The sequence below is a fragment of the Saccharospirillum sp. genome (assembly GCF_039982735.1).
GTDB lineage: Bacteria > Pseudomonadota > Gammaproteobacteria > Pseudomonadales > Natronospirillaceae > Saccharospirillum.
In genome coordinates this window covers 172,292-212,885 of record NZ_JBDWXV010000009.1, presented here as the reverse complement: position 1 = coordinate 212,885, position 40,594 = coordinate 172,292, and the positions used below count along the sequence as shown (strand labels likewise).

The window sequence follows — 40,594 nt, the reverse complement described above, 5'->3', positions numbered from 1 at the left end:
ATCCTCTCGGGCGCGCCAGACACAAAAGAACCCGCCGCGAGCGGGTTTTTTTGTGTCTGGCGCGCCCGAGTCGGACGAGACCCTCTGCAGGTACGACAAAACGCCAGGAGCGTTTTGGGCCGCGCCAGCGCCGCGAAGCGGACAAGTGCATGGATGCACTTGGGCCCATCCTCTCGGCCACTGCAGTAAACGCAAGAACCCGCCGCGAGCGGGTTTTTTTGTGTCTGGCGCGCCCGAGTCGGACGAGACCCTCTGCTGGTTACAGCCTCCTTCCCTGGAGGCGGCCCATCGGGCTCGCTTCGCTCGTGCAAAATGGCTCCCGGCCATTTTGTCGACCAAACGCCAGGAGCGTTTGGGGCCGCGCTAGCGCCGCAAAGCGGGCAAGTGCAGGGATGCACGTGGTTCCATCCTGCCGGGCGCACCAGCAGTCCCTTATTCATTCCCCATTAGTGGTTACTTACAACTGTTTGGTAGTGGCTAAATTGTGGCGATTCTGTAACCAAAGCTTTAGTTGCTTACCGGTGATTTTTGAGGCGTATTCAAAAGTTATTGGGTGTGTCGGCTATTAGGGTTATGTTATCCATATGAATCTACGCTCCCTCCAACTTTTCCGGCAAATCGTTCTAACAGGATCGCTGTCTGAAGCGTCACGCAATATGTATTTGTCGACATCCGCAGCCAGCCGTTTGTTGACCATTTTGGAGCACGAGCTCCACCTGACTCTTTTTAGCCGGGAAAAGCGAAGCCTTGTACTGACCGAGGAAGGCGATCTTTTTTACCGCCGCATTGCACACACCTTGGACGGGCTGGAGGAGATCCCGGCCATCTCAAAAGAGATAACCAACCGCAGTTCCAACTGGTTGTCAGTGGTCACGGCTGCGCCATTGGCGAGTACTCTGGTGTCACCTGCACTGGCGAGTATGCGAAAAGAACGACCAGAGTTGCAGTGTACGCTAAACGTTGAAACGCGGTTTGATATTGAAAGCAAAGTATCCGCTCGAGGGTATAACCTTGGGCTTATTTCATTGCCTGTGGAGAATGCGATTCTCGATCTGGATGTCGAGCCATTCCTGAAAAGTCGGGTCGAAGTGATGTTACCGTGGAATCACCCTCTGGCAGCTCGTGAACAGCTATCTATAGCGGATATCGCCACCGAGCGTTTTGTCGCCTTGAGTCCACGTCAGCGATGGCGGCAACGCCTGGATGACATTATGGGACGCAACGGAATGACCGTGAGTGTACCGATCGAAACCAGCTCTACGGTTGTAACCGTACAAATGGTCCGCGATGGGCTGGGCATTACCTTAACAGACCGGGTCACGACCCGCCTCATGTCAGACGATGCGGCGGTGTTGAGGCCTCTGGCAGAGGAGCAGTGGACGACCTATGCATCGCTGCACCCGGAGGGCCAGCGGGCGCCGCTTTCAGCTGCGTTTTTAGAGGCGGTCCGCGCCAACGTGGAGGCCATGCGCAAGGCTGATCCACACGCAGCGGCCAGTCTGGAACTTATCTAGATACATTGGCGATGGCGTTTGCGGTCGCCCGGCTCAGTCGCGCTGCGTCCCGGGCAATAGGTTCGCTGTCTCCCGTGTAGTTGGCAACATTGAGCAGTTCGGAAACCCGCTCCATCGAAAGATGGGGTGCGATCTCCGGATGGCTCGCCAGGTTAGTCGTTATGTTGTCGCCTGGTGCCTCTTCTATGACATGGTGAATGATGTCATGTGCCCGGTTGCGACCTATGTGCGGTGCGAGCGCCATCATCAGATTTTCCGAAGCCATAGCCGGGCCGGAGAGTGTCAGGTTCTTTGCCATTCGCGCTTTGTTTACCGTAATTCTCTCTAGTAAATCTGCAAAACGTGCCGACAAGTTCCAGCCCAGCCGACAGGCGTCATCTATTACGCTGGTTAGCAGGTAGTTGGCCGATGCATCGGCTTCATGGCTGGGTCGGCCCGCTTCCATTGCCGGTGCTGCCAGGGCTCTTAATCGTGTGCAATTCGCTATGACTTTAACCACCCGTTTTGGGTTTACTTTGTGGGGCATGGTTGAGCTGCCCACCACGCCCTTGGCCAATTGTTCCGAGATCTCGCCAATTTCCTCTTCCATCAGCGTATAGAGTTCGAGTGCAATGCGCTCAATGCTCATCGCTAGCATGGACATACCCAGTACGTAATCAACAAAGAGATCGTTGACGACCCGACTTGGTACTAACAGCTCGCCCAGGTTCAATTCTCGTGCCAGCGCGCTGGACAGTTCACGGCCCTGGTTACCGTAAGAATGCATGGCGCCGACTGCGCCACCAAAAGGCAGGCAGAACGTGCGGCGTTCTATTTGTGTCAGCCGCTCATGGGCGCGGCAAAGTTCTTCAATCCAGCCGGCTACCTTGAAACCAAACGTAATGGGCAGTGCATGGCGCCGGTTAGTTCGCCCGGCCATCGGGGTGTCGGCGTGCTCTTCAGCCAACGTGGCGAGACTTTCAAAGACTCTGCCCAGTTGACCTAAAATTTGCTGGTGGGCCTTACGCATGATCAGCAAGTTGCCGGTTTGCATGACGTTCTGGGTAGTCGCACCCCAGTGGACGTAGTCGCCACTCTTTCCGCTACGTTCAACGAGCAATCGGGTGAGCGACAGCACGGGTGCCATGGTCTCTTTGATTGAAGCCTTAAGCGCATCGGTTCCGATGCGATCGAGAAAGGCGTTGGCACTGATGTCTTCAGCCGCCCACGCGGGAATCATGCCGATGTTGGCTTGCGCTCGCGCGAGGGCGGCTTCAACGTCAAGCCAGGATTGCCAGACCGCTTCCTGGGAGAATAAGGTTTCGGGAGTTGGCTTAGCTGTTTGGTTGCTCATGAGGTCGCTTCCATTGTCGGCGTTTCCGTCGGTCGGAACTGAGGTGCTGCGTCGAGTAGCGTGCGGGTGTAGGCATTTTTGGGGTTGGCCAACAGCTCGGCAGCCGGACCTTCCTCAACGATCTTTCCGTCGAGCATGACGGCTACTCGAGAGGCGATCTGATGAACGACGGCCATATCATGGGTGATCAGCAAACACGTCAGGCCGAGTTCGGCTTGCAAGTCGACTAACAGGTTCAGAATTTGTGCCTGGACGGAAACATCCAGTGCCGAGGTGGGCTCGTCACAAACCAGAATTTCAGGCGAAGTTACCAGCGCTCTGGCAATCGCGACCCGCTGCCGTTGGCCACCGGAGAGTTGGGAAGGGTAGGAGTGCATCAGACGTTCCGGCAGGCGCACCCGTTCCATCAGTTCCCGGGCTTTCAACTGACGCTCCCGGGCCGTACCCATACCCCGCAACGCTAACGGCCGGGCGATGATTTCGGCCAGGGTTCGCCGTGGGTTGAGCGAGGAATAAGGGTCCTGAAAGATCGGTTGAACCAGGTCAGCCCGGCGCAGCCCATCCATGGCTTCCACGGGCTGGCCATCCAGCAGAATCTCTCCTGAGGTTGGTGTATCCAGCCCCAGTAGCAGGCGTGAGAGGGTTGTCTTGCCAGAACCGCTTTCGCCAACCAGTGCCAGGGTTTCGCCGCGTTTAAGCGACAGGCTGATATCGTCAACGGCACGGATTTCATGGCGCGGACCAAAGAGGCCACTTCGAGAATGAAACACCCGGCTGACATGACGTGCTTCCAGTACTGCTTCATGAGCCATTTCACGCTTTGGTAGCGGGTCGCTTGGCACGGCCGGAGGTAACTCAGCCAATGTTTTTTCTGTGAGGATGCAGAGTCGGTGGTGGTTGTCACTGCCTTGCCTGGGTGGCCTTTCAGTGGCGCACCGGGGTTCGGCATGGGCACACCGCGCTGCAAATACACAGCCTTTGGGTGGCTGCAGCAATGCAGGCACGGTACCGGGTATGGCACCGAGGCGTTTTGGTTCACCACCCATATGGGGTATGGCCGTCAGTAAGGCGCGGGTGTATGGGTGAGCAGGAGCTGCAAGCACGTCGCCCGAACGACCGGATTCAACAATTTCGCCCCCGTACATGACGGCTACGCGGTCTACGTTCTCGGAGACTACGGCAAGGTCATGGGTGATTAGAATCATGCCCATGTTCATTTCCCGGCGCAGGTCGTTGAGCAACGTCATGATCTGCGTCTGTATGGTGGCATCCAATGCAGTTGTGGGTTCGTCTGCAATCAGTAGCTCGGGCTCCAGCATCAGCGCCATGGCGATCATGACACGTTGGCGCTGTCCGCCACTCAGTTGATGGGGGTATTGGGCCATGCGTGCTTTGGGGTTTGGAATGCCCACCCGGTCGAGCAGCTCCAGTGCTCTGGTGTTGGCTTGAGCGTTTGTCATTCGACCGATACGTACCGACGCTTCGGTCAACTGCCGGCCGATGGTGTAGACCGGGTTGAGTGAGGTCATCGGCTCCTGAAAGATCATGCTGAGGCGAGGGCCCAGATAGTCTCTGGTGAAAGTTGCCTCGGGCACCTCTCCCAGGTCGGTACCATCAAATTTGAGCGTATCGAATTCTACATTTGCTACCTTGGGCAGCAGGCGCATCAGCGCCATGGCCGTCAGTGATTTGCCGGAACCACTTTCGCCAACAATGCCCAGGGCTTCTCCCCGGTTGAGAGTCAGCGAGGCGTTGCGCACGGCGTGTAATACACCCGACGGTACTTTCAGTCGGATAGACAGGTTTTGTATTTCCAGCAGAGGACTCGTCATCTCAATTTCTCCCTTCCGGTGACGTGATATCGCGCAGGCCATCACCGAGCAGGTTGGCACCAATGACAAGAACAAACAGACACAGGCCAGGCAGTACCACCAGCCAGGGCCGGTAGAACATGGCGATCTTTCCTTCGGCAATCATCAGGCCCCAGGACGGGGTCGGAGGCTGAATGCCGACACCGAGAAACGACAGGCTGGCTTCGGCCAGAATGGCAATGCCTACCTCAAAGGTGAAGATAACAATGATCTGTGGCAGCAGGTTGGGCAGGATTTCCTGGCGGATAATCTGACCTGACGTCGCCCCCGCAGCCCGGTCAGCCGCGATAAAATCAAGGCTGCGAATGCGCTGGGTTGCGGCTCGGGTGACGACCAGGTAATACGTCCAGTGCAAGACACCGACGATCCCGATGACGACCCAGACAGATGGCCCAATGATGAACACCAGAGCCATAGCCAGTAGCAAGCCAGGAAGGGCCAGTTGAGCGGTAAGCAGAAAGCTGACGCCGTGGTCGACCCAGCCACCGAAATAGCCTGCGATCACACCGAGCGTGACACCAATGACGAGACCGATGGAGGCGGCACCCAGGCCAATGGTTAATGAAACGCGTGTCCCGTAAATCAGCCGGGAAAGATAGTCGCGGCCGTTTTGGTCGGTACCGAGCAGATGTTCCCAACTGCCGCCTTCCACCCAAACCGGGGGCAACATACGGGTACTCAGCGATTGGGCGAACGGATCGTGCGGAGCGATCAATGGCGCGGCGATGGCTATAATAGCCAACAGTATCAATATAACCCCGCCCGTCATAAACCCTTTGTGATTCAGAGCCCGGGAGAGTGCCAGTTGTCGCGGAGTCGGGGGCAGGCTCTCGGCGACTTCTTCCGCTAGCATGTTGGTGGTCATGATGATGTTTTCCTTACTGTAGTGGCACAGTCAGTCAATGGGTGCTCAGTCATCCGTCGTCGCTCATCCGATGCGAATTCTGGGATCCAGGGCTGCATTCAGAATGTCGGCCAGTAAATTCATGGCGACAAAAATCAACGCGAATACAAAGATCAACATTTGCACGGTAGGAATGTCCGAGCCGAGGATGGATTCCAGTGCGAGTCGTCCCAGGCCATTAATTGCAAAGATGCTTTCGGTAATAACGGAGCCACCAAACTTTTGACCCAGTTGGACCGCCAGTACCGAGATAACCGGTAACAGGGCATTGCGTAATGCGTGCCGGGTGAGCAGTGTGAAACCCCGATACCCTTTGGAACGGGCGGTGCGGATGTAGTCGCTTTGCATCACGTCGATCAGCCCGGTACGGGTCAGTCGCATAACGGCAGGAACTGAACTTGCACCGAGCACAAAGGCCGGCAATACAAAGTGGCGCCAACTGTCATCACCGGAGACCGGAAAAATAGGCAGCATGACGGCAAACAGGATGATCACGATCAGACCCAGCCAGAAGTTGGGCACGGCCTGGGCCGAGACAGCCACGGTAAGAGCAAACCGGTCGACCAGGGTATTGGGTCGCAGGGCTGCCCAGGCGCCCAGCGGAATGGCAATGAGGATGGTGACCATGACAGCGGACAGAGCCAGTGTGATCGTTGCCCCGGCCCGGTCAGAAACCAGTTCGGCGACGGGTTTGTTCCAATAGTAACTGGTGCCAAAATCGCCTTGCAGTACGCTGCCCAGCCAATCCAGATAGCGCACAAAGGCTGGCCGGTCGAGGCCGTAGGTCTCACGAATTTGTGCCAGTACTTCCGGTGTGGCGTCTTCCCCGGCAATGGAATAGGCCGGATCAGACGCAAAATTCAACAGAAAGAACGTTGCGAGCGACACCGTGAATGCCACGGCCAGCGCCAGCATCCCACGTTGCAATATATAACGTAGCATTTACGTCTCCTTCGAGGGGCGGGCTAAATGGAATCGCGTCCGGCAGGTAAAGGGCTGTTACACAGGCTCGTTAGAGAACCTTTACTGGTGCGCGATTCCACAGTGGGGCAGACGTTTGCCCCTGCTTTTTAAGAGTTATTCCCAGCTTGCCTGTGGCAGTCGTGGCAGCCCGTCCGGGCTCAGGGGGAAATTCAGTTCCGGCGACACCAGGTAGTTTGCAGAATAAGAAAACATCGGCGCCCAATAGGCCTGATCCGCAATGCGGTTCAAGGCATTTTCATAGATCTCAGCCCGTTCTGACTGATCGGCTGTCTGCTCGGCCGAAAGCACCATCTCGGTCAGTTCGTCATCACCAGACAAGTTTCGATCGGTCTCGTCGGAAAAGTGAACCCGGGCAATCGCAGCCGTATCAGCGGTGCCGCCAGATCCCCAGGTGCCGAAGTAGGCGGGAATGTCACGTTCAGCGCGAGCCTGGTTCAGGGACGCTAGCTTCACGTAGCGCAAATCGACATCAATACCGACCGCTTCGAGGTCTGATGAAACGGCTTCAGCGGCGGCTTTGTCTCGGTAGGCCCACAGTTCCAGCGGGAAACCATTCGGGTAGCCGGCTTCGGCCAAGAGTTCGCGGGCCCTTTGCGGATTGTAGGGGTAAGCTTGAATGTCGGTTGTACAGCCGAACTGAGCCGGGTGGCAGGGGGTATGAATCCCTTCCGATGAGCCACCAATCAGGTACTCGGCCATCTCGTCCCGGTTAAGCGCATGGTTCACGGCCTGACGGACCCTAACGTCGGTCAGCGGGCCATCCGGATCGGTGTAACCGGCTGCATCAAGCACCAGGAAGCCTACACGCAAGTCCGGGCCGCTGAGGTGTTTCGCCATGGGTGTGGCACCCAAGCTTTCAGCCAGATCGAGCGGTACCTTGAACATCCAGTCGATACCACCGGACATCAACTCGGCTTGCTGAGTACCAATATCGGGCAAGTTGCGAACAACGATGTTTTCAATAGCAGGCTGTTCACCGAAATAGTCGTCGAAACGTTTCAGCACGACTTGTTGGCCCGGCTCGAATGAGACCACCCGATATGGGCCCGCGCCGATCAGATCATCCGCCATGGCGCTCTGGTTAATTTCGCCATTTTCAATATAGGCGCCTTCTTTGCGGAGCATCACGCGCTGCGCCATATCACGCAACACCAGGGGGTAAACGGTTTTCAGATGGAACCTTACAGTGTGTTCGCCCGTTTTTTCGGCATTGTCCAACCAACGACTGATCGTGCCTTTAGCCTGTGCTTCGCTTTCTTCGGCAATGATCCAGTTGTAGGTGTAAACAACGTCGTCTGCGGTCAGAGCGGTACCATCGTGAAACACCACACCTTCACGTAACGTTACATCCAGAGTCAGATCGTCTACGAAGTTGTAGTCGGTTGCGACAGCAGGGTTGTACTCCTGCGTTTCAGGATCGAGATCAAACAAGGTCGCATCGGTTGCCTGCGCCAGAATGATGTATTCGCGCTTGGTGGTATACAGATAGTCCAGATTGAGGATTTCTTCGGCAAGGGCCACACGCAACGTGTCATCGTCTTTGCTGGCCAGTGCCGGTCCACTTGCCATGAGCGTAAAACAGCCTAGCGACGCCAGTGCTGCCGTTTTGAGCATTAAGGTGTTCATGGTCTCTCCATTCTTATAGTTGTTGAATTGAGAATAACACTGAAGCCGGTGCAGTCGTGCGCACACGCTGTTCAGTTGAGATAAACACTACTCGCCAGTAATAATAAAATAAATTCGAAAGATAAGGACAACCATTCGAATAATCGGGATAGTTGAGGCTGTTTCTCTCAAAAATTGACCTTTCAGTGCCCAAATAGCGCACAGGCTGTCTGACATTCAACGGCTTGGCATACCCCACCGCCAGCGTTGGACTCTCTGGAGTGGCGGCATGCAGCGGCCAAGGGCTTACAGTCTTGATTCTCACCCGGGCATTACAGCTTGCGTCCATCCCGGGCCCGCCTACGCTTCAGGGGTTGGAAGTGACCCGTTGTTACCTACCCCGGGGTGAGGATGACACATGAAACAGATCGACCCTGGCATTCGTTTTTCGGATTTGCCGTCGAGCGGCAGACCGCCGGTTAGCGATGTTGCAGTCGTTAGCGTTACCTGGCCACCATGCTGACTAGAATTGAAACGTGGATACGCCGCCAGCGTCGAACTATGAGCCGGAGTGTTTTGCTGGCCCGGCTTTTGAGGCTTCCCGCCTCTGAGGGGGCGCCAACGCGCCCCGGGCTGGTGATGGTTCAAGTAGACGGTTTGAGTCGCCCGGAACTGGAGGCGGCGCTGGCAAAGGGTGAGATGCCGTTTTTGAAACAGTTGCTGCAGCGTGAGCATTACCGTTTGCATACCCATTATTCAGGGCTTCCATCCACCACACCGGCCGTGCAGGCAGAGCTTTTTTATGGCATGCCCTGTGCCGTGCCGTCTTTTTCGTTTCGTGACCCGGCCAGTCAGCGCATCGTGCGCATGTACGAACCGGGTATTGCTGCTGAGGTGGAAAAACGGCTGGAGCGTGATGGCGAAGCCGGTCTGCTAACCGGTGGCAGTGCCTATTCGGATAACTTTACCGGTGGCGCTGAAGAGCCCCATTTCTGCCCCTCTTCCATGGGGTGGGGGCCATCTTTGCGACGGGCTAACCCTCTGGTGCTGCTGGCTTTTCTACTCACCAATCTGTACAGCTTTTTGCGCGTCGGTGCCTTGTTGGTCGTTGAAACCGTGTTGGCACTGGTTGATCTGTTACGCGGTACGGCGAGCGGCTAAGGATTCGTGCAAGAATTGAAATTTGTGCCCACCCGAGTGGCGATTACCCTTTTGCTGCGCGAACTGTGCGTGATCGGCGGAAAAATAGACATCAGTCGTGGGCTGCCGATCATTCACATCAATCTGCTGGGCTACGATGAGCAGTCGCATCGTCGTGGCCCGACCTCTTTATTCGCCCACTGGACACTGAAAGGTATCGATAATGCCATCGCCCGGCTGTGGCGAGCGACTCATCAGGCACACTGGCGGCATTATGAACTCTGGGTCTACTCCGATCACGGGCAGGCGGAGACGACGAGTTACCAGCGAATCAGCGGGTACAGTCTTGAAACGGCGGTGAATACGGCGTTGCAGGCACTCGACAGCCCATTGCCCGCTAGCCAGCCTGTTCCGTTAAGTGGCGACCAGACACAGCGAGTCCGTTACCTGGGTGGGCGTCGCATTCAACGGCTGTTCCCGGTGGAGCGCCACGAGCCCGGAGAAAACCATGACCGGCCGCAAATCACAGCGCTGGGTCCGGTGGCTCACCTCTACTTTTCACGGGCAATGACGAGCGATGAGAACGTCTTCATCGCCCGGGAGTTGGTCGGGAAGCACAATATACCGGTGGTGCTGCTGGTCAGTTCTCCCGGACAGGTGCATGCTTTTACCGAAGACGGCGAACTCCAACTGCCGAATGATGTGAAGCCACTGTTCGGAGAGAACCACCCCTTTATTGAGGAGCTGGCCCCCGACCTGATTCGCCTGTGTGAACATCCCTATTCGGGTGATTTGGTTTTGCTCGGGTGGCGAGACGGCATAGCGGCAATGTCCTTCGCCATCGAGAACGGCAGTCATGCTGGTGCCAGCCCCCGGGAAACCCAGGGGTTCGCTCTGCTTCCTGTGGATGCCCCGATCCCACCGCGGACCCGGCCTTACCTGCGTCCGCTGGACCTGCGTCGCGCTGCCCTGTCGCATCTTGGCCGGCAGGAATACCCTGCCCGGCAGCAGGCGTATCGACCGCGCAAGCGCCCGGACGATACGCTCCGGATTATGACTTACAACGTGCATAGCTGCATCGGTATGGATGGCAAGCTGGACGTTGCCCGTATAGCCCGTGTCATTGCCCGCAGCCGACCCGACGTTGTTGCGTTACAAGAACTGGATGTCGGTCGGGACCGGAGCGAAGGCATCGATCAGGCCCACAGAATTGCCCGGTTACTGGCGATGGATTTTCACTTTCACCCGGCGATCCACCTCGAGGAAGAACGCTATGGCGATGCTATTTTGACCCATCTGCCCCAACGGCTGGTCAAAGCCGATCTGCTTCCGGGTCTTGCGACCAGGCCTAATCTCGAGCCGCGCGGGGCGCTCTGTGTGGAGGTTGACTTGCACGGTAGCAGGGTACAAATCATCAACACCCATTTGGGTCTCAATGGTCAGGAGCGCAAGGCACAGATGGAGGCATTGCTGGGCCTGGACTGGCTGGGACACCCGGATTGCCAGCAACCGGTGATTCTATGTGGGGATTTTAATGCCGTACCGCTCAGCCTGGTATGTCGGGGTTTGAACCGTCGGCTGCGCGACGCCCAGGAGGCCACTGCCGGTCATCGGCCCCAGCCAACGTTTACAACGCGTCTGCCATCGGTTCGAATCGATCACATCTATTTTGGTGCGGGGTTGACGGCCAGCGGAATCGAAATACCGGATTCGGTCCTGGCCCGGGTAGCGTCGGATCATCGGCCGCTGGTTGCTGACTTGAGGCTGAACCCGGCGGACCGTCTTGCACAATAACGCAGTACCGCTCCGCGTTCCTTCTCCATTGAGCAGGGCGCCTGGATACAGAGCCAGACCGCGCTCCGGGATAGCGGCGCGGTCATTGCGAAAATCACCCTGAAAGCGCGCTGAGACGAGATCTCTTTGTCAGTTCACCATCCTGGTTTGGCGACGGCTTTGTTCGCTTTCCAGAAGTACGAGGCCCCTACGCAGTGGAAATGAAGGCATTTGCTAATCTGTCAGTTCTGTTCGTAAAGTGAGGAAGCACGCGTGAAAAGAATGAATGTAGCCATCGCTGGAATGGGCGGCGTGGGAAGAAAAGTGGCCGAACTCCTTTACCGGCGGCAGGAACGTTATGCGCGAGTGCATGGTGTGGATGTCCGCTTGGTCGCCGCCCGTTGCTTTCGGCTAACCGTGTTAGATCGAAAGCAACAGTCATTGCTATGATGCCTGGCTCAATCGGCCATTGAATTCCAGCCAGTATTAGTTTGCATGGTTGATCGGTTCAAACCCAAGCGGTGCTCTGCGCAGATTCAGTAGGTGTAATGCCCTGCCTACTCATAAACGTTGCGCCTAGTGTCATAGTTCATCCCGGTAACTTAACCTGTGTTCGACGTTACCAGCCTCATTGATAAGTCGATAGCGGCTATGTCTTTGGTTAGGGTCCCCATGGAAATAAAGTCGACACCGGTATGCGCGATATCGACCAGTGTCTTTTCGTTTACGCCCCCCGAGGCTTCTATTTTTACCTGGCCGGCGCCAAGTTCGACCGCTGTTCGAGTATCTTCCAGCGAAAAGTTGTCAAGCATGATGACATCGGCACCGGCATCAACAGCCTCCTGGAATTCCGCCAGTGTCTCCGTTTCAACTTCGACGATTTTTTCACTGTCCAGTGCGCGAGCCAGGGCAACGGCCTGATGAATGCCGCCACTGGCAGCGATGTGGTTTTCCTTGATCAGAAAGGCATCATAAAGCCCCATTCTATGGCTCTGAGCACCGCCGCATGTCACTGCGTACTTCTGGGCAAGCCGCAGTCCCGGAAGTGTTTTTCGGGTATCAAGCAGAGTGACGCCTGTATCCGTCACTTTTTCAACAAAATAGGCTGTCTTGGTTGCGATGGCTGAGAGCAGTTGTAGGAAATTGAGCGCAACGCGCTCTCCGGACAACAATGCCCGGGCTTTGCCATTCAGTGTCAGCAGAACATCGTCGGGGTTCACCCGATCGCCATCCCGTACTTGCCAGTTGACCTGAACGGCCGGGTCGATCTGGCGAAATACTTCATCTACCCAGTCAGTGCCACAGACAACAGCGGTTTGGCGCGATAAAACGCTTGCGGTAGCCGTACTTCGTGCGTTAATCAGGGCTGCATTGATATCGCCATCAGCAATATCCTCTGCCAGAGCGGTTGTGACATTGTCTTTGATAGCCGCTTTAAGTGCGGCCGGGTCAATTGAATACATAAAGCCTCATATCGGGTTGATCATCGGACTTGCAATGATCCCTTATTTTGGTAACACTGCCAATAATCTTAGATATATAAGTTTATTTGGAGGTTGCACCCCATGGCCCACCCGCCCCTTGACATAGCGGTCACCCTGTCAGCCAAGGAAGCCGTAGCTGACGGTATTGTTCAGTTTGAGTTTACCAGCGCCAATGACACAGAGCTGCCCGCAGCCGAAGCCGGTGCTCACCTGCGAATTCAAGTGCCTAATGGCGAGGTTCGGCAGTATTCACTGTGCCAGGGACCCGATATCGCAGACCGCTATGTTATCGTGGTGAAATATGAAACAGAGGGCAAAGGTGGCTCGCGCAGCCTGATTGATGACAGCCAGGTTGGCGATCGTTTTATGATTTCGACACCCATCAATGACTTTCCGCTCACCGGGAACCCGAGCCGATACGTCTTCATCGCGGGAGGCATAGGTATCACCCCGCTGTATTCCATGATCCAGACGTTAATGCAAACCAGTACCAAGCCATGGAAACTCTATTATCTAAGCCGCTATGCCAAACAGACTGCCTTTCTGGAGACCCTGAAAGGGCCTGAATTTCGCGGGAAAGTCACGATTCACCACAGCGAAGGTGACCCTGACAATCGCTATGACCTGTGGCCAGTTCTCGAACAGCCCAAGGGGGCTTACTTGTACTGTTGTGGCCCTCGCGCTCTGATGGAGGAGGTCCGTGACATGTCCGGGCACTGGTCGCCCAGCAGTGTTCACTTTGAAGATTTCGGAGCCAGCGACGCCGCGCACCAGCCGGATGACCAGCCCTTTGAAGTGCAGCTCCAGGGGCAGGCTGATGTCATCACAGTCGGGACCGACCAGACCTTGCTGGAAGCCTTGGCGGCACACGGCGTTGACGTACCGTCGTCCTGCGAAAGCGGCACCTGTGGCACCTGCCGCTGTGAACTCTATGAAGGCGAAGCGGATCATCGTGATCTGGTATTAAGTGAGCAGGAGCAGGAACGCTACATCATGCCTTGCGTTTCCCGGGCGATTAGCCCGCGACTGGTTATCGGATTACCGGAATGAGCCGTCTCCCGCCCCTGCGTGTTGGTATAGCGGGTCTTGGCCGGGGCTTCATGTTGCTGCTGCCAACCCTGGCGGCTCACCCGAACATCCGCCTGGTCGCCGCGACTGATCCGAGAGACGACGCGCGCGCCCGGTTTGAATCCGATTTTCAGGGTCAGACTTATCCCAGCTTTGAAGCCATGTGCCAGTCACCCGACGTCGAGGCTGTGTACATCGCCTCGCCACACGCCCTGCACCGCGAGCAAGTGGAATGCGCAGCGCGATGGGGAAAGCATGTTCTGGTTGAAAAACCAATGGCACTCTCGCTGACAGACTGCCAAGCCATGATCGATGCCATGCGTGCTGCGAATCGCTGGCTGCTGGTAGGGCATAGCCACAGTTTCGACACCCCCTATCTTCGTACCGCAGAATTGATTCGCTCCGGCGATGTCGGGGCTGTGCGCATGATCCATGCCATGAATTTTACGGATTTTCTGTATCGCCCGCGTCGCCCGGAGGAGCTGGACACGGCCCGGGGGGGCGGCGTTGTTTACAGTCAGGCGGCGCACCAGGTCGACATTGTACGATTACTCGGCGGTGGCGAAGTAACCCGTGTGATGGCGCAGACCGGACAATGGGACCCGAAGCGTCCTACGGAAGGGGCTTACAGTGCCTTGCTTACCTTTGCCAATGGCGCCTTTGCGTCTCTGACCTACAGTGGCTACGCCCACTACGACAGCGATGTTCTGCAGGACTGGCGAGGTGAGCTGGGTCAGCAGCGCTCGGCGGGAGAATACGGTAAAGCCCGCAAGGCCCTGGCTGAGATAGAGTCTCCACAAGCCGAAGCCGCTCTCAAGAATCAGCGTGCCTATGGTGCTGCCCTTGGTTTGACTGATACATCACTGGAAGGGATTGGTCATAATCATTTTGGGTTTGTACTGGCTTGCTGTGATGAGGCAGATATCAAGCCTGGCCCAAAGGGCATTGAAGTCTATGGTCACACCCTGCATCGTACTTTACCCTTAACAGAACCCGACATCCCGAGGCGCGAAGTGCTTGATGAGTGGGTGGCTGCTGTGCGCAACGACCAGGCCCCCATCCACTCCGGTGACTGGGGGCTAGCCACCATGGAAGTCTGTTTTGCCCTGCTTGAGTCAGCGCGAACCGGGCAGGCCGTTGATGTATTTCACCAATGCCCCGTCGCCTCGCGGAAGGGATAACTCACTGGTAAGGAAGTTGACGAGATGGCACCAAACAGTAATCGGGAAACCCAAAGTGTCTTGCAACACTGGCATCGGGATGTACCCAACGATCGAATGGCCCACCTGGTGCGAGATGCTGGCCGGTTGTTGGCAAAAAGCTTGCAAAGTCGCCTGGCAGAGCACGGTGTAAGCTTTGGGCACTGGTCTTTTCTAAGAATTCTATGGGTAACCGAAGGACTCACACAACGTGAACTCAGTGAAGAAGCGGGCGTAATGGAGCCAACGACCTTTACCGCACTCAAGGCGATGGAAGCTAATCAGTTAATTGAACGGCGCCACCTCAATGGTAACCGGCGCAAACTGCACATTTTTCTCACCGACAAAGGTCGGGCCCTGAAAGACGTTCTCACGCCACTTGCAGAAGACGTTAACCGGGTAGCATTGGAGGGCGTTTCCGAGCAGGACCGAAAGGCCACTCGTAATACGCTGCTGGCAATGATTGACAACCTCGCGGTTGACAACGCCGCCACCGACGACATTGAACCTAAACGCTAGCGGTGGTGTTGCACCCGCTGGTCGGGCCTCGCATCGCAGTCACCGCTTTACCGCAACCCATGCGTACCCGCGGCGGACGGGCCAATGCCAATCTGCCATCGGACGCCCACAGCCACACGAGGCCAACAACAATGAAAAACCTCTCAGCGACGATGCTGGAACTGCTCGATGACCTGGTTGATGCCAACCTGATATTGTTTAACGAAGGCGTCGTTGATGCCTTCGGGCACGTTAGCGTGCGCCACCCAGACAAGCCAGATCACTACTTTCTCGCTCGCAACATGGCCCCCGGTCTGGTTACGCGCGACGACATCATTGAATTTGATCTGGACGGTAATGTCGTCGATGGCGATACCCGAAAAGTCTACCTGGAACGCTATATTCACGGTGAAATATTCCGCGCACGGCCCGATGTCATGGCGGTGGTCCATAGTCACTCTCCATCGGTTGTCCCCTTCAGTGCAGTCAGGTCCAATCCATTACGACCCATGTGTCACATGAGCGGGTTTATTGGTCGTGAGACACCTGTCTTCGAGATTCGTGATGTTGCCGGTGATGCTACCGATTTGCTGATCACCAATCCGACACTGGGCGCAGCACTGTCGACCACTTTGGCTAACAATACCGTCGTACTGATGCGTGGCCACGGCTCGACGGTTGTTGCCCCAACCCTGAAGCAAGCTGTTTATCGGGCCATTTACGTGGAGGTCAATGCACGGCTTCAGGCGGAGGCAAACCGGCTAGGGTCCATAGAGTTTCTCAGTGAAGGTGAAATGGAAACGACGCAAAAGACGATTGAAGGCCAGGTAGAGCGGCCCTGGCAGCTATGGCGAATGAGAGCCCGGCATGCCCAGAAACAGTGGCTGGATAGCGGCTTATCGTGAGTCTGGAAACGTAGCAAAAACACTCAGCGCCTTTTCCTTTCAGGCGCTGGGTGATGTGTTCTGGTTCAAACCCGTCTCAGAAGGCCGTCATAAGGCTTACTCCGATAACGGTAACCACCGTGCCGGTGAGTACGGTTCGGCTAAACAATTCACCCTCCCGCGACAGTAACCAGGTTGCCAGTAACACAAACAATGGTGTTGTCGCAGCCAGTGGCGCCACCACAATCAGCTCACCTTTCTGTAACGCCAGATAAAAAAACACCGGTCCCAAACTCGACAGTAAGCCCGCTGCTGCTAGATACTTCAGCTCAAATGCTGTGCACCGAATATCTTGCCACTGCCAGCGTAGACTCACAAAGACGGTGACGACCAACCAGGATGCGGTGGTGGTCACTGCACTGGCAGTGACGGCATCGGTACCCAAGTCAATTCCGATCTTGCGAAACACGACGGAAATACCGTAGGCGACAGAAGCGGCGACCGGGAACCAGAGGTAGCGCCGTTGCCGTTCTCCCAGCACGGTTGTCAGTGCAGAGGGAGAAAGCCCCTGTGACCCGACTGCCAATGAGCCAACCAACACCAGCACACCACCCAGAAGTTTGGTCAGGGTAACGGGCTCACTCAGCAGGAGCACGGCCACCACGACGGTCACCAGTGGGTGAGTTAGCGTAATCGGTGTTGTGATATTGGCACCCAGTCGGGCCATTCCGATGAACTGAAATAGGCGCCCGAGCAAGGGCGCAAAAAGCCCTGCGAGCACGAAATAGCGCCAGTCCCACCACTGTGAGAACTCTACGGGTTGCAATGCCAGGCTCCAGGGCCACAGGATCGCTACATTAAAAGAGAGAGTAATCCAAAGGGTCGCAAGAGTGGTAACGGTTCGCCGCCCCAACTTTACCAGAATAAAGGTGCCGGCAAACATCATTGCCGACAATAAGGACCACAGAACAGCCATGAGCGTGTCCACCATTGCAATTCAACAACAAAAAAATGGCAGGGGAGCGCCTATCGCTCACCTGCCCTGACTTTAAAATTGCATGGACTGCTAGTGCGACAGTTTAAATCGGAGTCTCAGGTGTGGTGTCATCATGGTTGCCACCAGTGCGAGTACAACGGCGGCTGCAATGGCGATGACGCTGGGAAAGATAAACAACAGGCCGGCTAACCCAAAGCTCAACCTTGCCGGGGTGCCAAGGCGTTCTTTCCAGTACCCTTCAACACCGATGCTGAGCAAGATAACCCCGATCACAGCGGTCACGCAAGAGATCACGATGTTGCTGATGCTGCCACTGAGCAGTAAGCCGTCTCCATAGACAAAGGCAAAGGGTACTACAAAAGCGGTAATCGCCAGTCTCACGGCGCCAACGGCAATCTCAAGCGGTTTGGCATCGGCAATGGCCGCAGCGGCAAACGCGGCAACCGCTACCGGCGGTGTCATCGCCGACAGTACAGCGAAGTACAGGATGAACATGTTGGTTTGCAGCACACCGATGCCGAGCGCCAGCATGGTCGGACCAACCAGCACTGCCGAGAGGATGAAGGCCGATGGGGTGGGCATGCCCATACCCAGGATAATCGCCAGTATCGCTGAAATAGCCAGAACCAGAAAGGTACTGTCGCCAGCCATTACAAAGACTAACTCGGCAAACTTACCACCCAGGCCGGTCATTGAAATACCCCCGATGACCAGGCCGGCCGCCGCACAGGCCGCGACCACAGACACCATGCGCAAGGTTGACTCCCCCAGCGCCAGCCAGATGGAAACCAGCCCCATGCGCGTCGAAGGCCGTACCGCCGCAACCAGCAGGACCACAACCGTCGCAACCGCGGCGACGTAGGTAGGGGAGTAGCCCAGTACCAGCGCCACGGACAGCGCGAGCAGCGGAACAATAAACAACCCGCCGTTTTTCAACGTGGCTTTCAGTTTCGGGGTCTCTTCATCGCTCAGACCCTTTAACCCCATTTTCTGAGAGCGCAGGTGTACCTGGGTGTAAACGCAGAGGTAATACAGTAAAGCGGGCACGATTCCGGCAATGACAATATCGCGATAGCTGATGCCAGTATACTCTGCCATGATGAAGGCTGCAGAGCCCATCACGGGAGGCAGCAGACTGCCCCCGGTTGAAGCGGCAACCTCTACGCTGCCCGACAGGGGTTTGCTGTAGCCCAAACGCTGCATGATGGGAATGGTAATGGAACCTGTCGTGACGACATCGGACGTGGGACTGCCTGACATGGTGCCATACAGTCCGGATGAAATAACGGCAATCTTTGCCGGCCCACCTGCCTTTTTTCCGGCAATGGCAGAGGCAAAGTTATAAAAGAAATCGGCTCCACCGGCGCGCGATAAAAAGGTACCAAACATGACAAACAAAAAGGCGTAGGTCGCTGCAACACGCAACGGTACACCGAACAATCCGTCAGTCGTAAACATCATGATGTCGAGAAAGTGATTGTAGCTGACCTGACGAAAGCCAAAACCCGCTGGCAGGTTGTAACCAAAGAGATTGTAAGCTACGAAGATGGATACGACGCTGGTTAGACCAAGCCCTACGGTACGTCGTGTCGCTTCTATGGTCAGCACCAGCAGCACTGAGGCCATTACTATGTCCATAGTTTCCAGAGGAAACAGCAGGGTAATGCGTTCGGAAATACGTTCACTTTCCATCGCAAAGTAGGCGCCAACCACCAAGCTGGCAGCGGTGAATAGCCAGTCGAGCACACTGGGTCGATCCTGGCGTGCAGCGGGACCTGCGGTATACATTAGAAATAGCAGCGCCAAAATGGCAGACAGAAATACAACCGTCATCACATACAAATCGATGTAAACAATGGTGGTTGTATAAATCACGCCTATAGCGATTAGCGCGGCGCAACTCTGAACTCCGGTTTTCAACGCACCGGTGAGAACGCGTCGGGTTCCCGTCTCTATCAGCGCACTCAGGAGTTGACTCATAGTCCAATACCCTCTTGATGGGTCTAAAAACGTTAATATAAAGCGAATAAAAAGTCGCGGCCGGAACATGACTCCCGGCTAGATCAATGACCTTCAAGTCTGTGAGTCAGGGGCGTTCAGATCGACGATCCGGTTGGCCCCTGTGTTCTAACAGAGGGGCCGACCAGACCCCTCCTGCGGCAGTATTAGCGCAACCCGGCTTCTTCCAGGTAGCGCAAAGCACCCTCATGGAAAGGAACAACATCGATCGATGCCATTACTTCCTGTGTCAGTGCTCGCATTGCCGGATGCACGCCCGCAATCAGTTGGTGGTTTTCAAACAATGCCTTGGTCAGGTTGTAGGCAGTTTGCTCGTCCATATCAGACCTGACAGCAAGTGCCGCGCCCAGTGACACCGTTGGTGCCGCAGCTGGCGACCACTCGTACGAACCTTCCGGAATGACGAAGGCAATGGTACCGCTGACTTCGTTGACGGTGTCGATCGTCGCCTCACTCACGGGCAGCAACTCAAGGTCGACACTGTTTCCTGCCTGCATGATCGAGCTATGACGGACAAAAAGGCTGTTGAGAATCATGTCGGCACGGCGATCCTGAATCAGGCTCATTTGCTCATCGGAAGCTGCATAGATCAACTGTCCGCCCCAGCTTTCGATGTCTTCTTCAGTGACACCGATGGCTGCAAACATCTGTTCGGCAACGCTGGACGCGATGTTTCCACGACGATTAATGGCCACCGTGATGGGTGGTTTGACGCGGGCGATGTCTTCGAAGGTCTCAATACCATGCTCTTCGGCAAAGCTGTCACGCATCAGTGGTTGCATGGGTGCCCAGGTATACATGTAAGCCAGAACCCGGATGCTATCGACGGGCTCACGGAAGGGCGAACCGCCATTTTTTGCCAGTAACAGTTCAGCATCGTGAATCAGCGCCATATCGGCCTGGTCGCGCTGCAGTAATGCGACGTTGGCAATACCACCGCCTGATGTCTGGTAAGTAATGGTAGAACCCGGATAAGATTCGCGCACGCTGGCATCAATGCCAGCACCAAGCAACGTCCAAAGACCACCCGGTGACGCACCGGCGACGTTCATCGTGTAGGGTTCAGCCTGAGCTGGCGAGACACTGATCAATGCGCCGGCGGTTGCCAGTGCAGCAATGGATTTTTGTATGAGTTTTTTCATGTCTGACCTCTTTTTCTTGTTAGTGGTTCGGTTGTTGTCATTGTAAGTCACGGCACTTTGTGCCAAATGTTCTTTGATCTTATTTCAACCCGTTTTCAAAAAACCTCCTGTCCAACGAGTTGGCACCTAGTAACTGAAGCTGTATTGGGCGGTGCCTGCCAAATACCGCCGGGCACTCAGATTTTAAAGCTCTCCATACTGGCAGGGTGAAACATCTCTTCGGGGCTGACCAGACGGCTCGACAAGCCCTCTGCGTGATGTTGTGTCAGAAAGCGCGACAGCGTTTCCCGGTTGGCATCGAATCCGTAAGACCAGAAATCCTCTCCCATTAACTGTCGGGCAGCGCGTAACTGATCTTCAACAAACGGCAGGGTCACTTTGGTGGCTGACGTATCCGTCAGGTGTGTCAGGGCTTTCTGTTTTGAAGCATCAAACGCTTTGTATACCGAAAACGGCAACCATGGGTGCGCTTCGACCAAGGTTTTGCGAATACCAAGCAAGTGCATGATCGGGAAAAGCCCGGTGCGCTGATACCATGCTTTTGCTTCTGTCATCGGGTCATCAAACAGATAGCCCACATTTGGGTTGCCCTGCGTAAAGCAGCTCGGTGCGCGTGGGCCGATGACCGCATCAAGGTCGCCGTTTGCGAGCATATTGGAAATGGTTTCGCCTGCTGGTGCATTGACCACCTCGACCCCATCGGTAAGGTTCAGATTGATTTTCTCTACCCGGCCGGCTTCTTCATAGCCACCCCGAACCCAGGTCATTTCATTCGGCTTTACGCCATAGTCTTCTTCCAGGAACAATCGGACCCAGACGTTGGCGGTCAGCTGGTACTCTGGTACGCCAATGCGCTTGCCGCGCAAATCGGCTGGGGAGCGTATGCCCCGGTCGGTGCGGATATAGATAGACGTGTGGCGAAACGCGCGCGACGGAAACACCGGTACACCAATGTAAGGGCTGTCGCCGTTTGCGGTTTTTACGGTGTAGCTGCTCATTGACAATTCGGTAATGTCAAAGTCGGCGTGGCGAAACGCCCGGAAAAATATTTCCTCCGGGTCGTGCAGCATGAAGACTGGGTCGACACCATCGATTTGAACATCACCATCGATGAGGGGTCTCATCCGGTCGTAGTTTCCGACGGCGACCGACAAGGTTAATTTGCTCATAGGTTATTCTCGCTCGATTTGTCAGGCGTTTGTGGTTTCAGCGTCAACCAGCTCAGATTCTTCCGGAGCACGACCGATAGATCGCCATTCAGTGCCTTTTGGGACGATGCCTTCGAAAGACTTCAGTTTGCTGTGCGAGACCCGAGGCTCGGCGGTACCGATCACCGGGCCACCGTCGGCGACGACCTTGGCCGCCCGAACCATCTGACGACGAAACTCCACGATGGCCAGGTCACTGGCTCCCAGGCGATCTTCCGACCGGTCGGCGATCGGGCCCATGGTTTCCCACATCGCCACATCCTGATTTGGTATTCCCCGAATGCCGGTGAAGCTTTCACCGGTTTTCATGATGATCCGGTCCTGACCGTAGTTTTGCTCATAGCCATTGAACCGGTTGAACGATTCATCCACATCGATGCCTACCTGTAAGGCCAGGAACTTGCGCCAGCTTTCAGTGTCAGGTGTGGTTTCAGGCTTGCCCCAGGCGATGAAATGGAAGGCAGTATGGGTATCGTCGATAGGGACGTGGACAATAGCGATGTTGTACCGGTTGTTGGGTGGAATCTGTACGGTGTGCGGTGCTATAAACAAAGTGGTACGCACATAGTCGTGAGTCTTGGCATCCTTGATCGGTCGGCGAATGGCTGCATAGCGAAAACCGAAGGGTGTTGTTTCGATTTGCAACCGCGGTGCCCGGTCTGTGGAGGGGCGATACCAGAGCGATTCATCGGCTTCTGCGTTGGTTTTTCGGGCTGGCACCATGTCGGTTGAATGCAGTGTGGACGAATGAGCGGAATCAATGGCCCCTTCCAGTATCTGTGCCCAGTTGCAATTGATAATGGCCTTACCGATCGAAATTTTGGTCGTCGGATCAGGTTGAAAGACAGGCGGTTCAAAATCGGGAATCGCAGTCTGATCCCCCATGTAGACCCAAATAAAGCCGGCGGCTTCATGTGTCTTGTAGGCTTTCACCTTTACCTTTTCAGCCAGTTTTGACTCGGCAGGCTCTGAGGGCATTTCCACCACATTGCCATCCACGTCAATTTTCCAGCCGTGATAGAGGCACCTCAGGCCACACTCTTCGTTTCGACCCAGGGCCATTGATGCCTTGCGGTGCGGGCACTTTTCATCAACGACACCAACCCGGCCATCACTGTCTCGAAAGGCCACGAGGTTTTCACCCAGCAGGCGAATACGGATGGGCTTGCCATCAATTTCAGGGACTTCTTCTGACAGACAGGCTGGCATCCAGTGGCTGCGCATGATCTTGCCCATAGGGGTGTCGCCTTCTATACGACACAGCAAATCATTGTCTTCGTGGGATAACATTGGCCCCATACCTCTTCGTCTTGTTATCAGGGTTGTAGATACCTTGATCTGGATCAATCAAATAAAATTAGATATCTAATATTATTGAAAGTTGGGCTAATACGCCTTGTTTGTCAAGGCAATCCCACTCCGATAGCAGGGTCTAAATAGGTAGGCAGCCATGCCTAAGGGGAAATCAAAGACTCTCGATTTGATAGTATTTCCGGGTTTTTGAGTTGATTTAGGGGGTTTTCAGCGCTTTTATCTACATCGTCTTCTCGAGGCTAGACAACTGTCCCGAATTGTAAAAGCCCGGGCCAGCCCTATGGATTCTGCGTTCCAATGCATTGTTAGTGCACACGCCTCTCAGAACGCCTCAGCGTTACTTCGGTTCAATGCTGTGCTCAGATCTTTTGTGCCAGCCCACCCAAGGACAAGTCTATCTCTAGTCGTTTCAGCCCCACCTATCGCACCTTGAGTCTCTGCCCGTAACAGCACTGCGCTCATTCCTGGCGCTAATAATTGACGCGTCAAAGCTTCTAATACATAATAAATTCGACTACCAAAATAAAAGACAACGACTCAAACCGATACCAGGAGGCCACCCATGACGGATTTCTTCCGTGCAATCAACCCGATACGCTTTGAAGGGCCGGGTTCCGATAACCCGCTGGCGTTTCATCATTACGATCCGGAGCGCATCGTGTTGGGTGCGCCACTGAAAGATCACCTGCGGTTCGCCGTCTGTTACTGGCACAACTTCTGTTGGGACGGTGCCGATGTGTTTGGCGAGGGTACTTTTCAGCGCCCCTGGCACAGCGGGGCTGATGCGCTGGCTTTGGCCGAGCAGAAAATGGACGTGGCGTTCGAGTTTTTTCAGAAGCTGGGCGCTCCGTTCTGGACCTTTCACGATTACGACATCGCGCCGGAAGGTCAGACCATCATCGAGAGCCGGGAGAACCTGGCCCGCATGGTCGACCGGGCCGAGCAGAAGCAGGAAGAGACCGGTGTGCAGCTGCTGTGGGGCACCGCGAAGAACTTTGGCCACAAACGCTATATGGCCGGTGCGGCCACCAATCCGGATCCGGAGGTGTTTGCCTATGCCTGTTCGCAGGTGCAGCAGGCGCTGGATGCGACGCATCGGCTGGGGGGTGCAAATTATGTGCTCTGGGGCGGGCGCGAAGGGTATGAAACACTGCTCAACACCGACCTGAAACGAGAGCAGGAACAGCTCGGCCGCTTTCTGCAAATGGTGGTGGCGCACAAGCACAAAATCGGGTTCAAGGGCGCCCTGTTGATTGAACCCAAGCCCCAGGAACCGACCAAACACCAGTATGACTATGACTCGGCAACGGTGTTCGGGTTTCTGCAAAAATTTGGTCTGGAAAAAGAGATCAAGGTCAACATTGAAGTAAACCACGCCACCCTGGCCGGACATACCTTTGAGCATGAATTGGCCACAGCAGCTGCGCTGGGAATTCTGGGATCGGTCGACGCCAACCGTGGCGATCACCAGAACGGCTGGGATACCGATCAGTTTCCGAACAGTGTCGAAGAGATGACGCTGGGCTGTTATGAAATCATCAAGGCGGGCGGTTTCAGCACCGGTGGTTTTAATTTCGACACCAAGCTGCGCCGCACCTCAATAGCGCCTGAGGATTTCTTTCATGCCCATGTAGGCGCTATGGATACCATTGCGCTGTCGTTCATGAAAGCGGCCGAATTGTATGAGCAAAAGGTACTGAGCGATTTTGTCGAGTCACGCTATGCCCGCTGGCAAGGTGAGCTGGGGCAGAACATCCTGAATGGAACCCTGGATTTGGCCGCTGTATCTGATCATGCCGTGTCCCGGAATCTGAATCCGCAACCGGTTTCCAGCGGTCAGGAAATGCTGGAGAACCGAGTCAACCGGGTGATATTCGGGTAAAGCACCTGTGATAGAGTAACCTGATCACTCATTGGTTTTGTGTCATTGCTTCAGGTTACTTACGTTATGTCAGATTTTCCCTTTACCGATCTTTCTCGCCTGGCACATCAGGATGCGTTGCCCGAGGCGTGCGATACGCTGATCATCGGTGGCGGCATCGCGGGTGTGATGACCGCCTATTTTCTGGCGAAGCAGGGTCAGCGGGTTGTGGTGTGTGAGAAAGGCCGCATTGCTGGCGAACAATCCTCCCGCAATTGGGGTTGGATACGTCAGCAGGGTCGCCATCCGGCTGAACTGCCGATCATGGTGGAAGCCAACCGGTTGTGGCATCAGCTGGCGGATGAGGTTGGTGAAGACATCGGCTTTAAAACCACCGGCATCCTGTACATGGCATCCGAGCAGTCCGAGCTCGAAACCTATGAGCGCTGGTTGCCTTTTGCCAGGCACGCCGGGGTGGATAGCCGGGCACTCAGCGCGCAGGAACTGGCCGATTATCTGCCCGGTGCCCGCGCAAATTGGCTAGGCGGCTTGTACACCCCCAGCGATGCCCGGGCCGAACCCTGGCTAGCGGTGCCGGCGCTGGCCCGATTGGCAAAACGGACCGGTGTCTTGTTGCGCGAACACTGTGCGGTGCGCTCGCTGGATATAAACGCCGGTAAGGTGGCTGGCGTATGGACGGAGGCCGGCAGGGTTCGGTGCAATCAGGTTGTTCTGGCCGGGGGTGCCTGGTCATCCCTGTTTGCGCGCGCCCAGGGCATTGTATTACCACAGCTGAGTGTGCTGGCGTCAGCCATGGCGACGAACCCCATGCCAGCTGTGTTTCCAGGCGGTGCCGCAGACCCGGCGCTGGCATTCAGGCCACGTGCCGATGGCGGCTACAGCATTGCCCATGGTTTTTCGCATGATTTTTATCTGGGGCCAGATGCTTTCAGGAATTTCGGTGCCTTTCGCGAACAGGTGAAGTCCGGGCTAAAAACCACCCGGTTGCGTCTGGCGGCTCCCAGCGGGTTTCCCGATGCCTGGGGTACGGCAAGGCGCTGGATTCCCAGCGAAGAAACCCCGTTCGAACGAATGCGAGTACTGAACCCGGCTCCCAACATGCGCACCCTGAATGCCGCTCTGGACCGTTTTGCCGACACCTGGCCCGCGCTCGGCCGACCCACAATAAGGCAGGCATGGGCCGGGATGATCGATACCTTGCCTGATGAGGTTCCCGTTCTTGATCGCGTGCCAGATCTACCGGGCCTGGTGATCGCCACCGGCCTCAGCGGCCATGGCTTTGGCATCGGCCCGGCTATTGGTCGGGTGGTGGCAGACCTGGTTATGGAGCGAGCGATTGGTCACGATTTAACGGCTTTTTCGTTCAATCGCTTCAGCAGCGGGCAGGTCTTGAAGCCGGGGCTGGCGTTTTAGCGGGTCACTGAACAGCGATCCGGGAGGACAAAGAAAATAATAACCAGTTGTAAATAGCAATGGTTATCAATATTATCCTTGTCGAATTTTCCGACAAGGAACCCTTCTGATGAGAGTGTCCCTTTTACCGGTGGCATTGGTTGCCACTTCCCTGGCTTTTTGTACCTCGGCGTTGGCAGAGCAGGGTGCCATTAACGTTCTGGATCAGAACGATCGTCCGGTTGTACTGGACGAACCTGCCCAACGTGTGGCCACCATTCCCATGCCTGCCGCGTCCATGTTCACCTCCGTTGCCGGTGGGGTGGACCGATTGGCCGCCATGCATCCGGCGTCCAAAACAGCACTGGAAGAAGGCATTCTGGGCGAGTTTTACCCCGACGCTTCGACCATTCCCAGTGACATCGTTGGCAATGGCTTTATGCCCAATATTGAAAGCTTGCTCACGGTGAACCCGGACCTGGTATTGCAGTGGGCACACCGCGGAACAGACATTATTGAGCCGCTTGAACAGGCTGGCTTGACGGTCGCAACACTCAATTACGGCACCGAAGAGCTGGCACAGGGCTGGATTCAGTTACTGGGTGAGTTGTTGGGTGAAGAGGAGAAAAGCCAGCGAATGATTCAGTGGCGTGATCAGACACTGGCGGACATTCGCGATCAACTGGCCGATGTGACAGAAGCAGAGAAGCCAAGAACGCTGTACTTCTTGCGTTTTCTGTCGGAGTACCGGGTGGCAGCCGAGGGTACTTACAATGACTTTTATATTGATCTGGCCGGCGGTGCCAACCCGGCAGAAGGCAACAATTGGCTAACGATTGATGCGGAACAAATTTTGAACTGGGATCCTGAAGTCATTTTGCTGAACGGCTTTGAAGCCGGGTTATCGCCGCAGGATGTTTACGACAACCCGTTGTTTGCCGATGTCAGTGCGGTGGTCAATCGGCGCGTTTACCACGTGCCACTGGGTGGTTACCGCTGGGATCCGCCCAATCAGGAAAGCCCGCTGATGTGGATGTGGCTCACAAGCCTGCTGCAACCCGATCAGGTCGACTATGACTTGCGCCATGAAATGCGGGATGCCTACCAGTGGATCTATGGACAGACGCCTTCAGAGAATCAGTTGAATGCGATACTGCGGGTTGAGCATAACCAGAATGCGGCTGGCTACGAACGGTTTCTGAGTCCGGCACTGGCCAGCCAATGACGTCTCAGGTCGCCCCAACATTTTTGCCGTTTCGAGTGCGAGGCGGTGTGTGGTGGCTTCTGGTTGCTTTACTGGTTGCCGTTATGGTGGTGTCGCTGAGCACCGGCAATTATCAGGTTCCGGTCAATCACGTTGTTGGCATTCTGGCGTCGTCCTGGTGGCCGGTCGATGTGACCTGGACGCCCGTTGAGGCGCGTGTTGTTGAGCTGATTCGTCTGCCCCGAGTGCTCATTGCTGCATTGGTCGGTGCCTCTTTGGCACTGGCGGGTGCCGCCTTGCAGGGCGCCCTGCGCAATCCCTTGGTAGGGCCTCAGATTGTGGGTGTTTCGTCTGGGGCCGCACTCGGAGGCGTACTGGCGTTGTTTCTGGCTTTGGGCACAGCGGCTGTTATTGGCAGTGCCTTTGTGTTCGGCGCACTGGCGATGCTGATCGCTTACAGCATGGCCAGAGTCAGTGGCAATTCGTCACCATTAACGCTGGTGCTTGCCGGCATTGTGGTTAGCGCGTTTTGTTCAGCGCTGGTATCGCTCTTAACTTATTTGGCAAATCCGGAAGACAGTTTGCCAACCATTGTGTACTGGTTAATGGGCAGTTTTGCCACGGCAAGTTTTGAGAAAGTCTGGGTCGTTGGCGGCGTCTTGCTGTTGGCGGGTGTACCGCTGTTATTAATGCGCTTTCGCATCAACGTTTTGTCGCTGGGCGACGAAGAGGCGCAGTCTCTTGGTATTCCGGTTGAGCGAACACGCTGGGTGGTTTTGGCACTGTGCACTGCGCTGGTGGCCGCCTCGGTCAGTGTTTCCGGTGTGGTGGACTGGGTTGGCCTGGTTATCCCGCATTTCGCCCGCTTGCTACTTGGGCCGGATCACCGAAAAGTATTGCCAGCCTCGGTATTGATGGGTGCTGCTTATATGGTCGTTATCGACACTCTGGCGCGGTCACTGACGTCTGCGGAAATTCCGCTGGGTGTCCTGACGGCCATTGTTGGCGCGCCCATTTTTGCGTGGCTTCTGCGCCAGTCCAGCCGCCGGGGAGCGTTACATGATTGAAGCGACGGATCTTGGTTTTCGCCACCATGCCCGATCTCCCTGGGTATTTCAGCATCATTCCCTGTCGCTGCTAAAAGGCGAAGTGGGCGCCATTATCGGGCCGAATGGGCGCGGTAAAACGACGCTGCTGAAGGCCATTTTAGGGTTGATAAAACCGCAACAGGGCCGTGTTAGTTTCGCAGGGCTGCCCGCTTACGTGCCGCAGGGAACCGACACCTCTTTTCCTTACCGGGTTCGTGATCTGGTGGTGATGGGACGCGCCCGGACTCTGGGATTGTTTGCGTCTCCCGGCCGGGCAGACTATCAACTGGCGGACGAGGCCATGGCCCGTGTGGGCATCGAAGCACTGGCCAGTCGACGGCTGACAGAGCTCAGCGGTGGTCAGCGCCAGTTGGTGCTGATAGCACGGGCTCTGGCGTCCCAGTGCGATATTCTGGTTCTGGATGAGCCCACCTCGGCCCTCGATTACCACAATCAGAACCGCGTACTTGCGGTGCTCGAGCAAGCCCGTAACGATGGCGTAACCGTGCTGTTTACCACCCATTCGCCGCAACATGCTCTGGCCATTGCCGATCGTGTTCTGCTGATGTTTGGACCAAACGAGTACCAGTTCGGTGCATGCGACGACGTCCTGACTGATCAGCAAATGGCGCGGTTGTACAACATCGATATTCGAACGTTGCCCTTTGAGCACAATGGCCAGTCGCACCGTGCGGTTGTTCCGGTATTCGGGGGGATGGCATGAATCCGTCTTACCTGATGCTTGGGCTCATTCAGGACGGTCCTGTATCCGGCTCGCTGCAACAAGAAGCCTCTGCGGCATTCATAGGCTTCGACGCCCTGCAGCCTGATGACCTGAATTGGGTGAATGTGACCGATTGGCCCGCAGTCATTATCGGATCACACGCCGACCAGATTGCACTGGTACGACAACGGGCCGGACTGGTGCGTTATCTGAACCAGGGTGGGCTGGTTATTTGGAACGGCGCCATCGCCCATTCGCCGTTACCCGAGTTATTACCCTTCGTGCCCATGCCGGTGCGCACCCTGGCGTATTTGACCGTTACTCAGTTGAAAGTGCATCCGCTGTTCTCACAGGTACCGGCTGAGGCACTGACGTATCGCAAAGGTGTCGCAGGATTCTGGGGTCGTGGTCACAATCCGCCCCCGCCGGGTGCCACGCCAGTTAACGGATTGGGGCCGCAGCCAGAAGAGCATCCTGTTGACTGGTATTGGGCGCGGCCTCAGGGCGGAGCCTTTTTTATGCATGCCGGGAACGATTTGTTTACCTTTGCCGACAGTACAGAGCTGCGTCATACAGTATTGGAGAACTTGCGCAATTGGGTTCTGGCGCATCACAACGAAGGGCGTCTTGAGGGGGAAATCAGCTAATGAGTCAACCCTTGTCCTATAGCGGACATATGATTGCGCTGGATGCGGGTGCGGCCTATCACCATTTCACCTTTACCGATCCGGCGCTGTCGCCTTTTTTTGATGAAGTGGTGTATCTCGACGATTTAACCGAAGCACACCTGCAACGGGCCGATGCGGTTCTGGTGCCATGCCGGACACCGGCGCATCGGTTGCTTCCCTGGCGCGACGATTTACTGCGTTTCGCTGAGCAAGGTGGGTTGCTCGTGGTCATGGGGGAGACTCAGCCTGACTCCTGGCTGATGCCGCTGCCTACTGAGCCCGTTGCTACCAACTATTGGTGGTGGTTAACAGCAGAAGACGGACCAGAACTGCAACCGGCCGATGATAACCACGATCTGTTTCAGTACGTGGCGTTTGCCGATTGTCGCTGGCATTTGCACGCCTTGCATACGCTACCCGAGGGCTTTTGTTCCATCCTGAATCATCGCAGCGGGCAATCGGTTTTATTGGAAGGTCCTTTGGGGCGGGAGGGATATCTTATTCTCACCAGCCTGGACCCCATGTATCACCATGGCAGCTTTTTTATGCCTGCAACAACTGCGTTTCTGGGTGGCTTCTTACCCTGGGTACGAAAACGACTTAACCAACAAATTGAGGGAGCGTTGCAGCACGATGACACAGCAACTGACTGTTCTGGAAAATGACACCGCCTTGTCTTTTAACTTTGACGAAGCACTAAACTATCATGGACGCGGCTTCCCGGGAGGCGTTGCGCACGGCTTTAAGATGCTGGAGGCGGCTTTACCCCTGTTGAATGGTGGCCGTCCGGTTGAGCGCCGAAAACTTCATGTACTGACGGCCTTTCCCGGTCCGGGTGCACGCGATGTAGTGGAGTTGGTTACTCGCGCCAATACCGAGGGGCGCTATGAGGTCGATATACAGGCGGGCGACCAGGCAGCAGTAGAGGCTGCAAGGGGGCGGTACTGGTTCAGAGTGACCTATGGCAATACGGTTATTGAACTGGTTGTTCAGCCCGGAATTATTGACCCGGAGTTTATTGCGCTAGGTCGGAAGCCTGACCGGACACCCGAAGATGAGCGCCGGCAGGAAGTTCTGAAACATGAAATGGCGAATCGAATAATGGCGTTGCCTGCCGGGCAAGTCTACCTTGCCCGGCAGGTCTCCGAGTAACCCGTACTGTTGTAGTAATCGGGTCTGGGTTATATAAGCCTACTGCTGATGAAGCGCTTTCAATTCATCGCTGTACCAGATTTTTCGCTTGAATCGCGGGTTTTTTGATGACATGTCGATCTTGTAGGGGTTGAGCTCTTCCGCTTGCGGAAAACCAACAATGCGACACAATTCCTGCGCCAGCCATTTTTCGATTTTCAACACCACCAGCTTTTTGCGCAGCCGGCCCTGTTCGTCGCGGTTCAGAATAGTGGGCAGGGTGTTCAGGGTAAGAATTTCGTCGATGGCCGGGTGGGCCATGCGTTCACGGCCTTCATCGCTGGCGTAAAAGTGTGAAACTGCAAATACCAGGCGTTTCGGGTTGATCTGTTTCAGGAACTGGCAGGATTTAACCACGGTCGACCCGGTGCGCACCATGTCGTCGAACAATATGACGCTGGCTTCTTCAAGTCCGTCGAAGGTGTGTTCGCTTTCTTTGTGCAGGGTGATTTCGACTTTACGTTCATCGGTTCGTTCTTTATCGAGCATGATGAACTTGGCTTTGCTCAGGCCCAGAGTGTCGAACATTTCTTTTACGAAATCGCGCGCGCCTTTGTCGGGTGCACACAACACCAGGCCTTCGCCTCTGTCGCCATAATTCAGAATGTCGGAATTCAACAGATAGTGTGCGTAAATTTCATAGGGGATCAGGTTGTGAAAGTCACCTTCAAACACATTGGAAAAGATTTTCTGAACAGAGCTGGAGTGATTGTGAACGGTGAGTACGGAATCGACCCCGGAGAGTTTCAGTAGCTGTGCGTAGAGTTTTGCGGTGAAGGGCTGGCCGTCGAATTTCTTGATGTCTTTGATGTCGCGTTCGAAGTGGGTTTCACCCAGATCTTTTCTTGGCCCTCTGTCCTGAGCGCTGTAAAACAAGTCTGGTTCAACCAGTACGACTTGTTTGGCGCCGTTTTCCTTGGCGGCCCGGGCGATGATCAGATTCGCCATGGCCAATTCCTGTCGGCTCTTCAGGTGGCTGCTGGTGCTGACGATGACCACAATCTTGCCATCCAGCGTATGGCCAATGTTGTCCATATCCTGTTCATCGGAAATAAACCGTGGGCAGAATTCGGAGTTCATGAACTGTTTCATGCTGATCTTGTCAGCGATGTCTTCCAGTTGTCCGACGGCGTAGGCAATGTCGATGGCGAAGGGGTTATCGGCGACGTTGCTGACAACAACGACATTTCTTGACTGTTCAGTCGAAAAAGTCATGACGAGTCCTGTTTTTGAGCGGCTGGGCAGAGGGGCGCCAGTGTAATATGGGAGGCGGGATTTCGGTAGGGGCAAAGCAGGGTTAAGGTGACATTGACCGGAGTTAGATGCTGCACGCACTAGAGGATACATTGTAACAATACTTCGTAGCGGCCCGCGCTTCCTTGCGCGGCCGGTGCTGTTGCTGGTTACACGATGCCAGACCCACTTTGGTTCGGATCAACCGGTCGCTGTTTGGCGCATTCATTCCGATAGCCGCTGTTGCGGTACGTTCCGACCGGGTCAATGGCGCCGCCGTTCTGGTGCCGGGCCATCTGCAAAATCGGCTCAACGTCTTGGTTGTAAGCGGTCTTCAAGGTCGCTTGTGCCATCAAGGGGTCGTTGTTTTGCTGGTATTCGCTCAGCTTGACCCGGTCGACCAGTAGTGCTTTGACGTATGCGCGCTGAACTTCGGCGGCACTGTACATCAGGCTTTCGATGGGGTCGGTGACGTTGTGGGACTGGTCGAGCATATAGAAGGGTGCAAAGCTGCTGTCCCGTTGTTTGACGTCGACCAGTTCGTTGAACACCAGAAACAGCTGATACGGGTCGATGGAGCCGCTGTCGAGGTCGTCGTCGCCGTATTTGCTGTCGTTGAAATGGAAACCACCGAGCTTGCCAAACTGTGCCAGGCGGCTGACGATCATCTCAATGTTGACGTTGGGTGCGTGGTGGCCCAGATCGACCAGGCACAGGCAACGGTCACCCGTCTCTTTAGCTGCCAGGTAGCTGCTGCCCCAGTCCTGTATGACGGTGGAGTAGAAAGCGGGCTCGAACATCTTGTGTTCCAGCAGCATGTTCCAGTCGCCGGGCAAGGCGTTGTAGATGGTTCGGGCGCTCTCAAGATAGCGGGCAAAGGCGTCGCGGAAATTTTGCTGGCCGGGGAAGTTGGATCCATCGCCTACCCAGACGGTCAGTGCATCGGACCCCAGTTGTTTGCCCAGTTCGATCACATTGATGTTGTGCTCGACGGCCATGGACCGGACTTCGGCATGCGAGTGCGTCAGACTGCCGTATTTATAAGATTTTTCTTGGCCCTTCTGATCCTGAAAGGTGTTCGAGTTCATCGCATCAAAGCCCAGGCCCCGGGCTTCGGCGTAGCCGCGCAGTTCAGCCGGGTCTTTGGGCCGGTCCCAGGGGATGTGCAGAGAGACCTTGGGCGTAACGCGCCCCAGTTGATGAATGACGGAACAGTCATCCAGTTTTTCGAAGATGTTGCGCGGCTCACCGGGACCGGGGAAGCGGGCGAACCGGGTTCCGCCTGTGCCCACGCCCCAGGAGGGCAGCGCAACTGTTAGCTGACTTGCGGTTTCTGTCAGGGCCCGAATGTCGATATTGCGGCGGTTGAGCTTCTCACCCAATGCCTCAAAATCCCGGTTCAAATCGGCTGACTGCCGTTCGTTGTCTTCTGCAATGCGTTCGTTTTTTATCATTGTTGTCATGGTGGCACCTGTTAACAATTCGTTGATGATGTGGCTTAGCGAGTGAACGACGGGGCATGGCCCGCATCAACGTTCAATATGTTTCCGGTGGATTTTGCCGAGGCATCCGAGACGAAAAAGTAGATGGCTTCGGCAATGTCTTCCGGCAAAACGCTCAGCTTTAACAAGCTGCGTTGGCGGTAGTGATCTTCCAGATCATCCGTTGACAGGTTGTAGGCATCGGCACGCTCTTCTTTCCATTTTCCGGTCCAGATTTTGGAGCCTCGCAACACGGCGTCCGGGTTGACCACATTGGCCCGAATACCATGCTGAGCGCCTTCCAGTGCAACACATCGGGCAAGCTGGATTTCAGCCGCTTTTGCTGTGCAATAAGCACTGGCGTTAGCGGAAGCGACCAGGCCGTTTTTGCTGGATACAAACACCACATTGCCGCCCATGTCTTGCTGCTTCAGAACCTTGAAGGTTTCCCGGGTCACCAGGAAATACCCGGTTGAGAGAATGTCCTGGTTGCGATTCCACAGTTCCAGCGACGTTTCTTCCAGTGGCGCTGAGGAGGCAATGCCGGCGTTAGACACCAGAATGTCGACACCACCAAAAGCCACACTGGCGTGCTTCAGTCCGGCGACCACGTCCTCTTCGCGCGTCACATCCATGCGTAAGGCCGTGATACTGTCTTTGCCAAAGGCTTCTGAAAACTCTGCTGCGGTTTTGTCGAGGCTGTCCTGATCAATATCGAGCAAGACCACACAGGCGCCCTCCTGAATCAGTCGTGCCGCGGTAGCTTGTCCGATGCCGCCGGCACCGCCGGTGACAGCCGCGATGCGCCCAGCCAGTGACTTGGGTTTGGGCATGCGCTGCAGCTTCGCTTCTTCAAGCAACCAGTATTCAATGTCAAAGGCTTCCTGTTCCGGCAAGCCCATGTATTCGCTGACTCCCGACGCACCGCGCATGACGTTGATGGCGTTAACGTAAAACTCACCGGCGATGCGGGCGGTCGCTTTGTCTTTGGCAAACGAGAGCATACCGACACCCGGCACCAGGTAGATGACCGGGTTGGAGTCCCGCATGGCCGGGCTGTTCGAGCGCTTGCACCGGTCGTAGTAAGCGGCGTAATCCCGGTTGTAAGCGGCCAGTTGGTCGTCGAGACCAGCCAGAACTTCATCAAGGTTGTCTTGGGTCGGATCATAGTCGACGACCAGCGGCTTGATTTTGGTGCGCAGAAAGTGGTCCGGGCAGGAGGTGCCCATCTCGGCCAGCGACTTGAGGTCTTTGGAGTTCACGAACTCCAGCACTTCAGCTGAATCGTTGAAGTGGCCGATCTGGCGCTGCACTTTGCTGGTTTTACCCCGAATTGAAGGCATTAACTGGCTGGCCACCTCACGGCGCTTGGCGTCATCCAGGCTTTTAAACAGAGCCCCCGAAAAAGCGGGTTTGTCTTTCAATTGCTCGTCCAGCCAGGCCTGTGCCTTGTTGATCATTTCCAGTGAGGTGAGGTAGCACTCCCGGGCTGTTTTTCCCCAGGTGAACAAGCCGTGAGCTTCAAGAATGACGCCTTTCAAGTGCGGTTTGGCGCGAGCAATTTTTTCCAGTTCCAGGCCCAGTTGAAAGCCAGGGCGCAGCCAGGGCAGCCAACCGATGTCCTGGCCATAAATGGTTTCGGTCAGTTCCTGGCTGTTTTTGGACGCAGCGATGGCAATCACTGCATCGGGGTGCAGGTGATCGACGTGGGTAAAGGGAACATAGGCGTGCAGTGGCGTATCAATACTGGCGGCACGAGTGTTCAGGTTAAAGTTGCAATGCGGTAAGTAGCCGACCATTTCATCTTCGTACTCTTTACCACGGTACAGATCCTTCAGTGCGTTCAGTTTATCCAGATACAGCGTTGAAAAGCCGTTCAGGCCCATACTGCCGATATCGCCTCCAGAGCCTTTCACCCACAGGACGGTAGTTTCTTTACCGGTTAAGGGGTCTTTTTCCTGAATCTTGGCAGAGGTGTTGCCACCCCCATAGTTGGTGACGCGCATGTCAGAGCCGAGCAAATTTGATCGATATTGAAGCTTTTCAGCCTCTGATAAGGTGCTGGCGTGCGCTTCGTCCCACAAATCCGGGATAAGTGCTGTGTTAGTGGTCATGTATTGTGTCTCCTGGCTTGCCGGTGATGATTGGCAAGACCGCATAATCGGTCAATATAGTTTAAAATGGTGCAATCAGCGGGTTGGGATGATTGATATTGGAACAAAGTATTGATTCAAGCCCCTAAAATGTCAATACCGATCATTAAGTGTCATTTATAGCTTGATAATGATTGAAAATGAAATATAGTGACGAGTGAGGATTGGAAATGCATGAAGTTGAGCGGCATAGAATCATTCTGGCCGAGGTGGAAGAGAAACCCATCGCCACTCTGGGGTATTTGGTGGAATTGCTGGGGGCATCCGAGGCCACTGTCAGAAGAGACATCAATGAACTGCATCAGCAAAGGAAGCTGAAAAAGGTCCGGGGGGGCGCGGAAGCATTGCACCCACCGAGCAATATGGGGTTGGTTGGCAGGCCTTACTCGGTTAATCAGACGATTAATGCGAAGGCCAAGCGGGAAGTTGCCCGAGCCGCTGTGGAACTGCTGGAAGACGGCATGTCGGTGACCATCAGTGGTGGCACGACAACCTACTTCATGGCTGAGTTCATGCGCACTCGCAAGCTGCACGTGCTGACTAATTCGTTTGTGATGGCCGAGCAGCTGGTAAAGCGCAGCAAGTGCTCGGTGACGTTGCCGGGAGGCAGTGTTTACCGGGAACAGAACATTATTTTGAGTCCGTTTCCGAATGATGTTTCGAGCCGGTTTTACGCATCGATGCTGTTTATCGGTGCTCAGGGAGTCGGTCCTCAGGGGGTGATGGAGGCAGACCCGCAGATTGTGCAAGCGGTTATGAAATTGATGGATCAGGCCGATCAGCGGGTGTTGTTGGTTGATAGCAGCAAATTTCAAAGCCGCAGCAATCTGATTGTGTGTCCGCTGTCCCGGGTGGATATCGTCATAACTGACGATGGTATCGATCCGAAAAGCCGGAAGATGATTGAAGATGCAGGTTGTCAGTTAACGATTGTCAGTACCAAAAACGCAAATAACACGAACGAAAACAGCACGACCGAAACGTCCGTTCACCCTGACTAGCACGCCGCCTGGCCGCAGCAGGGTAACAATAAAAACAATGGAGAATGACATGAGTAAGAAATTGTTTTCAGCCCTGGCTGTTGTAATGTCTATGGTTTTTCTGGCTCCGGCTTACGCCGAAGACAACGTGCGCATAGCGCTGGTGGTCAAAGCCCTGGGTATTGGTTTCTTTGAAGCCGCCAATGAGGGTGCACAGGAAGCGGCTGCAGAGCTGGGCGATGTTGAAGTCATCTATACCGGACCAACGTCCACCACCGCGGAAGGACAAATTGAGGTCATTACCTCGCTGATCGCACAGCGTGTTGACGCCATCGCGGTCTCTGCTAACGACACCCAGGCACTGGTGCCGATTTTGAAACGCGCTCAACAGCGTGGCATCAAAGTGATTTCATGGGACTCCGGTGTTGCTGAAGAGGGCCGCCTGGTGCACCTCAACCCATCGAGCAACGAACTGATCGGCCGAATGAATGTCAGCCTGGCGGCAGATGCACTTGAGCAGAAGGGTGTATCCAGTGGTCAGATGGCTATTCTGAGCGCCACACCAACCTCGACCAATCAGAACATCTGGATCGATGAAATGGAAAAGGCCTTGCCAGAGTTCTCTCAACTGGAGCTGGTCGACACTGTGTACGGCGACGATATGGCTGACAAGAGCTATCGTGAAGCCGTTGCACTGTTACGTAACCACCCAGATCTGGACGTGATTGTTGCCCCTACGACGGTTGGTATTCTGGCTGCCGCTCAAGCTGTTAGCGATCAGGGGCGTGTTGGTGAGGTCTACGTCACAGGCCTGGGTTTACCGTCTGAGCTGGCCGGTCATGTTGCCAGTGGTGCGATTCACAACTTCGCCATCTGGAACCCGATTGACCTTGGCTATTCAGCTACGATGATTGCCTATAATCTGGTCAAAGGGAATAGCAATGATCAGCAGGTGCCAATGGGTCGAATGGGTGTTGCTGAACTGGATGCAGGCGGCAGCGCAGCCATGTCTGATCCGTTCATCTATGACGCCTCTAACGTCGACGAGTTCGCGTCAATCTTCTGATTGGCTGGCACTGCTCGTCACTCCTGGGGTGCTGCCCGTTCAGGCAAACCCCCGACCAATACAGCCGGAACACCTTCCGGCTGCAAGTACCTTGCCGTACATCAGTCATAAACAACGATAAAGATACGACTTATGGAACAACATGACGCTGTATTTTCGCTGCGCGATGTCACCAAGACCTTCCCCGGCGTTAAAGCGCTCGATCGTGTGAAACTGGATCTCTATCCGGGTGAAGTGACCGCGCTCATTGGTGAGAACGGTGCGGGTAAGTCCACGCTGGTCAAGACCATGACCGGGATTTATCAACCGGATGAAGGCAGTATTTATTTTCAAGGTGCGCCTATCGTCGTCAGCAATCCTGAAGACGCCCGTCAATTGGGTATCACCGCAATCCATCAGGAAACGGTATTGTTTGATGATCTGTCGGTTACCGAGAATATCTTTGCCGGTAACTACCTGACCAAAGGGCCTTTGAAGCGCCTGGATTGGTCTGCCATGCAAGCACGCACCCGTGAAATTTTGCTCGAGATCGAAGCACCACTGGATCCGGATGCACTGTTGCGGGGGCTGAGTATTGGTCAAAAACACATGGTAGCCATTGCTAGAGCGCTGTCTTGTGATGCGCGAGTGGTGATTCTGGACGAGCCAACCGCGGCGTTATCGCACCATGAAATTCAGGAGCTGTACGCCATTGTCAATCGACTCAAGGCCGCGGGTAAGGCGATCATGTTCATTACCCATAAGTTCGATGAAATATTTGCCATTGCCGATCGCTATGTCGTGTATCGGGATGGCGCGTTTGTGGGTGAAGGGTTGATCAGCGGCGTGAATGAAGAAACGCTGGTTGAAATGATGGTTGCCCGCAGCATGACGGAACCTTTCCCCAAAGTGGAAGCGGCCATTGGTGAACCGGTGTTGAGCGTGCGGGACTTTAATCACCCCACGGAATTTGCCGATATCAATTTTACCGTTAGGGCCGGAGAGATACTCGGCTTTTATGGTTTGGTTGGGTCTGGCCGGACCGAGATCATGCAGGCGCTATATGGTTTGTCCAAAGCCGCCAGTGGTGATGTGCAGATCATGGGTCAAAGCGTTCAGATCAAGTCACCGGCGGATGCCATTGCCGCTGGCTTGGTGTATGTGCCCGAGGAACGTCAGCAGCAGGGGGCCATTGTCGATCTGCCCATTTACCAGAACATCAGTCTGCCACAGCTGAACAAGCTTAACCCTCTGGGCTTTCTGCGAGAGGCCGGTGAGTATGAGTTGGCCCGTGCCTACGGTGACCGGCTTCAGGTTAAGGCATCCAGCTGGAGTCAGCCGGTTAATAATCTTTCCGGGGGGAATCAACAAAAGGTGGTTATCGGTAAGTGGTTGGCCACGCAACCCAAAGTTATTGTGATGGATGAGCCGACCAAAGGCATCGACATTGGTTCCAAAGCAGCCGTTCATCGCTTCATGTCAGAACTGGTTCAGGAAGGGCTGGCGGTGATTATGGTGTCGTCGGAATTGCCTGAAGTGATGGGTATGGCGGATCGGATCATCGTCATGCATGAAGGTTTGATCGTTGGCGAACTGGATCGTAGAGACGCCAGTGCCGAGCGAATTGTCGGGCTCGCCACAGGAGGTATCGCTGCATGACCATTAACGGACTGCTCAAACACCGCGAGTCAATGCTGGCACTGGTGATCGTGATATTGATTGGCGCCGTTGGTGTCATCACTCCCGACTTCCTGTTGGCGAAGAGTTTGCTCGGAGCCTTTAATGATACCTCCATGCTGATGATTCTGGCGATAGGGCAAATGCTGGTTATTCTGACCCGTTGCATCGATCTATCGGTGGCGGCCAATCTGGCCCTCACGGGTATGGTGGTCGCGATGATCAACTCGGCCATGCCGGGCGTACCCATCCCGTTGCTGATCATTTTGGCCATGGCCATGGGCGCGGTTCTGGGTGCGATCAATGGCTTTTTTGTCTGGAAAGTCGGTGTGCCTGCTATTGTCGTAACGCTGGGAACCATGAGCATCTACCGGGGGATGGTGTTTCTGTTGTCGGACGGTGCCTGGGTTAATGCGCATCAGATGAGCGCGAGCTTTATTGATTTCCCCCGTAACACGCTGATGGGGTTGCCCGTTATGAGCTGGATCGCACTGGGTGTGGTGGTGCTTCTGTTTTTCGTCACCCGGCATTTGCGCTTTGGCCGTGACTTTTATACCGCCGGTGGTAACCCGACCGCAGCCTTCTATACCGGCATTAATGTCGGGCAGGTTCAATTCAAGGCATTTGTTATCTCGGGCATGCTGGCCGGGCTGTGCGGCTACCTTTGGGTATCGCGCTATGCTGTGGCCTACGTCGATGTCGCCAGTGGTTTTGAGTTGCAGGTGGTTGCTGCCTGCGTTATTGGCGGTGTCAGTATCATGGGCGGTCTGGGCACGATTCTGGGTTGCGTGTTGGGTGCACTGTTTCTGGGTGTTATCAACAACGCACTGCCGGTTATTGGTGTCTCCCCATTCTGGCAAATGGCGATTTCAGGCGCGGTTATTATCATTGCGGTTATTGCCAACGCCAAAGCCGAAAGAGCACCTGGTCGTATTATCT

Annotated in this window: 33 protein-coding genes (1 of these 33 only partly in view); 19 read left to right on the top strand and 14 right to left on the bottom strand. The window is 55.3% G+C overall.

Annotation, left to right across the window (positions count from 1 at the left end; translation table 11 throughout):
- Nucleotides 1–584: 584 nt before the first annotated feature.
- On the top strand, nt 585–1,514 hold the full coding sequence (locus ABJT94_RS06905) for a LysR family transcriptional regulator (RefSeq protein ID WP_348474686.1): 930 nt from the start codon (nt 585–587) through the stop codon (nt 1,512–1,514).
- On the opposite strand, the gene ABJT94_RS06900 is transcribed toward ABJT94_RS06905, so the two are convergent.
- The 5 genes from ABJT94_RS06900 to ABJT94_RS06880 all read right to left on the bottom strand — a co-directional run bounded on the left by ABJT94_RS06900 (nt 1,507) and on the right by ABJT94_RS06880 (nt 8,232).
- Nucleotides 1,507–2,847, bottom strand: coding sequence for a lyase family protein (locus ABJT94_RS06900; RefSeq protein ID WP_348474685.1), 1,341 nt, complete (start codon nt 2,845–2,847; stop codon nt 1,507–1,509). The genes ABJT94_RS06905 and ABJT94_RS06900 overlap by 8 nt on opposite strands.
- Entirely contained in the window at nt 2,844–4,679 is a 1,836-nt protein-coding gene (locus tag ABJT94_RS06895; RefSeq protein WP_348474684.1) for an ABC transporter ATP-binding protein, read from the bottom strand. The genes ABJT94_RS06900 and ABJT94_RS06895 overlap by 4 nt, the downstream gene beginning before the upstream one ends.
- A 1-nt stretch (nt 4,680) precedes the next feature.
- Nucleotides 4,681–5,583 (bottom strand): ABC transporter permease, encoded by a 903-nt coding sequence (locus ABJT94_RS06890; RefSeq protein WP_348474683.1) that lies wholly within the window; start codon nt 5,581–5,583, stop codon nt 4,681–4,683.
- A gap of 63 nt (nt 5,584–5,646) precedes the next feature.
- A complete protein-coding gene (locus tag ABJT94_RS06885; protein WP_348474682.1) occupies nt 5,647–6,564 on the bottom strand; it encodes an ABC transporter permease in 918 nt (305 codons plus the stop codon).
- A 135-nt stretch (nt 6,565–6,699) separates the two neighbouring features.
- Nucleotides 6,700–8,232 (bottom strand): ABC transporter substrate-binding protein, encoded by a 1,533-nt coding sequence (locus ABJT94_RS06880; RefSeq protein WP_348474681.1) that lies wholly within the window; start codon nt 8,230–8,232, stop codon nt 6,700–6,702.
- Nucleotides 8,233–8,772: 540 nt separating this feature from the next.
- Between ABJT94_RS06880 and ABJT94_RS06875 the strand changes: the two genes are divergently transcribed.
- Entirely contained in the window at nt 8,773–9,372 is a 600-nt protein-coding gene (locus tag ABJT94_RS06875) for a hypothetical protein (RefSeq protein ID WP_348474680.1), read from the top strand.
- Between the two features lie 6 nt (nt 9,373–9,378).
- Nucleotides 9,379–11,145, top strand: coding sequence for an endonuclease/exonuclease/phosphatase family protein (locus ABJT94_RS06870; protein WP_348474679.1), 1,767 nt, complete (start codon nt 9,379–9,381; stop codon nt 11,143–11,145).
- Between the two features lie 581 nt (nt 11,146–11,726).
- Here ABJT94_RS06870 and nadC read toward each other — a convergent pair.
- Nucleotides 11,727–12,587 (bottom strand): carboxylating nicotinate-nucleotide diphosphorylase, encoded by an 861-nt coding sequence (gene nadC / locus ABJT94_RS06865; RefSeq protein ID WP_348474678.1) that lies wholly within the window; start codon nt 12,585–12,587, stop codon nt 11,727–11,729.
- 102 nt (nt 12,588–12,689) lie between these two features.
- Between nadC and ABJT94_RS06860 the strand changes: the two genes are divergently transcribed.
- The 4 genes from ABJT94_RS06860 (at nt 12,690) to ABJT94_RS06845 (ending at nt 16,278) form a co-directional block, all read left to right on the top strand.
- Nucleotides 12,690–13,658 (top strand): PDR/VanB family oxidoreductase, encoded by a 969-nt coding sequence (locus ABJT94_RS06860; RefSeq protein WP_348474677.1) that lies wholly within the window; start codon nt 12,690–12,692, stop codon nt 13,656–13,658.
- Nucleotides 13,655–14,857: a Gfo/Idh/MocA family oxidoreductase gene (locus tag ABJT94_RS06855; protein ID WP_348474676.1), complete on the top strand. Its 1,203-nt coding sequence runs from the start codon at nt 13,655–13,657 to the stop codon at nt 14,855–14,857. The genes ABJT94_RS06860 and ABJT94_RS06855 overlap by 4 nt, the downstream gene beginning before the upstream one ends.
- A gap of 24 nt (nt 14,858–14,881) precedes the next feature.
- A complete protein-coding gene (locus ABJT94_RS06850) occupies nt 14,882–15,394 on the top strand; it encodes a MarR family transcriptional regulator (RefSeq protein ID WP_348474675.1) in 513 nt (170 codons plus the stop codon).
- Nucleotides 15,395–15,525: 131 nt separating this feature from the next.
- Nucleotides 15,526–16,278 carry a class II aldolase/adducin family protein gene (locus ABJT94_RS06845; protein ID WP_348474674.1) on the top strand — a complete coding sequence of 251 codons (753 nt, stop codon included), beginning with the start codon at nt 15,526–15,528 and terminating at the stop codon, nt 16,276–16,278.
- A gap of 76 nt (nt 16,279–16,354) precedes the next feature.
- Here the strand turns inward: ABJT94_RS06845 and ABJT94_RS06840 are convergent, their stop codons facing one another.
- From ABJT94_RS06840 to ABJT94_RS06820, 5 genes are all read right to left on the bottom strand, one after another.
- Entirely contained in the window at nt 16,355–17,233 is an 879-nt protein-coding gene (locus ABJT94_RS06840) for an EamA family transporter (protein ID WP_348474673.1), read from the bottom strand.
- 90 nt (nt 17,234–17,323) lie between these two features.
- Nucleotides 17,324–19,234 carry a TRAP transporter fused permease subunit gene (locus tag ABJT94_RS06835; RefSeq protein ID WP_348474672.1) on the bottom strand — a complete coding sequence of 637 codons (1,911 nt, stop codon included), beginning with the start codon at nt 19,232–19,234 and terminating at the stop codon, nt 17,324–17,326.
- Nucleotides 19,235–19,419: 185 nt separating this feature from the next.
- Nucleotides 19,420–20,415, bottom strand: coding sequence for a TAXI family TRAP transporter solute-binding subunit (locus ABJT94_RS06830; RefSeq protein ID WP_348474671.1), 996 nt, complete (start codon nt 20,413–20,415; stop codon nt 19,420–19,422).
- A gap of 176 nt (nt 20,416–20,591) precedes the next feature.
- A complete protein-coding gene (locus tag ABJT94_RS06825) occupies nt 20,592–21,584 on the bottom strand; it encodes an ABC transporter substrate-binding protein (RefSeq protein ID WP_348474670.1) in 993 nt (330 codons plus the stop codon).
- 21 nt (nt 21,585–21,605) lie between these two features.
- On the bottom strand, nt 21,606–22,913 hold the full coding sequence (locus tag ABJT94_RS06820; RefSeq protein ID WP_348474669.1) for a Rieske 2Fe-2S domain-containing protein: 1,308 nt from the start codon (nt 22,911–22,913) through the stop codon (nt 21,606–21,608).
- Between the two features lie 586 nt (nt 22,914–23,499).
- Between ABJT94_RS06820 and xylA the strand changes: the two genes are divergently transcribed.
- The 8 genes from xylA (at nt 23,500) to ABJT94_RS06780 (ending at nt 31,047) form a co-directional block, all read left to right on the top strand.
- Nucleotides 23,500–24,819, top strand: coding sequence for a xylose isomerase (xylA, locus tag ABJT94_RS06815; protein ID WP_348474668.1), 1,320 nt, complete (start codon nt 23,500–23,502; stop codon nt 24,817–24,819).
- A gap of 66 nt (nt 24,820–24,885) precedes the next feature.
- Nucleotides 24,886–26,232, top strand: a complete 1,347-nt coding sequence (locus ABJT94_RS06810) for an FAD-binding oxidoreductase (RefSeq protein ID WP_348474667.1) — start codon at nt 24,886–24,888, stop codon at nt 26,230–26,232.
- Nucleotides 26,233–26,341: 109 nt separating this feature from the next.
- Nucleotides 26,342–27,436, top strand: coding sequence for an ABC transporter substrate-binding protein (locus ABJT94_RS06805; protein ID WP_348474666.1), 1,095 nt, complete (start codon nt 26,342–26,344; stop codon nt 27,434–27,436).
- A gap of 47 nt (nt 27,437–27,483) precedes the next feature.
- A complete protein-coding gene (locus tag ABJT94_RS06800; RefSeq protein ID WP_348474665.1) occupies nt 27,484–28,482 on the top strand; it encodes an iron ABC transporter permease in 999 nt (332 codons plus the stop codon).
- Nucleotides 28,475–29,227, top strand: coding sequence for an ABC transporter ATP-binding protein (locus tag ABJT94_RS06795; RefSeq protein ID WP_348474664.1), 753 nt, complete (start codon nt 28,475–28,477; stop codon nt 29,225–29,227). Before ABJT94_RS06800 ends, ABJT94_RS06795 begins: the two co-directional genes overlap by 8 nt.
- Nucleotides 29,224–29,874: a hypothetical protein gene (locus tag ABJT94_RS06790; RefSeq protein ID WP_348474663.1), complete on the top strand. Its 651-nt coding sequence runs from the start codon at nt 29,224–29,226 to the stop codon at nt 29,872–29,874. Before ABJT94_RS06795 ends, ABJT94_RS06790 begins: the two co-directional genes overlap by 4 nt.
- On the top strand, nt 29,874–30,560 hold the full coding sequence (locus tag ABJT94_RS06785; RefSeq protein ID WP_348474662.1) for a hypothetical protein: 687 nt from the start codon (nt 29,874–29,876) through the stop codon (nt 30,558–30,560). Before ABJT94_RS06790 ends, ABJT94_RS06785 begins: the two co-directional genes overlap by 1 nt.
- Nucleotides 30,529–31,047 (top strand): hypothetical protein, encoded by a 519-nt coding sequence (locus ABJT94_RS06780; RefSeq protein ID WP_348474661.1) that lies wholly within the window; start codon nt 30,529–30,531, stop codon nt 31,045–31,047. Before ABJT94_RS06785 ends, ABJT94_RS06780 begins: the two co-directional genes overlap by 32 nt.
- Before the next feature lie 39 nt (nt 31,048–31,086).
- Here ABJT94_RS06780 and ABJT94_RS06775 read toward each other — a convergent pair whose 3' ends face one another.
- The 3 genes from ABJT94_RS06775 to ABJT94_RS06765 all read right to left on the bottom strand — a co-directional run bounded on the left by ABJT94_RS06775 (nt 31,087) and on the right by ABJT94_RS06765 (nt 35,914).
- Complete coding sequence (locus ABJT94_RS06775; RefSeq protein WP_348474660.1) at nt 31,087–32,301, bottom strand: phosphoribosyltransferase family protein; 1,215 nt, start codon at nt 32,299–32,301, stop codon at nt 31,087–31,089.
- 188 nt (nt 32,302–32,489) lie between these two features.
- Entirely contained in the window at nt 32,490–33,782 is a 1,293-nt protein-coding gene (rhaI, locus tag ABJT94_RS06770; protein WP_348474659.1) for an L-rhamnose catabolism isomerase, read from the bottom strand.
- 35 nt (nt 33,783–33,817) lie between these two features.
- Nucleotides 33,818–35,914: a bifunctional rhamnulose-1-phosphate aldolase/short-chain dehydrogenase gene (locus ABJT94_RS06765; protein WP_348474658.1), complete on the bottom strand. Its 2,097-nt coding sequence runs from the start codon at nt 35,912–35,914 to the stop codon at nt 33,818–33,820.
- Nucleotides 35,915–36,123: 209 nt separating this feature from the next.
- Between ABJT94_RS06765 and ABJT94_RS06760 the strand changes: the two genes are divergently transcribed.
- From ABJT94_RS06760 to ABJT94_RS06745, 4 genes are all read left to right on the top strand, one after another.
- Nucleotides 36,124–36,954, top strand: a complete 831-nt coding sequence (locus tag ABJT94_RS06760) for a DeoR/GlpR family DNA-binding transcription regulator (RefSeq protein ID WP_348474657.1) — start codon at nt 36,124–36,126, stop codon at nt 36,952–36,954.
- Nucleotides 36,955–37,003: 49 nt separating this feature from the next.
- On the top strand, nt 37,004–37,999 hold the full coding sequence (rhaS, locus tag ABJT94_RS06755; RefSeq protein ID WP_348474656.1) for a rhamnose ABC transporter substrate-binding protein: 996 nt from the start codon (nt 37,004–37,006) through the stop codon (nt 37,997–37,999).
- Nucleotides 38,000–38,131: 132 nt separating this feature from the next.
- Entirely contained in the window at nt 38,132–39,637 is a 1,506-nt protein-coding gene (locus ABJT94_RS06750) for a sugar ABC transporter ATP-binding protein (protein ID WP_348474655.1), read from the top strand.
- Nucleotides 39,634–40,594, top strand: the 5' portion of a protein-coding gene (locus ABJT94_RS06745; protein ID WP_348474654.1) for an ABC transporter permease. Its footprint extends 68 nt past the window's final position; only the first 961 of its 1,029 coding nucleotides appear in the window; the start codon lies at nt 39,634–39,636; its stop codon lies beyond the right edge, outside the window. Before ABJT94_RS06750 ends, ABJT94_RS06745 begins: the two co-directional genes overlap by 4 nt.

Coding starts and splice junctions, on each gene's coding strand:
- ABJT94_RS06905 (WP_348474686.1), top strand. CDS start 585: ATGAATCTACGCTCCCTCCAACTTTTCCGGCAAATCGTTCTAACAGGA.
- ABJT94_RS06900 (WP_348474685.1), bottom strand. CDS start 2,847: ATGAGCAACCAAACAGCTAAGCCAACTCCCGAAACCTTATTCTCCCAG.
- ABJT94_RS06895 (WP_348474684.1), bottom strand. CDS start 4,679: ATGACGAGTCCTCTGCTGGAAATACAAAACCTGTCTATCCGACTGAAA.
- ABJT94_RS06890 (WP_348474683.1), bottom strand. CDS start 5,583: ATGACCACCAACATGCTAGCGGAAGAAGTCGCCGAGAGCCTGCCCCCG.
- ABJT94_RS06885 (WP_348474682.1), bottom strand. CDS start 6,564: ATGCTACGTTATATATTGCAACGTGGGATGCTGGCGCTGGCCGTGGCA.
- ABJT94_RS06880 (WP_348474681.1), bottom strand. CDS start 8,232: ATGAACACCTTAATGCTCAAAACGGCAGCACTGGCGTCGCTAGGCTGT.
- ABJT94_RS06875 (WP_348474680.1), top strand. CDS start 8,773: ATGAGCCGGAGTGTTTTGCTGGCCCGGCTTTTGAGGCTTCCCGCCTCT.
- nadC (WP_348474678.1), bottom strand. CDS start 12,587: ATGTATTCAATTGACCCGGCCGCACTTAAAGCGGCTATCAAAGACAAT.
- ABJT94_RS06860 (WP_348474677.1), top strand. CDS start 12,690: ATGGCCCACCCGCCCCTTGACATAGCGGTCACCCTGTCAGCCAAGGAA.
- ABJT94_RS06855 (WP_348474676.1), top strand. CDS start 13,655: ATGAGCCGTCTCCCGCCCCTGCGTGTTGGTATAGCGGGTCTTGGCCGG.
- ABJT94_RS06850 (WP_348474675.1), top strand. CDS start 14,882: ATGGCACCAAACAGTAATCGGGAAACCCAAAGTGTCTTGCAACACTGG.
- ABJT94_RS06845 (WP_348474674.1), top strand. CDS start 15,526: ATGAAAAACCTCTCAGCGACGATGCTGGAACTGCTCGATGACCTGGTT.
- ABJT94_RS06840 (WP_348474673.1), bottom strand. CDS start 17,233: ATGGCTGTTCTGTGGTCCTTATTGTCGGCAATGATGTTTGCCGGCACC.
- ABJT94_RS06835 (WP_348474672.1), bottom strand. CDS start 19,234: ATGAGTCAACTCCTGAGTGCGCTGATAGAGACGGGAACCCGACGCGTT.
- ABJT94_RS06830 (WP_348474671.1), bottom strand. CDS start 20,415: ATGAAAAAACTCATACAAAAATCCATTGCTGCACTGGCAACCGCCGGC.
- ABJT94_RS06825 (WP_348474670.1), bottom strand. CDS start 21,584: ATGAGCAAATTAACCTTGTCGGTCGCCGTCGGAAACTACGACCGGATG.
- ABJT94_RS06820 (WP_348474669.1), bottom strand. CDS start 22,913: ATGTTATCCCACGAAGACAATGATTTGCTGTGTCGTATAGAAGGCGAC.
- xylA (WP_348474668.1), top strand. CDS start 23,500: ATGACGGATTTCTTCCGTGCAATCAACCCGATACGCTTTGAAGGGCCG.
- ABJT94_RS06810 (WP_348474667.1), top strand. CDS start 24,886: ATGTCAGATTTTCCCTTTACCGATCTTTCTCGCCTGGCACATCAGGAT.
- ABJT94_RS06805 (WP_348474666.1), top strand. CDS start 26,342: ATGAGAGTGTCCCTTTTACCGGTGGCATTGGTTGCCACTTCCCTGGCT.
- ABJT94_RS06795 (WP_348474664.1), top strand. CDS start 28,475: ATGATTGAAGCGACGGATCTTGGTTTTCGCCACCATGCCCGATCTCCC.
- ABJT94_RS06790 (WP_348474663.1), top strand. CDS start 29,224: ATGAATCCGTCTTACCTGATGCTTGGGCTCATTCAGGACGGTCCTGTA.
- ABJT94_RS06785 (WP_348474662.1), top strand. CDS start 29,874: ATGAGTCAACCCTTGTCCTATAGCGGACATATGATTGCGCTGGATGCG.
- ABJT94_RS06780 (WP_348474661.1), top strand. CDS start 30,529: ATGACACAGCAACTGACTGTTCTGGAAAATGACACCGCCTTGTCTTTT.
- ABJT94_RS06775 (WP_348474660.1), bottom strand. CDS start 32,301: ATGACTTTTTCGACTGAACAGTCAAGAAATGTCGTTGTTGTCAGCAAC.
- rhaI (WP_348474659.1), bottom strand. CDS start 33,782: ATGACAACAATGATAAAAAACGAACGCATTGCAGAAGACAACGAACGG.
- ABJT94_RS06765 (WP_348474658.1), bottom strand. CDS start 35,914: ATGACCACTAACACAGCACTTATCCCGGATTTGTGGGACGAAGCGCAC.
- ABJT94_RS06760 (WP_348474657.1), top strand. CDS start 36,124: ATGCATGAAGTTGAGCGGCATAGAATCATTCTGGCCGAGGTGGAAGAG.
- rhaS (WP_348474656.1), top strand. CDS start 37,004: ATGAGTAAGAAATTGTTTTCAGCCCTGGCTGTTGTAATGTCTATGGTT.
- ABJT94_RS06750 (WP_348474655.1), top strand. CDS start 38,132: ATGGAACAACATGACGCTGTATTTTCGCTGCGCGATGTCACCAAGACC.